Source organism: Bradyrhizobium sp. SEMIA (assembly GCF_014844175.1).
GTDB classification, from domain to species: Bacteria; Pseudomonadota; Alphaproteobacteria; order Rhizobiales; family Xanthobacteraceae; genus Bradyrhizobium; species Bradyrhizobium arachidis.
In genome coordinates this window covers 4,767,488-4,824,097 of record NZ_CP046601.1, presented here as the reverse complement: position 1 = coordinate 4,824,097, position 56,610 = coordinate 4,767,488, and the positions used below count along the sequence as shown (strand labels likewise).

Annotated in this window: 48 protein-coding genes and 5 pseudogenes (2 of these 53 only partly in view); 36 read left to right on the top strand and 17 right to left on the bottom strand. The window is 64.5% G+C overall.

Annotated features, from left to right (window positions below):
• The 4 genes from FOM02_RS23635 to FOM02_RS23620 all read left to right on the top strand — a co-directional run.
• On the top strand, nucleotides 1–529 hold the 3' portion of the coding sequence (locus FOM02_RS23635) for an AraC family transcriptional regulator (RefSeq protein ID WP_027561067.1). 440 nt of this gene lie to the left of the window's left edge; only the last 529 of its 969 coding nucleotides appear in the window; the start codon falls outside the window, past its left edge; the stop codon is at nucleotides 527–529.
• Nucleotides 530–649: 120 nt separating this feature from the next.
• A complete protein-coding gene (locus FOM02_RS23630) occupies nucleotides 650–2,416 on the top strand; it encodes an outer membrane protein (RefSeq protein ID WP_265442162.1) in 1,767 nt (588 codons plus the stop codon).
• A gap of 90 nt (nucleotides 2,417–2,506) precedes the next feature.
• Nucleotides 2,507–3,274, top strand: a complete 768-nt coding sequence (locus FOM02_RS23625; RefSeq protein WP_265442161.1) for a serine O-acetyltransferase — start codon at nucleotides 2,507–2,509, stop codon at nucleotides 3,272–3,274.
• A gap of 24 nt (nucleotides 3,275–3,298) precedes the next feature.
• Nucleotides 3,299–4,009: an SDR family NAD(P)-dependent oxidoreductase gene (locus FOM02_RS23620; protein ID WP_027561065.1), complete on the top strand. Its 711-nt coding sequence runs from the start codon at nucleotides 3,299–3,301 to the stop codon at nucleotides 4,007–4,009.
• Nucleotides 4,010–4,098: 89 nt separating this feature from the next.
• Here the strand turns inward: FOM02_RS23620 and ggt are convergent, their stop codons facing one another.
• On the bottom strand, nucleotides 4,099–5,805 hold the full coding sequence (gene ggt / locus FOM02_RS23615) for a gamma-glutamyltransferase (protein WP_035730333.1): 1,707 nt from the start codon (nucleotides 5,803–5,805) through the stop codon (nucleotides 4,099–4,101).
• A 694-nt stretch (nucleotides 5,806–6,499) separates the two neighbouring features.
• Between ggt and tolQ the strand changes: the two genes are divergently transcribed.
• From tolQ to ftsH, 11 genes are all read left to right on the top strand, one after another.
• Nucleotides 6,500–7,216, top strand: a complete 717-nt coding sequence (gene tolQ, locus FOM02_RS23610; protein WP_027561063.1) for a protein TolQ — start codon at nucleotides 6,500–6,502, stop codon at nucleotides 7,214–7,216.
• 43 nt (nucleotides 7,217–7,259) lie between these two features.
• Entirely contained in the window at nucleotides 7,260–7,712 is a 453-nt protein-coding gene (tolR, locus tag FOM02_RS23605) for a protein TolR (RefSeq protein WP_027561062.1), read from the top strand.
• Nucleotides 7,713–7,716: 4 nt separating this feature from the next.
• Entirely contained in the window at nucleotides 7,717–8,676 is a 960-nt protein-coding gene (locus FOM02_RS23600; RefSeq protein WP_027561061.1) for a hypothetical protein, read from the top strand.
• A 41-nt stretch (nucleotides 8,677–8,717) separates the two neighbouring features.
• On the top strand, nucleotides 8,718–10,064 hold the full coding sequence (tolB, locus tag FOM02_RS23595) for a Tol-Pal system beta propeller repeat protein TolB (RefSeq protein ID WP_035730331.1): 1,347 nt from the start codon (nucleotides 8,718–8,720) through the stop codon (nucleotides 10,062–10,064).
• Nucleotides 10,065–10,319: 255 nt separating this feature from the next.
• Nucleotides 10,320–12,656, top strand: a complete 2,337-nt coding sequence (locus FOM02_RS23590; protein ID WP_265442160.1) for a putative bifunctional diguanylate cyclase/phosphodiesterase — start codon at nucleotides 10,320–10,322, stop codon at nucleotides 12,654–12,656.
• Between the two features lie 177 nt (nucleotides 12,657–12,833).
• On the top strand, nucleotides 12,834–13,565 hold the full coding sequence (locus FOM02_RS23585; protein WP_027561058.1) for an N-acyl amino acid synthase FeeM domain-containing protein: 732 nt from the start codon (nucleotides 12,834–12,836) through the stop codon (nucleotides 13,563–13,565).
• A 300-nt stretch (nucleotides 13,566–13,865) separates the two neighbouring features.
• The gene (gene pal, locus FOM02_RS23580; RefSeq protein WP_027561057.1) at nucleotides 13,866–14,354 is read left to right on the top strand and encodes a peptidoglycan-associated lipoprotein Pal; all 489 of its coding nucleotides are present in this window, start codon (nucleotides 13,866–13,868) and stop codon (nucleotides 14,352–14,354) included.
• 188 nt (nucleotides 14,355–14,542) lie between these two features.
• Nucleotides 14,543–14,851 (top strand): hypothetical protein, encoded by a 309-nt coding sequence (locus FOM02_RS23575; RefSeq protein WP_265442159.1) that lies wholly within the window; start codon nucleotides 14,543–14,545, stop codon nucleotides 14,849–14,851.
• A gap of 112 nt (nucleotides 14,852–14,963) precedes the next feature.
• Nucleotides 14,964–15,368, top strand: coding sequence for a tol-pal system protein YbgF (gene ybgF, locus FOM02_RS23570; RefSeq protein ID WP_265442158.1), 405 nt, complete (start codon nucleotides 14,964–14,966; stop codon nucleotides 15,366–15,368).
• A 65-nt stretch (nucleotides 15,369–15,433) separates the two neighbouring features.
• Nucleotides 15,434–16,048 (top strand): ATP-binding protein, encoded by a 615-nt coding sequence (locus tag FOM02_RS23565; protein ID WP_265442157.1) that lies wholly within the window; start codon nucleotides 15,434–15,436, stop codon nucleotides 16,046–16,048.
• A gap of 294 nt (nucleotides 16,049–16,342) precedes the next feature.
• Nucleotides 16,343–18,286, top strand: coding sequence for an ATP-dependent zinc metalloprotease FtsH (ftsH, locus tag FOM02_RS23560; protein ID WP_265442156.1), 1,944 nt, complete (start codon nucleotides 16,343–16,345; stop codon nucleotides 18,284–18,286).
• A gap of 392 nt (nucleotides 18,287–18,678) precedes the next feature.
• Here ftsH and FOM02_RS23555 read toward each other — a convergent pair whose 3' ends face one another.
• Complete coding sequence (locus FOM02_RS23555) at nucleotides 18,679–19,536, bottom strand: alpha/beta fold hydrolase (protein WP_084334533.1); 858 nt, start codon at nucleotides 19,534–19,536, stop codon at nucleotides 18,679–18,681.
• Nucleotides 19,537–19,788: 252 nt separating this feature from the next.
• Between FOM02_RS23555 and FOM02_RS23550 the strand changes: the two genes are divergently transcribed.
• From FOM02_RS23550 to FOM02_RS23540, 3 genes are all read left to right on the top strand, one after another.
• Nucleotides 19,789–20,994 (top strand): ABC transporter substrate-binding protein, encoded by a 1,206-nt coding sequence (locus tag FOM02_RS23550; protein WP_027561052.1) that lies wholly within the window; start codon nucleotides 19,789–19,791, stop codon nucleotides 20,992–20,994.
• A 185-nt stretch (nucleotides 20,995–21,179) separates the two neighbouring features.
• A complete protein-coding gene (locus FOM02_RS23545; protein WP_027561051.1) occupies nucleotides 21,180–21,497 on the top strand; it encodes a BA14K family protein in 318 nt (105 codons plus the stop codon).
• 303 nt (nucleotides 21,498–21,800) lie between these two features.
• On the top strand, nucleotides 21,801–22,967 hold the full coding sequence (locus FOM02_RS23540; RefSeq protein WP_159073939.1) for an AI-2E family transporter: 1,167 nt from the start codon (nucleotides 21,801–21,803) through the stop codon (nucleotides 22,965–22,967).
• 180 nt (nucleotides 22,968–23,147) lie between these two features.
• Here the strand turns inward: FOM02_RS23540 and FOM02_RS23535 are convergent, their stop codons facing one another.
• The gene (locus tag FOM02_RS23535) at nucleotides 23,148–24,638 is read right to left on the bottom strand and encodes a hypothetical protein (RefSeq protein ID WP_027561049.1); all 1,491 of its coding nucleotides are present in this window, start codon (nucleotides 24,636–24,638) and stop codon (nucleotides 23,148–23,150) included.
• A 292-nt stretch (nucleotides 24,639–24,930) separates the two neighbouring features.
• On the opposite strand from FOM02_RS23535, the gene FOM02_RS23530 reads away from it, so the two are divergent.
• Entirely contained in the window at nucleotides 24,931–25,095 is a 165-nt protein-coding gene (locus tag FOM02_RS23530; protein WP_027561048.1) for a Flp family type IVb pilin, read from the top strand.
• Nucleotides 25,096–25,360: 265 nt separating this feature from the next.
• On the opposite strand, the gene FOM02_RS23525 is transcribed toward FOM02_RS23530, so the two are convergent.
• Nucleotides 25,361–26,845, bottom strand: a complete 1,485-nt coding sequence (locus FOM02_RS23525) for a hypothetical protein (protein ID WP_035730329.1) — start codon at nucleotides 26,843–26,845, stop codon at nucleotides 25,361–25,363.
• Between the two features lie 303 nt (nucleotides 26,846–27,148).
• On the opposite strand from FOM02_RS23525, the gene FOM02_RS23520 reads away from it, so the two are divergent.
• On the top strand, nucleotides 27,149–27,829 hold the full coding sequence (locus FOM02_RS23520) for a TetR/AcrR family transcriptional regulator (RefSeq protein ID WP_027561046.1): 681 nt from the start codon (nucleotides 27,149–27,151) through the stop codon (nucleotides 27,827–27,829).
• A gap of 153 nt (nucleotides 27,830–27,982) precedes the next feature.
• Here the strand turns inward: FOM02_RS23520 and pyk are convergent, their stop codons facing one another.
• Together pyk and FOM02_RS23510 are read right to left on the bottom strand one after the other, a co-directional pair.
• Complete coding sequence (gene pyk, locus FOM02_RS23515) at nucleotides 27,983–29,419, bottom strand: pyruvate kinase (RefSeq protein WP_265442155.1); 1,437 nt, start codon at nucleotides 29,417–29,419, stop codon at nucleotides 27,983–27,985.
• Nucleotides 29,416–30,009, bottom strand: a complete 594-nt coding sequence (locus tag FOM02_RS23510) for a DUF1036 domain-containing protein (protein WP_027561044.1) — start codon at nucleotides 30,007–30,009, stop codon at nucleotides 29,416–29,418. The genes pyk and FOM02_RS23510 overlap by 4 nt, the downstream gene beginning before the upstream one ends.
• A 176-nt stretch (nucleotides 30,010–30,185) precedes the next feature.
• Here FOM02_RS23510 and FOM02_RS23505 point away from each other — a divergent pair, with 176 nt between their 5' ends.
• From FOM02_RS23505 to FOM02_RS23495, 3 genes are all read left to right on the top strand, one after another.
• Nucleotides 30,186–30,491 (top strand): DUF1244 domain-containing protein, encoded by a 306-nt coding sequence (locus tag FOM02_RS23505; protein ID WP_027561043.1) that lies wholly within the window; start codon nucleotides 30,186–30,188, stop codon nucleotides 30,489–30,491.
• Nucleotides 30,492–30,722: 231 nt separating this feature from the next.
• Nucleotides 30,723–30,995: a DUF2312 domain-containing protein gene (locus tag FOM02_RS23500; protein WP_018641571.1), complete on the top strand. Its 273-nt coding sequence runs from the start codon at nucleotides 30,723–30,725 to the stop codon at nucleotides 30,993–30,995.
• Nucleotides 30,996–31,098: 103 nt separating this feature from the next.
• Nucleotides 31,099–31,524, top strand: a complete 426-nt coding sequence (locus FOM02_RS23495; RefSeq protein WP_265442154.1) for a DUF1801 domain-containing protein — start codon at nucleotides 31,099–31,101, stop codon at nucleotides 31,522–31,524.
• Nucleotides 31,525–31,574: 50 nt separating this feature from the next.
• On the opposite strand, the pseudogene FOM02_RS23490 reads toward FOM02_RS23495, so the two are convergent.
• From FOM02_RS23490 to FOM02_RS23480, 3 genes and pseudogenes are all read right to left on the bottom strand, one after another.
• A pseudogene (locus FOM02_RS23490) lies at nucleotides 31,575–32,883 on the bottom strand (DUF882 domain-containing protein).
• A 273-nt stretch (nucleotides 32,884–33,156) separates the two neighbouring features.
• Nucleotides 33,157–35,385, bottom strand: coding sequence for a L,D-transpeptidase family protein (locus FOM02_RS23485; protein WP_027561040.1), 2,229 nt, complete (start codon nucleotides 35,383–35,385; stop codon nucleotides 33,157–33,159).
• 346 nt (nucleotides 35,386–35,731) lie between these two features.
• Nucleotides 35,732–37,228 carry a sigma-54-dependent transcriptional regulator gene (locus tag FOM02_RS23480; protein ID WP_027561039.1) on the bottom strand — a complete coding sequence of 499 codons (1,497 nt, stop codon included), beginning with the start codon at nucleotides 37,226–37,228 and terminating at the stop codon, nucleotides 35,732–35,734.
• Nucleotides 37,229–37,355: 127 nt separating this feature from the next.
• Between FOM02_RS23480 and FOM02_RS23475 the strand changes: the two genes are divergently transcribed.
• The 10 genes and pseudogenes from FOM02_RS23475 (at nucleotide 37,356) to FOM02_RS23430 (ending at nucleotide 49,320) form a co-directional block, all read left to right on the top strand.
• Nucleotides 37,356–39,305, top strand: coding sequence for a M3 family oligoendopeptidase (locus FOM02_RS23475; protein WP_027561038.1), 1,950 nt, complete (start codon nucleotides 37,356–37,358; stop codon nucleotides 39,303–39,305).
• Nucleotides 39,306–39,485: 180 nt separating this feature from the next.
• Nucleotides 39,486–42,452, top strand: coding sequence for a cell division protein (locus tag FOM02_RS23470; RefSeq protein ID WP_265442153.1), 2,967 nt, complete (start codon nucleotides 39,486–39,488; stop codon nucleotides 42,450–42,452).
• 161 nt (nucleotides 42,453–42,613) lie between these two features.
• The gene (locus tag FOM02_RS23465; protein WP_008136857.1) at nucleotides 42,614–42,766 is read left to right on the top strand and encodes an aa3-type cytochrome c oxidase subunit IV; all 153 of its coding nucleotides are present in this window, start codon (nucleotides 42,614–42,616) and stop codon (nucleotides 42,764–42,766) included.
• A gap of 145 nt (nucleotides 42,767–42,911) precedes the next feature.
• Nucleotides 42,912–44,038: pseudogene (locus FOM02_RS23460) on the top strand (Re/Si-specific NAD(P)(+) transhydrogenase subunit alpha).
• A gap of 12 nt (nucleotides 44,039–44,050) precedes the next feature.
• A complete protein-coding gene (locus FOM02_RS23455; RefSeq protein ID WP_014492434.1) occupies nucleotides 44,051–44,368 on the top strand; it encodes a proton-translocating transhydrogenase family protein in 318 nt (105 codons plus the stop codon).
• 39 nt (nucleotides 44,369–44,407) lie between these two features.
• Nucleotides 44,408–45,805 carry an NAD(P)(+) transhydrogenase (Re/Si-specific) subunit beta gene (locus tag FOM02_RS23450; RefSeq protein ID WP_027561035.1) on the top strand — a complete coding sequence of 466 codons (1,398 nt, stop codon included), beginning with the start codon at nucleotides 44,408–44,410 and terminating at the stop codon, nucleotides 45,803–45,805.
• Nucleotides 45,806–46,028: 223 nt separating this feature from the next.
• Nucleotides 46,029–46,835: an alpha/beta hydrolase gene (locus FOM02_RS23445; protein ID WP_027561034.1), complete on the top strand. Its 807-nt coding sequence runs from the start codon at nucleotides 46,029–46,031 to the stop codon at nucleotides 46,833–46,835.
• Nucleotides 46,836–46,892: 57 nt separating this feature from the next.
• Entirely contained in the window at nucleotides 46,893–47,990 is a 1,098-nt protein-coding gene (locus tag FOM02_RS23440; protein ID WP_027561033.1) for a calcium:proton antiporter, read from the top strand.
• 28 nt (nucleotides 47,991–48,018) lie between these two features.
• Nucleotides 48,019–48,303, top strand: coding sequence for a cupin domain-containing protein (locus FOM02_RS23435; protein WP_027561032.1), 285 nt, complete (start codon nucleotides 48,019–48,021; stop codon nucleotides 48,301–48,303).
• Between the two features lie 94 nt (nucleotides 48,304–48,397).
• Nucleotides 48,398–49,320 (top strand): annotated as a pseudogene (locus FOM02_RS23430) (hypothetical protein).
• Between the two features lie 29 nt (nucleotides 49,321–49,349).
• Here the strand turns inward: FOM02_RS23430 and FOM02_RS23425 are convergent.
• Nucleotides 49,350–50,000: a tetratricopeptide repeat protein gene (locus FOM02_RS23425; RefSeq protein WP_027561030.1), complete on the bottom strand. Its 651-nt coding sequence runs from the start codon at nucleotides 49,998–50,000 to the stop codon at nucleotides 49,350–49,352.
• Between the two features lie 223 nt (nucleotides 50,001–50,223).
• A pseudogene (gene rpsU / locus FOM02_RS23420) lies at nucleotides 50,224–50,519 on the bottom strand (30S ribosomal protein S21).
• Nucleotides 50,520–50,780: 261 nt separating this feature from the next.
• On the opposite strand from rpsU, the gene aqpZ reads away from it, so the two are divergent.
• Nucleotides 50,781–51,503, top strand: coding sequence for an aquaporin Z (aqpZ, locus tag FOM02_RS23415; protein ID WP_027561029.1), 723 nt, complete (start codon nucleotides 50,781–50,783; stop codon nucleotides 51,501–51,503).
• Nucleotides 51,504–51,552: 49 nt separating this feature from the next.
• Here the strand turns inward: aqpZ and FOM02_RS23410 are convergent, their stop codons facing one another.
• The gene (locus FOM02_RS23410) at nucleotides 51,553–52,659 is read right to left on the bottom strand and encodes a 5-(carboxyamino)imidazole ribonucleotide synthase (protein ID WP_027561028.1); all 1,107 of its coding nucleotides are present in this window, start codon (nucleotides 52,657–52,659) and stop codon (nucleotides 51,553–51,555) included.
• Complete coding sequence (gene purE / locus FOM02_RS23405) at nucleotides 52,656–53,144, bottom strand: 5-(carboxyamino)imidazole ribonucleotide mutase (protein ID WP_027561027.1); 489 nt, start codon at nucleotides 53,142–53,144, stop codon at nucleotides 52,656–52,658. Before purE ends, FOM02_RS23410 begins: the two co-directional genes overlap by 4 nt.
• Before the next feature lie 141 nt (nucleotides 53,145–53,285).
• Between purE and FOM02_RS23400 the strand changes: the two genes are divergently transcribed.
• Nucleotides 53,286–54,017 (top strand): GGDEF domain-containing protein, encoded by a 732-nt coding sequence (locus FOM02_RS23400; protein ID WP_027561026.1) that lies wholly within the window; start codon nucleotides 53,286–53,288, stop codon nucleotides 54,015–54,017.
• A 60-nt stretch (nucleotides 54,018–54,077) separates the two neighbouring features.
• Here the strand turns inward: FOM02_RS23400 and FOM02_RS23395 are convergent, their stop codons facing one another.
• The 3 genes from FOM02_RS23395 to FOM02_RS23385 all read right to left on the bottom strand — a co-directional run bounded on the left by FOM02_RS23395 (nucleotide 54,078) and on the right by FOM02_RS23385 (nucleotide 54,914).
• Entirely contained in the window at nucleotides 54,078–54,329 is a 252-nt protein-coding gene (locus FOM02_RS23395; RefSeq protein WP_027561025.1) for a hypothetical protein, read from the bottom strand.
• Nucleotides 54,330–54,350: 21 nt separating this feature from the next.
• Nucleotides 54,351–54,566: a hypothetical protein gene (locus FOM02_RS23390; protein WP_027561024.1), complete on the bottom strand. Its 216-nt coding sequence runs from the start codon at nucleotides 54,564–54,566 to the stop codon at nucleotides 54,351–54,353.
• A 141-nt stretch (nucleotides 54,567–54,707) separates the two neighbouring features.
• Nucleotides 54,708–54,914 (bottom strand): YdcH family protein, encoded by a 207-nt coding sequence (locus tag FOM02_RS23385; RefSeq protein ID WP_008546179.1) that lies wholly within the window; start codon nucleotides 54,912–54,914, stop codon nucleotides 54,708–54,710.
• A gap of 328 nt (nucleotides 54,915–55,242) precedes the next feature.
• Between FOM02_RS23385 and FOM02_RS23380 the strand changes: the two genes are divergently transcribed.
• Nucleotides 55,243–55,422: a YdcH family protein gene (locus FOM02_RS23380; RefSeq protein WP_025034152.1), complete on the top strand. Its 180-nt coding sequence runs from the start codon at nucleotides 55,243–55,245 to the stop codon at nucleotides 55,420–55,422.
• 115 nt (nucleotides 55,423–55,537) lie between these two features.
• On the opposite strand, the pseudogene FOM02_RS23375 reads toward FOM02_RS23380, so the two are convergent.
• Nucleotides 55,538–56,610: pseudogene (locus tag FOM02_RS23375) on the bottom strand (NAD(P)/FAD-dependent oxidoreductase); it runs 32 nt beyond the window's last position.

Below are 56,610 nucleotides of genomic sequence, written 5' to 3'. Positions count from 1 at the left end.
CCTGCTGCGGCCGATCGATCCGGGCGCGCCGGCGCTGAAGCTGCTGCGCGGCTACGTCCTCGGCGCCATGGCCATGGGTGAAGCGGCCGGAGCGGAGATGCAGCGTCTGGCCGCGCAGCATCTGCGCGATCTCATCGCCTTGATCTGCGGTGTGCCGGAGGACGAGGTCGCCGCCCAGGGCAACGGCCCGCGCGCGGCGCGTCTGAACCTTGCCAAGCTCGCGATCAGATCGCGGCTCGGCCACGGCGATCTGTCGGCGGAAAGCATCGGAGCATTGCAGCGGGTCTCGGCCGACTACATCAGGAAGCTTTTCCGCGACGAGGGCACCTCCTTCCACGACTTCGTGCTGGAGGAGCGGCTGGCGCAAGTGCATGCCAGTCTCGCCGATCCGCTCAGGGCTCATGAGAGCATCGCCCGTCTCGCGCTCGCCGCGGGTTTCGGCGACATCTCCTATTTCAATCGCTGCTTCCGCCGTCGCTTCGGCCTGTCTCCGTCCGAGCATCGCAAGGCCCATCCATCGGCCGAATAGAAGCGGTCCCTTGTGGCAAGCGCGCAACAGAGCGCCAAATAGCGCGCCCAGTCGCGCCCAGTCCCAGCCGCAAGTCGTGTCCTCTCCAAGTCGCGCTGGCCTCGCCCCTGTACAGCTCCAATGCGGGTCCTGCGGCCCGGATTGGAATGGGAATGCAATGACACGACTTCTGCGCCTGACCTTGACTGCTCTTGCTGGTTTGCTGGCCGTTTCCGCGGCCAACGCGGCCAACGCGGCCGATCTGCCGATCAAGGCGCCGATCTTCAAGCGCCCGCGGCGATCGAAGCCTGGGGTGGTTTCTACGTCGGCGCCGGCCTCGGATTCCGCGCAAGCGAATCCAGCGTCAACGTCAATTCGGCAACCGACACGACCGCGCCTCTTGTGCTGCAGAACATGTTCGTTGCCGGCGACTGTTTCGCCGGCCTGCCGTGCGTGACGGGACGGTCCTTCAACGGCACTGCATTCCGCATCAGCCCTTACCTTGGCTATAACTGGCAGATCGGACGCACGGTTCTCGGCCTGGAAGGCGATGTGGCCTATGCCGACCAGACCACGCGGATCTTTGGCGCAGCCTATCCGGCAACGCCATTCGACGGCGGCGCGTCGACGTCCAACTCGTTTGCGCTCAAGACGACTTGGGATGCGAGCATCCGCGGCCGTGCCGGCTATCTGGTCGATCCCGCCGTGCTGCTGTACGGAACGGCCGGTCCCTCCTGGATCCATGTCGAGACCACATCGAATTGCAGCACGCTCCTGAGCGCCGACGGCGCCTGCGTGCCCGGCCTTGGACTGGCGCCGGCAACCATCACCAACAGCCGGACCCAGCTCGGCTACACGGTTGGCGCCGGCATCGAGGCGATGCTGTGGCCGAACTGGATCGCCCGTGCCGAGTATCGCTTTGCCGACTACGGACATTTCTCCAACACCGATATCCGGACCGCCGCAGCGGGCGTGCAGACGGTCAGCTACGACACGTCGCTGAAGACCCACACCGCAACGTTCGGCCTGGCCTACAAGTTCGGTAATGCGCCGGGCGTGACGGCTCTGGCAGCTTACGCGGCGGCGCCGTCGGCTGCGTCCTGGAGCGGCGCCTATCTCGGCGTCGGCGCCGGCATCCGCGCGAACCAGGTCAGCTCCAGCAACGATGCGGCCACCTTTACCTCGACGGGCTTCCCGCCGTTCAACTTGCTGGGCGGGTGCGGCGACTGCTTCCTGACCGATCATTTCGATACGAGCAGCGCGCGGCTCAGCCCCTATGTCGGCTACAACTGGCAGTTCGATCCGAAATGGCTGCTCGGCGTCGAAGGCGATTTTGGCTGGGCCGATCGCCAGAGCTCGGTGTCTGGCAGGTATCTGCCCGGCGGCATCGTCGGCGGCAGCGGCGGGCTGAACGACAGCTTCAGTATCCGCACCAAATGGGACGCGAGCATCCGCGCGCGGGTCGGCTACTTCGTCAATCCGGCCTTCCTCGCCTATCTCACCGGCGGCGCGGCCTGGATGAGCCTGGAGCAGACCTCGAACTGCGATACGGCCCTGAAGCCTCTGTTCACGGCGCCGGGCTTCGTCGCCTCTGAGGTCGGCGCCTGCACCGCCGGCCTGCTCTCGCCGGCGATCATCAAGCAGTCCACGATCCGCACCGGCTTCACGGTCGGCGGTGGCGGCGAGATGAAGCTCACCGAAAACTGGATCCTGCGCGGCGAGTATCGCTATGCCGATTTCGGCACCGCCCGCTTCTCGCAGACCCGCGATTGCAACGGCAGCGCCACCATCAATGACCCCGTATTCGGTATTCAGACCGTCAACTGCTTCGGGACCCAGAACACAACGAATTCCGTGCGATCGCAGAGCCACATGGCGACGTTCGGCATCGCCTACCGGTTCAACTGAGGACCGGACAGGCTATGTCTTGGTGACTGGCGCTCGTCGAGGGACCGCCTATATCTGCCGGTGCGAACGCAGGCGGGACCGGAGGCGGCGATGGCGGAAGCTGCGACCAAGGCGAGCGACGATCTCTGGCAGAAGGTCCGCAGCGAGGCGCAGCGCGCGGCCGCCGCCGATCCCGTGTTCGGCCAGGCGCTTGCGGGCAGCATCCTCGCCCATGACGATTTCGCTGCCGCCCTGGCCGATCTGATCGGGCAGCGGCTTGGCGGCAGCGCCACCGAGTGCGCGCGTTTCACGTCCTTTTCGCGCGACGCCTTTCACGGCGAGCCTAGTGTGATCGAAGCCGCCGCCCGTGATCTCAGGGCCATCGCGCTCCGCGATCCCGCCATCGCCGATTTGCTGCCGCCACTGCTGCACTACAAGGGTTATGTCGCGCTGCAGGCCTGGCGCGTCTCGAACTGGCTGTGGCGTCATGACCATCGCGACGCGGCGCTGCTGTTTCAGAACGAGGCGTCGAACGTCTTGCAAATCAGCATTCATCCGGCCGCCAGCATCGGATCGTCGGTCTATCTCGACCACGCCACCGGCATCGTGATCGGTGCCAATGTCGTGATCGCCGACGAGGTCACCATCCTCCAGAACGTCAGCATTGGCCGCCATAGTGAACTGCCGGCGCGCTCGCCGCGCATCGGCCGCGGCGTCTATATCGGCGGCGGCGCGACCATTCTCGGCGACATCAGCATCGGCGACTTTGCCAGGATCGGTGCCGATGCGGTCGTGACGTCAGACATTCCCGCCGGCTGCACCGCGGTCGGCAATCCCGCGCGGCTGACGAACTTCCCCGAGCCCGCCTCGGCGGCGTGATCCCATCAAGCTTTGGAGAGTCCCATGAAGACGGCAATCGTGATCGGCGTCGGCCCGGACCGCGGGCTCGGAGCCCGGCTCTGCAAGCGCTTTGCGGCTGACGGCCTCAAGGTGATCGTCGCGGGCCGGACGCTGTCCGCGCTGCAGGCGGTTGCGGACGATATCACCAGCGCGGGCGGCGCGGCCGTGCCTGTCGTCGCGGACGCGACCAGCGAGCACGACATCGTCGCTCTGTTCGATGCCGCCGGCGACGACCTCGACCTCGCCATCTACAACGCCGGCAACAACACGCCCGGCAAGATCATCGAGATGGACGCCGACTATTTCGAAAACGCCTGGCGCGTCGTGTGCTTTGGCGGCTTCCTGTTCGGCCGCGAGGCGGTCCGCCGCATGGTGCCGAAGAAATCAGGCACGCTGCTCTTCACCGGCGCCAGCGCCTCGCTGCGCGGGCGCTCCGGCTACGGTGCCTTCAACTCGTCCAAGGCGGCCTTACGCACGCTGGCGCAGGCGATGGCCAAGGAATACGCGGCCGACGGCATCCATGTCGGCCACGTCGTGGTCGATGGCGCCATCGCCGGCGACAAGATCTTTTCGCGCTTTCCGGACGCGGCCGGCCGCGAGGACAGCCTGATCGACATCGAAGGCATCGTCGATGCCTTCACTTTCCTCTACCGCCAGCCCGAACGCGCCTGGTCGTTCGAGCTCGACGTGCGGACCTCGAAGGAGAAGTGGTGAAGCGAGCGAATGGCGAATTGGGAGTGGCGAATGGAGGCCGCCTCTTTGTTAATCACCACTCGCTATTCGCCACTCGCCATTTCACCCTTTCAATACCCCGCCGCCAGTCCCGAGTTGCGGCGCGGGTCGTTCGCACCGTAATAGCGATTGTTGCCGACCCGCTCGCCGCTCAGTGACGGCGCGCCGACGACGATCACCGCGAGATGGTTCGCCGGCTGCGGCGGGCCGAACTTGTGGCCCATCCCTTCCAGGATCTTCTGCGTGTCCGGTGACAGCGCATAGGTCTCGACATTGGTCAGATCAGGCAGCCATTGCTGGTGGATGCGCGGCATGTCGACGGATTCCTGCGCGTTCATGCCGTAGTCGATCGCGTTGATCATGGTCTGCAACACGGCCGTGATGATGCGGCTGCCGCCGGGCGTGCCCACCACCATGACGGTCTTGCCGTCCTTGGTGACGATGGTCGGGCTCATCGAGGACAGCGGCCGCTTGCCGGGAGCAATGGCATTCGCCTCGCCCTGGACCAGGCCATAAAGGTTCGGTACGCCGACCTTGGCCGTGAAGTCGTCCATTTCATCGTTCAGCAGCACGCCGGTCTTGGCCGCCGTGACCTTGGCGCCGAACCAGTCGTTCAGCGTGTATGTCACCGAGACCGCGTTGCCGTCCTTGTCCGCGATCGAATAGTGCGTCGTGTTGCTGCCCTCGTGCGGCGCGACGCCCGGCTTGATGTCCTTGGATACGCCAGCCTTGTTCGGATCGATCACGGCGCGGACCTTGGCCGCATAATTCTTGTCGAGCAGACGGTCGAGCGGATTCTTCACGAAGTCCGGATCGCCGAGATAGCTGTTGCGGTCGACGTAAGCGTGCCGCATGGCCTCGATCTGCACGTGCACGGCCGCTGCAGAGTGGTAGCCCAGCTCCTTCAGCGGATAGCCTTCCAGGATGTTCAGGATCTCGCAGATGATGACGCCGCCCGAGCTCGGTGGCGGCGCGGAAATCACGTGATAGCCGCGATAGTCGCACTCGACAGGCGCGAGCTCGCGCGTCTTGTAGGTGTCGAGGTCGTCCTGCGTGATTAGACCTTTGCCGGCCTGGCTCGAGGCCACGATGGCGCCGCCGACCCAGCCTTTATAGAAGCCGTCGGTGCCCTTGCTGCTGATCTCGCGCAAGGTCTTGGCGAGCTCCGATTGCACCAGCTTTTCGCCCACCTGGAACGGCTGACCGTTGTTGAGGAAGATCGCGGCCGACGCGGGATCGTCGCGAAAATCCGCGGTGGCGGTGCGCAACAAATCGATGTCGCCCTGGTCCAGTGCAAAGCCCTGCTCGGCGAGCTGGATTGCGGGGGCGAGCAGGTCGGCGCGCTTCATGGTGCCGTATTTTTCGCGCGCATATTCCATCCCGGAGACGGATCCCGGCACGCCCACGGCCAGATGCCCCTTGGTCGAGATGCCCTTGATGACGTTGCCGTCCTTGTCGAGATACATGTTGGCGGTCGCGCCCCTGGGCGCGGTCTCGCGGAAATCGAGGAAGGTCTTGCGGCCGTCGGCGAGATTGATCGTCATGAAGCCGCCGCCGCCGAGATTGCCGGCCGCCGGATAGACGACGGCCAGGGCATAGCCGACGGCCACGGCGGCATCGACGGCATTGCCGCCGCGCTTCAGCACATCGACACCCACCTGGGTCGCCAGATGCTGCGCGGATACCACCATGCCGTTTTCGGCGGCGACCGGCGCGACCGACGCGGCGCGCGCCGGGCTGAACGTGACGAGGCTGACCGATACGATCGCGGCAGTCATCCACCGCAGGCTTGTTCCCGGATTTTGCACGGCGTGCTCCCCTGGCGAGGCCGGCTGTCCCGGCCCTTGTTGGTTGATGCGGGCGCAGCCTATCAGGCGGAACTTGTCGGGCAAATCGACCGCGGACGGCAGCCTGATCGAATGAACGATTGCCTGCCGAGGCGCATCCCGCGCTCCCTCCCCCCTTGCGGGGGAGGGCGGGGGAGAGGGGTGGCCCAGGAAAAGGTGTGTCCGTAGTGCGCATCCGATTTCTCGGTCACGGAGAGAATCCCGGTGTGGCACCCCTCTCCCTAACCCTCCCCCCGCAGGGGGGGGAGGGAACTGACCTCCCACGTAGCTGGCAGCCTTGGACCCCACGCTGGCCAAATACTGCCGCCCGCCGCGCCGAGACGGCCATCCCCCTGCGCTGCCTACCATTCCCGCAGCCAAATTCGCGCCTGGTAACCCGGCATTAACCATCGGCGGGGTCTGGTATTCATGGACAATCGCGCCCAAAGCCCGACGTCGAGGCCCATAGTTTTGACATCTTGGCAGGGAATGCAGGCGGCCGGCTTTGGACCAGCCCCTGCACCCCAGACAGACAAGGCTTTGAGCGGGCTTGCCGCCGCGCCGGTGCTAGCGCGGCAATTGGGGAACCGGCAGCCATTTGCTGTCACGGACATCAGGTAACGATCGCCTTGAGAGGATACTGCTTATGAATCCGGCCGACGTGGCTCAGTCAGCCCTTCCGGTTGCCGCTTCCGCGGACGTGTCGCTGATCGCGCTGTTCTGGCAGGCTCACTGGATCGTGAAGGGGGTCATGCTGGGGCTTCTGTCCTGCTCGGTCTGGGTCTGGGCGATCGCCATCGACAAGATCTTCCTGTTTTCCCGCACCCGCCGCTCGATGGACCGCTTCGAGCAGGCGTTCTGGTCCGGCGAGTCGATCGAGGAGCTCTACCGCACCCTCTCGGCCAAGCCGACGCATTCCATGGCCGCCTGCTTCGTCGCGGCGATGCGCGAGTGGAAGCGCTCGTTCGAGAGCCACGCCCGCTCGGTCGCCGGCCTTCAGATGCGCATCGACAAGGTCATGAACGTCTCGATCGCGCGCGAGGTCGAGCGGCTGGAACGCCGGCTCTTGGTGCTCGCCACCGTCGGCTCCGCCGGGCCCTTCGTCGGCCTGTTCGGCACGGTCTGGGGCATCATGTCGAGCTTCCAGTCGATCGCGGCCTCGAAAAATACCTCTCTGGCGGTGGTGGCCCCGGGCATCGCGGAGGCGCTGTTTGCGACCGCGGTCGGCCTTATCGCCGCCATTCCTGCCACTATTTTCTACAATAAGTTCACTTCCGAGGTGAACCGGCAGGCGCAGCGGCTCGAGGGTTTCGCCGATGAATTTTCAGCCATCCTGTCGCGTCAGATCGACGAGCGGGGCTGACGGACGGCATGTATAGTGTGAAGGGCAATTTGGGCACCAGACCATGGGCATGAACGTCGCGAGTTCGTCCGGCAGCGGTGGGCGCCGCAGCCGGCGCAAGCCGGTCATGGCCGAGATCAACGTCACCCCGATGGTCGACGTGATGCTGGTGCTGCTCATCATCTTCATGGTGTCGGCGCCACTGCTCACCGTCGGTGTGCCGCTCGATCTGCCGCAGACCCAGGCCAAGAGCCTCGAGCAGAACGACCAGAAGCCGATCCAGATGTCGGTCGACATCAAGGGCAAGGTGTTCATCAACGACCAGGAGATCGCGCTCAACGAGCTGGTGCCGAAGCTGAAGGCGATCACGGATGCGCGCGGCGGGCTCGAGGAGCGCATCTATCTGCGCGCCGACAAGAAGGCGGATTACGGCACGGTGGCCAAGGTGATGGGGCTGCTGTCGGGAGCCGGATTCAAGAAGCTGGCGCTCGTCACGGAAGCGGATCAGGGGTCCTAGGCCGGTGAAGGTGAAGGTCGACAAGACACTCGTTGCGTCGATTGCCCTCCATGTCCTCGTGCTGGGATGGGGCCTCGTCACCTTTAGCAGCAAGGCCTACATCGCGCCGGAAGAGTCGCTTCCGATCGATATCATCTCCACCGATCAGCTTGCCAAGATGATGGCGGGACAGAAGACCGGCAAGAAGGAAGAGCTGAAGCCCAAGGTCGAGAAGATCGCGGAAGCCAAGCCGGAAGAGGACGCCGTCGGCAAGGTCACCGAGAAGAAAGAGCTGATCAAGACCAACTCGACCCCCGATACGCCTCCGAAGCCTGTCGAGAAGCCGGTCGAGAAGAAACCCGATCCGCCCAAGCCCGTCGCCGAGACGAAGCCGAAGGAAGAGCCGAAGCCGCAGGAGAAGAAGCCTGATCCGGCCAAGGAAGATCCGATCGCCGAGCTCCAGAAGAAGCTGGAGACGAAGAAGCCGCCGCCGAAGCCCGTGGAGCAGAAGGTCGCGGCGGTGCAGCCGCAGCAGCAGCCGAAGCCCAAGGAGCGCACCTTCGATCCTGCGCAGATCCAGCGCGATCTCGACAAGCGCTCCGCGACCCGGCATGAGCTCGCCGGCTCCACGCTGAATGCATCGGCGTCGCTGGGAGCGGCAACCGGGACCGCCGCCAACAACGTCGCGACCTGGCGCGGTGCGTTCCAGGGTGCGGTCAAGCGCTGCTTTACACCCACCTATAACGGGCAGGATGCGGATCAGTACGAAGCCGACATCGACATTCCCATGAAGATCGACGGGTCGCTCGCGTCCGAGCCGATCGTCGTGGCGGTGAGGGGACCGTCGCGCTCGATCGCGCAGGCGGTGGCGGAGAGCGCCAAGCGCGCCATCGTGCAGTGCCAGGTCTATTCGTTCATGCCGAAGCAGCAATACGACAGCTGGAAGCTCATTCCGATGACTTTCGGCCTGAAAGACATGTTGTGACATCCGAACAAAAGAATTTTGCAATGAATGACGCTCGATCGATGAACCGCCGCCGCTTCATGACCCTGACCGGGTCGACGCTCGCGATGCTCGGGGGCGGATACGCCTTCGCGCAGAGCCAGCCGCGGCTGCGCATCGATCCCACCGAATTCCAGCCGATTCCGATCGCGATCTCCAATTTCGTGCCGGGCTCGCCGTCCGACGGCGACGTCGGCAACGGCGTGACGCAGGTCATCACCAACAACCTGAAGCGCTCGGGCCTGTTCGCGCCGATCGACCAGGCCGCTTTCATCGAGCGCATCAGCAACATCGACGTGGCGCCGCAATTCCAGAACTGGAAGACCATCAACGCGCAGGCCCTCGTCACCGGCCGCATGACGCGGCAGCCGGACGGCCGTCTCAAGGCCGAGTTCCGCCTCTGGGACGTCGTTTCCGGCCAGCAACTCACGGGGCAGCAATATTTCACCTCGCCGGAATATTGGCGCCGCATCGCCCACATCATCTCCGACCAGATCTACGAACGGATGACCGGCGAGAAGGGCTATTTCGACAGCCGCGTCGTGTTCGTCGACGAGACCGGCCCAAAGGAGCGCCGCGTCAAGCGGCTCGCCATGATGGACCAGGACGGCGCCAATGTGCGGTACCTCACCCGCGGCTCTGATCTCGTGCTGACGCCGCGTTTCTCGCCGAACTCGCAAGAGATCACCTACATGGAGTTCGGCCAGGGCGATCCGAAGGTCTATCTCTTCAACATCGAGACCGGCCAGCGTGAGATCGTCGGCAACTTCCCCGGCATGACGTTTGCGCCGCGCTTCTCCCCGGACGGCCAGCGCGTCATCATGAGCCTGCAGCAGGGCGGCAATTCCAACCTGTTCGTGATGGATCTGCGCTCGCGTTCGACCACGCGCCTCACCGACACGCCGGCGATCGACACGTCTCCGTCCTACTCGCCGGATGGCACCCGCATCTGCTTCGAATCCGATCGTGGCGGCAGGTCGCAGATCTATGTGATGGGTGCGGGCGGGGGACCGGCGCAGCGCATCTCCTTCTCCAAGGACGACACCAACGCCAGCTATTCGACGCCGGTGTGGTCGCCGAAGGGCGATTACATCGCCTTCACCCGGCAGGGCGGCGGACAGTTCTCGATCGGCGTCATGAAGCCGGATGGCAGCGGCGAACGGCTGCTCACCTCCGGCTTCCACAATGAGGGTCCGACCTTCTCGCCGAACGGCCGCGTCTTGATGTTCTTCCGCGATCCCGGCGGCAATGCCGGACCGTCGCTGTACTCCGTCGACATTTCCGGCCGCAACGAGCTGAAGGTGCCGACGCCGGGCTTCGCCTCCGATCCGGCGTGGTCGCCGCTGCTGTCCTCGACCGCCGGCCAATGAGGATACGCGGCTAAGACATCGCGCGTTCAGACGCGCGATGTTTTCGAAAAAAAGCGCCGATTTTTTCGCGTCGCCCGCGCAAGGCAAGTGTTCCTTTACCTTGTGCTCGGCAACGCTTGCCTAGCTGCTTGATATATAAGCGGAAATAGATTCGTTATTGCCGAAAAACAACTCGACTTTAACGATGTTCCCTCAGAAAGACTTCATCTGGTCTGAGTAAAAGTACGCGTCAAACAGGACGCGCGTACAAACCAGATGCAGTTCGCAAGCCAGACCGGAGAACCCGATCGGGGACAGGCCGCGCCGAAGGCGTCGACCGCGCAGATCGATTCTCTCTTCGAGGCCCCCGGTCCGCTGCTTGCCGGAATCATCTTCGTGGCGATCGGAGCGGCCATCACCGCGCTGAGAACCGGGCAGCTCCTGACCTGGGCAACCCTGGGCCTGATCATACTGGCCGGAGCGATCCGCCTGTTCGATCTGTGGCGATTTTTGCCTCGCAAATCGAGCCTGACCCCCGAAGAAGCTGCGCTCTGGCAGAAGCGCTATCTGGTCGGCGCGGTGATCCAGGCTGCTGCGATTGGAACGTGGTGCGCCCTCGCTCTGGTGAGCACCGACGACGCCGTCGTCCACATGATCGCGCTGTCCATCACCACAGGGATTGTCGGCGGGGGTGCGGGGAGGACTTACGGCCGTCCGTCGATCTACCATCTGCAGGCTGCGCTCATGTTCGCGCCGGCGGTCGTGGCGCTGGCATGGCACGCCACGCCCTATTACGTGGCGATGTCGATCGTGAGCGCCGCGTTCCTGCTGGCGATCATGCAGCTCTCCGCCAACCTGCACAAAATCTTCATGCGGGCGGTCGTGGCGCGCGAACGCGAGGCGGCACTCGCCGGCCAGTTCGACACCGCGCTGAACAACATGCCGCACGGCCTGTGCATGTTCGGCGTCGACAGGCAGCTCGCGGTGATGAATCACCGGTTCGGCGAAATGCTGGACCTGCCCGACACGCTCGTTCGCAGCGGCGTCAGCGCGCGCGACATCGTGGCGGCGTGCGTCTCCTCCGGCTCCATATCGGCTGCGAGCGGCGAGACGATCGTCGCCGAAATCGAGAGTTCGCGGGCGAAGGAGATCGTGACCGTCGATCCCGACGCGCAGAGAAACCGGTCGTTGTCCTGGACCGTCCAGCCGATGGCCGATGGAGGCGCGGTGGTGCTGCTCGAGGACGTCACCGAGCGGCGCAACGCCGAGGCCAAGATCACCCATCTCGCCCGCTACGACGAGCTGACAGCGCTTCCCAACCGCGTCCACTTCCGCAACGAGATCGAATGCCTGCTGGCGGCCTCGCATTCGGCCGAGCGTCTGTCGGCGCTGCTGTTCATCGATCTCGACCAGTTCAAGCAGGTCAACGACACGCTCGGCCATCCCTGCGGCGACCAGCTGCTCTGCGCCGTTGCCAATCGCCTGCGCGAGATGCTGCGGCCGGAGGATTTCGTCGCGCGCTTCGGCGGCGACGAGTTCGTCGTGTTCCAGCAGAACCTCACTGCGCCGGAGGATGCCGCTGCCCTCGCGCGCCGCATCGTCGAACGCCTGAGCGAGCGCTACCGCATCGACAATCATCTGGTCGAGATCGGCGCGAGCGTCGGCATCGCGTTGACCTCGCCGGAAGGTGCGAGTGCCGATACGCTCTTGAAGAACGCCGACATGGCGCTCTACCGAGCCAAGGCCGACGGCCGCGGCACTTTCTGCTTCTTCCGCGACGAGATGGCGGCCACCGTCGAGGCGCGCCGCATCCTCGAGCTCGACCTGCGCAAGGCGCTCGCCAACGAGGAGTTCGAGCTGTTCTACCAGCCGCTGGTCAACCTCAAGTCCGGCAAGATCACCACCTGCGAGGCGCTGCTGCGCTGGAATCATCCGGTGCGCGGCACGGTCTCGCCGGTCGACATCATCCCGGTCGCCGAGGACATGGGGCTGATCGTCGATCTCGGCCGCTGGATCCTGCGCCGCGCCTGCATGGAATGCATGAAGTGGCCGGACGGCGTCAGCGTCGCCGTCAACTTCTCGCCGCAGCAATTCCACCAGCGCGACGTGCTGAGCGAGATCCGCTATGCGCTGGAGGTCTCAGGCCTGCCGGCGCATCGTCTCGAGATCGAGATCACCGAATCGTCACTGCTGCGCAACACCCAGCTCACCCACGACATCCTGTCGCAATTGCATGCGCTCGGCGTGCGCATCTCGCTCGATGATTTCGGCACCGGCTATTCCAGCCTCAGCTACCTGCACAATTTCCCGATGCAGAAGGTCAAGATCGACCGCTCCTTCCTGGAAGGGATCGACACCGATCGTCCGCTGACGCTGCTGCGCGGCGTGGCGCGGCTGTCCGCCGATCTCGGCATGTCGGTCGTGGTCGAGGGCATCGAGACCAACGAGCAGCTCGAGCTGATCAGCGCCGACGGCACCGTCTCCGAAGGGCAGGGCTACCTGTTCAGCCGGCCCGTGCCGGCGATCCGGATCCGTCAGCTGCTCGACGCCTCGCATGGCCGCCGCATCGCGGACGCGCAGATCGTTTCGATCTCCTCGCGCTCCTTCGCCTAGCGGCGCGCGCAGCCCTCCTGTTTTCTCCTGTGTTTCCAGTATGTTTCTGGCACTCCCCCGGAGTCTTGCGGGGCCTGGAAGTTAACCGTAAAGGCCCGAATCCTTTGCAATTCTATTAAGGACTCATTAATCTTCCCCTGCACTCGCGGAAGTTGCTTGCAGTGTCGGGAGTACCAGATGAAGTCAGGAGCCGAACCGCGAGCACCGCAGGACATGCGGGGGGCAGGGCTGTTCGACCGGGTCGACTACCGCCTCATCGAGACTCCCGAGGAACGAGAGGCCCTCTACGAGATGCGCTACCGGGCCTATCTGCACGGCGGATTGATCTCGCCGTCGGCCTCGCAGCGGATCGTCGACGTCTACGATGAATCGCCCAATGCCTGGATTTTCGGCATCTATCTCGACGGCGAACTCTGTAGCTCTCTTCGCCTTCACGTCCTGACGTCTGAGCAGCGGATGTCCTACACATCCGAATTGTTCGGCGACGTTCTTCACCCTCGGCTCGATCGCGGCGAGGTTTTCGTCGATCCGGCGCGGTTTGCCGCGGACCCCGAAAAGAGCCAGCGCTTTCACGAACTGCCCTACCTGACGTTGCGGCTGGCTTATCTGGCCTGCGATCATTTCAAGGCCGATCTTGGCCTGGCGATGGTGCGGACGGACCACCAGGCGTTCTATCGCCGCGTCTTCCTGCACGAGACCCTCACGGAGCCGCGGCCGTTTCCGGGCTGGCATTCGCGCCAGGTGGTCCTGATGGCCTCGGATTTCGCGACGCTCCGCGAGCGGGTCCTGACCCGCTTTCCGATCATGCGCTCGAGCGCTTTCGAGCGCCGGATGCTGTTCGACCGTGTCAGCCAGCGCCAGGCTGTGTCCCGGCCGATGCTGGTTTCAGCGCCGCTCAGTCCGGCTTGAGCCGTGTCCCCGGGCTGACCCGGGGGTCTTCACGGCATCCGGGGGTCTTCACGGAATTAAGTGGCCGCGTGGCCTCTGTTGTCCAAAATTCCAGCAAAACCCGGCATTTTGCTTGCCGGCGCGGCTTGCCTTCACCCTCGCGCCACATTTACAAACCATTAACCATGATGGGTGCTTTTCGCTGGTTGGGGGCATTTGACCGTGTGAAGCAAGGTTCCGTCAAGGTTGACGGAACGTTCGCTTAACCAACCCCCTGTAGACCGGACAGCAGTGGACGAACGTGAGCGTGGAGGCTCCGGAATGAACTATCCTATGCGTATCCTCCAGGGATTGAAGCTGGCCGCAGTGGTGGCAATCGCGCTGTCGATGGGCGCCTGCGCCAACAAGAACGCGGCTATGGACGCCAATGGAAGCGCGGCGACGCCGGGCAGCCAGCAGGACTTCGTCGTCAATGTCGGCGACCGCGTGTTCTTCGAGAGCGACCAGACCGATCTGACCCCGCAGGCGATCGTGACCCTGGAGAAGCAGGCGCAGTGGCTGCAGACCTATCCGCGCTACTCCTTCACCATCGAGGGCCATGCCGACGAGCGCGGCACCCGCGAATACAACATCGCGCTCGGCGCCCGGCGCGCCCAGTCGGTGCGCTCGTTCCTCGCCTCGCGCGGCATCGATCCGAACCGCATGCGCACGATCTCCTACGGCAAGGAGCGGCCCGTCGCCGTCTGTAACGACATCTCCTGCTGGTCGCAGAACCGGCGCGCCGTCACCGTGCTGAACGCGAGCTCGTAACGCGTCCAGTCAGCTGCCGTTCAGCTTCAGAATTGGATGATCCGGCGCCCTCGCGGGCGCCGGTTTCGTTTCAGCGATCTGTGACAGAAACCCCTTTGTGGCAGTCACATTTTTGGCGTACTCCACTTCAATGTGTGGCGCGTCGAAGGTTCCGTCGCAGGCCATTTCGCTTTCGTCGTCAGGGCAAGATGTCATCCAGATTTAAGGTTCTTACCGGCACTGCGGCGATCGCCGCGCTGCTCTCCTTGTGCTCGCCCGTGGTCTTGAGCTCGCCTGTCCTGGCGCAGTCGATCATGGCGCAGTCGGATGACGATCCCGAGATGCGGATCGAGCGGCTGGAGAACCAGCTGCGCCAGCTCACCGGCCAGAACGAAGAGCTGCAATATCGCAACCGCCAGCTCGAAGAGCGCCTGCGTGCGCTCGAAGGCGGCGCGCAAGCCGCCCCCGGACAGGCGCCGGTATCGAGATGGGATAATCGGCGGCCATGGATCGATTGACGAGCCTCGAAGTGTTCACCAGCCCGCGCTACCAGCAGGTGTGCGCCGGCCGCACAGCCCGGCTATCCCCCCGGCGCAACAGGGCTATCCCGCGCCATCAGGCGGCGCAGGCTTGACGACGCTGCCGCCCTCGGCAACGCCGCGCGACGAGTTCGACCTCGGCATCGGCTACATGCAGCGCAAGGACTACGCGCTCGCCGAGCAGACCATGAAGAATTTTGCGCAGAAATATCCGAGCGACCCGCTGCTCGGCGATGCGCAATACTGGCTCGGCGAGAGCTATTACCAGCGCCAGCAATATCGGGACTCCGCGGAGGCCTTCCTCGCCGTCACCACCAAATACGACAAGTCGGCCAAGGCGCCCGATGCACTGCTGCGGCTCGGCCAGTCGCTCGCGGCGCTGAAGGAGAAGGAAGCCGCCTGCGCCGCCTTCGGCGAGGTCGGCCGCAAATATCCGCGCGCCTCGGCCGGCGTCAAAGCCGCGGTCGACCGCGAGCAGAAGCGGGTGAAGTGCTGATCCGCTGACAAAGCGGATGGCATTGCGCTAAACAGTCGATCCATCCGCGGACGATTCGCAGCGTCATGTCAGACGACGACAATTCACCGATCTCGGCGCGCGAGGCGAAGCAGCTCTTCGCCGGGCTGAAGAGCGCACCCGCGCTGGTGCTCGCGGTTTCCGGCGGCCCTGACTCGGTTGCGCTGATGTGGCTCGCGGCGCGCTGGCGGCGCAGCTTTTCGCGCGCTCCTCGTCTCCTTGTCGTCACCGTCGATCACGGCCTGCGTCCGGAAGCCGCGCGCGGCTGCGAGCGGCTCGCCCGCGCCAATGCGGCGGTCGAGGTGCTGGCCGACGGCGCCGAGCGCTTCCTTCGCCTGCGGGATCGCGGCGATGCGTCGCAGGCAGCTGGCCGAAGCTTCGAGGCTTCGGCCTTTGCCCTGCTTCCGGAGGAAGTCCGGCTGCGGCTCCTGCTGCGGGCCATCGACGCGCTCGGTCATGAAGGGCCGGCGGAACTCGGCAAGGTCGAAACCCTCCTGGCCGCGCTCGATCGGGCCATCGCCGCTGATCGGCCGGCAAGCCGCCGTGCACCCGCAAATGGCCGTGCGATCCTGAAGCAGACCCTTGCGGGAGCCTTGATCAGCCTTGCCGGGGGGCGTATCCACATCGCGCCGGCGCCGGCCCGGCGGTCCAAAGGCCGGTGAGAGCGGATCATGACACCGGCCGTTTCCCGCCGTACCGCGTCAGGACACCTTAACCAGGCAGGAAAAACCCCGGCCAGCTCGCCATTATTTCAGCGGGAATCGCTCTAAGATGGGATAAATAGTCCCATCTCGTTCCCTTGGCAGCGACGGGGGCGGCACCTAGATTGTATACGTCTAACGATGGGGATTCCTTGGGGATTTCCTCGCATTGCCCACGGTAACTGGGCCAGATAAATGGGCAAATAGCTCCCGAAGGATCAGGGCCGCGATCCGCGCGACCACGAAGGAAGATCGATGAACGCCAATCTGCGCAATTTCGCCCTCTGGGTCATCATTGTCTTGCTGCTATTGGCGTTGTTCACGCTCTTCCAGAATCCGGGTCAGCGCGCCTCCTCGCAGGATATCGCCTTCTCCCAGCTCTTGAGCGAAGTTGACCGCGGCAATGTGCGCGACGTCGTGATCCAGGGGCCGGAGATTCACGGCACCTTCACCAATGGCTCAAGCTTCCAGACCTATGCGCCGAGCGACCCGACGCTGGTGAAGCGCCTCTATGACAGCAAGGTCCAGATCACCGCGAAGCCGCCCGGCGACAACGTGCCGTGGTTCGTCTCGCTGCTGGTCTCCTGGCTGCCCTTCATCGCTCTGATCGGTGTCTGGATATTCCTGTCGCGGCAGATGCAGGGCGGCGCCGGCAAGGCGATGGGCTTCGGCAAGTCGCGCGCCAAGATGCTGACCGAAGCGCATGGCCGCGTCACCTTCGAGGACGTCGCCGGCGTCGACGAGGCCAAGCAGGACCTCCAGGAGATCGTCGAATTCCTGCGCGACCCCGGCAAATTCCAGCGCCTCGGCGGCCGCATTCCGCGCGGCGTGCTGCTGGTCGGCCCTCCCGGCACCGGTAAGACCCTGATCGCGCGCGCGGTCGCGGGCGAAGCCAACGTGCCGTTCTTCACCATTTCGGGTTCGGACTTCGTCGAGATGTTCGTCGGCGTCGGCGCCAGCCGCGTCCGCGACATGTTCGAGCAGGCCAAGAAGAACGCGCCCTGCATCATCTTCATCGACGAAATCGACGCGGTCGGTCGTCACCGTGGCGCCGGTCTCGGCGGCGGCAATGACGAGCGCGAGCAGACGCTGAACCAGCTGCTGGTCGAGATGGACGGCTTCGAGGCGAACGAGGGCGTGATCCTGATCGCCGCGACCAACCGCCCCGACGTGCTCGATCCCGCGCTGCTGCGTCCGGGCCGCTTCGACCGTCAGGTCGTGGTGCCCAATCCCGACGTCGTCGGCCGCGAGCAGATCCTCAAGGTTCACGTCCGCAAGGTGCCGCTGGCCCCGGATATCAACCTCAAGACCATCGCGCGCGGCACCCCGGGCTTCTCCGGCGCCGACCTGATGAACCTCGTGAACGAGGCCGCCTTGACCGCCGCCCGCCGCAACAAGCGGATGGTGACGCAGGCCGAGTTCGAAGAGGCCAAGGACAAGGTGATGATGGGCGCCGAGCGCAAGTCGCTCGTCATGACCGAGGAAGAGAAGCTGCTGACGGCCTATCACGAGGGCGGCCACGCCATCGTCGGCCTCAACGTGCCGGCGACCGATCCGATCCACAAGGCGACCATCATCCCGCGCGGCCGTGCGCTCGGCATGGTCATGCAGCTGCCGGAGCGCGACAAGCTGTCGATGTCGCTGGAGCAGATGACCTCGCGCCTCGCCATCATGATGGGCGGCCGCGTCGCCGAAGAGCTGATCTTCGGCCGCGAGAAGGTCACCTCCGGTGCCGCCTCCGACATCGAGCAGGCCACGCGCCTTGCCCGCATGATGGTGACGCGCTGGGGCCTGTCCGAAGAGCTCGGCACCGTCTCCTATGGCGAGAACCAGGACGAGGTCTTCCTGGGCATGTCGGTGTCGCGGACGCAGAACGCTTCTGAAGCCACGGTCCAGAAGATCGACTCCGAGATCAAGCGCCTGGTCGAGGAAGGCTACAAGGAAGCGACCCGCATCCTCACCGAGAAGCACGCCGACCTCGAAGCTCTGGCCAAGGGCCTGCTCGAGTTCGAGACGCTGACCGGCGACGAGATCGTCGACCTGCTCAAGGGCAAGAAGCCGAACCGCGAGTCCGTGCTCGAACCGACCACGCCGCGCGCCTCCGCCGTGCCCCCCGGCCGGCAAGTCGCGCCCGCGCCCCGATCCGGACCCCGGCCCCCCGATCCGGACCCCGGCCTGGAGCCGCAGCCGCAGGCCTGATAGCGGAGCGGTCAATCGAATTGAAAAACGCGGCGGAAACGCCGCGTTTTTTTGTTGCCGAGATTGATGCAGTTGCGCCCGAGACTCAGGTCTCGTGCCCCGGACGCGGTGCGGCGCGAAGTGCCGCTCCGCAGAGCCGGGGCCCATGTCTCTGCATCCTGCCGTGTCGCTTTCTGGGTTCCGGCTCTGCGCAGCATTGTTGCACGCTGCAGCGCGTCCGGGACACTGGAGTGTCGCGCGCCGTCACCACGAACTCCGTCATTGATGCAGTTGTGCTCGCAACAACAACAGCCTTGTAGGGTGGGCAAAGGCGCGCAGCGCCGTGCCCACGATCTCTCGCAGTCACAACGGAAGTGGTGGGCACGCTTGCGCTTTGCCCACCCTACGATATCTCACTTCGGCGCCGCATCTCGGCGCCCGAGAAACCGCAACACATCATCACTGAACTGCTCGGGATCCTGCAGGAACGAGAAGTGGCTGACCTCCGGCTGGATCAAGAGGCCGGCTCCCGGAATGTTCGCCGCCATGAACTCGGTGTTCTCGCGCTTGATCGCCTCGTCGTGGTCGCCGTCGACGATCCAGGTCGGGACCTTGATCGCCGCGAGGTCCAAGGCCGTCCATTTCGGCTGGCTCTCCCACATTTTCGTAATCTCGGCGACGAAGCTCTTGTAGTCCGTCGGCGTCGGCGAGAGGCGCTTGTACTCTTCGCCGGCCCGCGCGATGTAGGCGTTGAAGACGTCGCTCGAGGCGATGTCCGCAACGCCCGACGGATCGGAGTTCGCGGCGAAGGCGAACAGCCTGCTCACCCGCTCCGGGTGCTTCATCGCGATGTCGAGGCCGATGATGGCGCCGTCGCTCCAGCCGACGATCGCGGCCTTCTTGATCTTCAAGTGGTCGAGCAGGGCGACCACGTCCGAGGCCATCAGATCGTAGCCGTAGGGCTCCTGGTTGCGGCTGCTGCGCCCATGCCCGCGGCTGTCCATGACGATGACCTGATAGCGGCCTTGCAGCGCGCGGACCTGGTGGCCCCAGTAACTCGCGTTGGCGAGGCCACCATGCAGCAGCACGACGGGCTCGCCGCGGCCAAACATGGCGTACCAGATCTTCACCCCGTTGACGGGCGCGAGGCCGCTCTGCGCCGCCTTCGGCAAGGTCGGCGTCGGCGGCAGATTCAGCCATCGCGGCGCCGCATGCGCCGCGCCGAGCGAGATCGTGACGAGAAGCGCGGCGAAGAGATTGCGAAGCAGCATGATGTGTATTCCTGTTGGCGATCGGTCGTAGGGTAGGCAAAGGCGCACGCGCCGTGCCCACCACTCCTACGCCGTGCGCGCGATGGTCGGCACGCTTCCGCCTTCGCTCTTCGAGCTACGGCGAGACAAGTCGCTTTGCCCACCCTACGATAGCCGTCACTGATAATGATTGGAGTTCGCCGCAATGTCATGGCATGCTCCCTTCAAATAAAGGTGCGGCGTAATCGCACCAACAAAGGGGAGGGGAAGCCGATGCGCTTTGCGAGGGCATTGGGCGTGCTTGGCGCCGTTTCAATTGTAACATTGCCTGCCGCTTCCATCGCTGCCGAGATGCGCGGCGTCACGCCAACCGAAATCAGGATCGGCCAGACCATGCCCTATAGCGGGCCGGTGTCGGCCTTCGGCGCGCTCGGCAAGGGCGAGGTCGGCTATTTCAAGATGCTGAACGAGAAGGGCGGCATCAACGGCCGCAAGGTCAACCTGATCTCGCTCGACGACAGCTATGCGCCGCCGAAATCGGTCGAGCAGACCCGCAGGCTGGTCGAGAGCGACGAGGTCGCGCTGATCTTCTCCTCGATCGGCACCGCCCACAACACGGCGATCGCAAAGTATCTGCAGAGCAAAAACGTACCGCAGCTGTTCATCGGCTCCGGCGCCTCGAAATTCGCCGACATCGCACAATATCCGCAGGCGACGATGGGCGTGCAGGCGCCGTTCCGCTACGAGGCACGGCTCTATGCCCGCTATGCGCTGGCGAAGAATCCCAACGCGAAATTCGCCGTGATCTCGCAGAACGACGATTACGGCCGCGATTATCTCGCCGGCCTCAAGGACGTGCTCGGCGAGAAATACGATTCCGTCGTCACCAATGCCACCTACGAGATCCAGGATCCGACCATCGACTCGCAGATCGTCAAGCTGAAGGCCTCAGGCGCCGACGTGTTCGTGATCGCGGCGACGCCGAAATTCGCCGCGCAAGCCATCAGAAAATCCTTCGAGATCGGCTGGCGTCCGATGACGTTCCTCTCCAACGTCGCGGTGTGGGTCTCGACGGTGATGGAGCCCGCAGGGCTGGAGGCCGGCACCGGCATTCTCTCCACCGCCTACGTCAAGGACCCCGACGATCCCGCCTGGAAGGATGATCCCGGCGTCAAGGGCTGGCGCGAGTTCATGACGAAGTATGTGCCCGAGGCCGATCAGCACGACACCAACTACGTCAATTCCTACAACAGCGCGATGGCGCTGGAGGCGGTGCTGAAGGCCTGCGGCGACGACCTCTCGACCGAGAACATCCTGAAGCAGGCCTATGCGATTCGTGATCTCGAACTGCCGATGTTGCTGCCCGGCATCAAGGTCAACACCAGCCCGATCGATCACGTCCCGGTCGACCAGATGCAGTTCATGCGCTTCAACGGCAAGAGCTGGGAGCGTTTTGGCGAACTGCAGACGGGGAATTGATTCCGCGTTGGCGCGCAACGCGGAGCTTGCCGCGTTGCATAAGCAAACGACTCTTTCTGTGTTTGAACGGTCAGATCACGCCCGGTGGCGAATCTGGAGCCCGGCGAGCTTGTCCTACACATCATCTCGATCCACTTCCCATCGCGCCGGCCGCACGCTGCACCGGTCAATGATGGAGATCGACGATGACTGGACTGAAAATCCTCGCTGCCGTGGCTGTGCTGTCGGCCCTGACTGCAACCACCGCCTATGCGCAATCCGGTTTTGCGAGCAGTCATCCGGATACGTACGAAGCGGAGAACCCCAATCGCAACCTGAACGGCACGCTGACGCCGGCGGGCCGGCGCGGCCTCGAATTGCCGGACGGCGCGGCAGGCGTGGGCAACGTCCTGGCGCGCGCTGACGGCGCTATGTCGCGTTCGTGCGCCGCGCGCTTCCGCTCGTTCGATCCGGCGACGGGCACCTATCTCGGTTTCGACGGCAACCGCCATCCCTGCAGGTAACAGGACGCGCGGCGAAGGTGCTTTTCCTCCCCCTTGCGGGGAGGGCTACCGCATATGGCCCAACAGCTTGGGGCACTGAAGCTTCCACAGCGTCATGGCCGGGCTTGTCCCGGCCACGGCGATGTGCCGGGAGTAGCCGCAGCTCCGGTTTTGGTAGGGGCATCAAAGTCTATTCTTGGTCGCTTGATCTAGATCAATGGAGAAGCGGAATCGCGAGACTTTCTGCTTGGTACCCGCTGCTGGATGGGTCGTGCGGCAATCACCGACGACACACCGCGATGCGCCAGAATCCGGGGAGAGAGCATGAGCATGCAGCCCGGTAGAACTGTCGAAACCGCACGCCACCTGCACTACGTTCTTCGCGTGGGAGGCCCGGAGCCACGGACGCCGATGCTCGATTCGGTGGAGAGCTGGAACTGGGCGGTACGGATTTCGGTCGTCGGGCTGTTCGTCCTCGCTCTGGCCGGCATCGCCTACAGCATGGCGAGCGTAGTTGTGCCGGTGCTGTTGGCGTGGGTGATTGCCATGGTGCTGCTGCCTGTGGTCGACGGCCTCGAGCGACGAGGTTTGTCGCGTCCGCTCACATCGACTGTCCTGGTCTTCCTCCTGATCGCGAGCATGGTGGTGATAGTCGGGGTCCTGACCGTTCCGCTGACCTACTGGGTCGGGCGGACGAGTGAACTTGGTGTGCTCCTCAAGGAACGCCTGCAGACCTTGGGAAATCCGCTCGCGTTCTTCGAGGAGATCGGCAACGCGCTCTCGCAAGTGACCGGCGAGGACCAGAGCGCGAGCGCCGTCAACCTGTCCTCTCCCAATATTGTAACTGCCATCCTCTCCGTCCTGACGCCTCTGGTCAGTCAAGCCCTGATCTTTGTCGTCGCGCTGGTCTTCCACCTGATTTACCAGCGCGATATTCAGAGTGGGATGCTACTGCTGTTCCAGAATCACAGTGCGCGCCAAACAGCAACGGACATTCTCAAGGATATTCAGGTCAACACGTCGATCTATTTCGGCACGTTGACCGTCGTGAACATCTGTCTCGGGATTGCCGCCACGGTGCTGACCTGGCTTGTGGGGCTGCCACATCCGTTCCTGTGGGGCATGCTTGCGGCGGTACTGAACTTCATACCCTATCTGGGTCCCGCGACCATCATCGCGACGCTGTTCGTTGTCGGTCTCATTGCGTTTTCCGCGCTCAGTCATGCAGTCATCGCGCCGATCGCCTATCTCGGCATCACAGTACTGGAGGGGCAAGTCATCACGCCGACCCTCATCGGTCATCGGCTCACGATCAATCCATTCCTCGTTTTCCTCTCCATCGCTTGCTGGACCTGGATGTGGGGACCGGTTGGCGCGTTCCTGGGCGTGCCCATTCTCTTGTGCGCGATGGTGGCGTTGCGTCGGCTGTCATCGACAGGCAGCGAGAACTCCGCCCTACTCACGGCTGCTGCGGATGGCCAAGCGATCTGATGCTTCGCGCAGTTGCTGCTCCGTATCAAATCTTGCTAGCGATCTGACGCATTTCCTGCGCCGAAGGGGCCAATGTCGGGTTGGGGTCAAACGGAGACGGCCGGCTTGCCAGCGCGAGCCTGCACCTCACCCGGAAGCTGACATCACGCTTTTGCGCGTCCGCGTCCTAAAGCCCCGTCTTCATTTCGGCAGCTCCGCCGCAGCCCCGTCTGCCTTCTCCCGCACATGGACCACAGCGATGTCGTCGTGATAGACCCGCTTCCAGCCCTTGAGCTGGTCGAGGATCTCCGGGCCCGGCGCATCGGCGACCAGGATCGTCGCGTCGATCTTGGCCTCGTCGAGCAGGCGCGGCAGCAGCGCGGGCTTCTTGCCTTCGGTTGCCTTGAAGAAGTCCATGACGAATTTCTCGCCATAGAGCTCGGCGCGCCCGTCGACATAGACGGGGATGTCGCGCGAGATCAGGTAGCCGCCGAACTGATAGGCGTTGAAGACGCGCTTGGCCCCAAGCTTCTCGAGCAGGTCGGCCGCCGCGACCGGCGTCTGCGTCATCGTGAAGGTGAAGCGGTGGTGGCTCATGTAGAGCGCGGTCGTGGTCCAGCTCGCGGCCACGATCATCAGCGCGCCTGCTGCGGTGACATAACGGGCTGGCCCGCGGTCGGCGCCGGCGGCATCGGCGGGCGGGCGCGAGAACATCTCGCCGAGCGGCTTTGCCAGCACCAGCGGCACCAGGAAGGCGAATGCCTCGATGCTCCTGACATGGGTCAGCGCGCTCCAGGTCAGGAACAGGATCAGGAAGATCCGGGGCGCCGAGAGCACGATGCCGCGGTAATAGCCGAGCGCGATCAGGCCGAGCAGGGCGCCCTCGAACGCGGTGAAAGTAGCAAAGTTCGCCGGCATCCATTCGAAGATCAGCGTGAGCAGCTCGCCGAGGCTGAGGATGTTGGTCGCGCCCATCAGCGTGCGCCAGCCATAGGGCGTGCAGCAGCTCGCGATCAGCGCGGCGATGCCGAACAGCACCCAGCGCACGAACAGCGAAAGCCGCTGTCCTTTCTCGGCATGCTCGACCGCTTCGAGCGAGATCGGGCCGATCAGCGCGAGGCCCAGCACGAAGCCGCCATGCAGATTGGCCCACAGCGCCATCAGCGGCAGCCAGGTCCAGGATGGTGCGCTCCTGCGGTCGGCCGCCGACATCAACAGGCCGACCCAGGCCACCATGACCGGCAGCGCCAGGATATGCGGCCGCGCCAGCACGTGATGGATCGACAGCATCAGCGCCAGCATCGCGAACAGCACCGCGCGCGGCGCCTCGATCTGCGCATCGAGCAGGTAGACGAACACGGCGACCGTGAGCGCCATCCCGATCGCGGTCAGCATCACCGGTCCGGCCCAGTTCCATTGCGCATAGGAGAAGGCGAACAGGACCTGCGACAGCCACGACGTCGAGATCCACGGCGCACCGGTCCGCGTGAAGGAATAGAGATCGGTGTACGGCACCGCGCCGTGATCGAGGATCCATTGCCCGATCTTGATCTGCCAGAACGAGTCGGAGTCCTGAAGCAGCGTGTCGCCAACATAGAGGAAGAACAGATAGGCGCCGGCACCGGCGCACAGCGGCACCAGGGCGCGCGCGCGGCTCTGCACCGCGATGCTGTTGGCGAAGGAAAGGGACATGCCGCCTCGTCGTCCTGCTTGTTCTTGTTGGAGCGGGCGGCATTGGACCATGGCCGGTCATAACTTGGGGTAAATCCGTGAGGCGGCCTTCGCCGCAAATGCCGGCAATTTAACCGATTGTTTTCAATTCCCCTTTACCATCGGCCAATACGCGCAAACCGCTCCGTGTTTACGCAGCCAAGTTAACTGCGACGCAAGTCTTTGCCTCTACGTTTGGTTCCATGGTCGGGCGGCGCTGGGAAGCCGGGAAGACCAGATCAGTTGTAGCCTCGTGTACTCTTTGGAGCAGTCTATGAAGAACCTCGTTTCGCGTTTCGTGAAGGACGAATCCGGCGCCACCGCGATTGAATACGGCCTGATCGCCGCTGGCATCGCGCTGGCGATCATCACCGTCATCAACAATCTCGGCAGCACGCTGAACACCAAGTTCGGCTCGATCTCGTCCAGCCTGAAGTAAGTTTGGTCGATTTGAGAATTTGAGAGCCCCGTCGCCGACGGGGCTCTTTCCTTTTGTGCGGCAGAGTCAGCCGAGGCAGTCGGCCTGCATGGTTCGCCCGGCGATGCCCGCCTTCGCGGGTTGCTCACGAGGCCCTGATATCTTTGCACAACGTGACCTCATCCTGGGGGCTCGCCGCAGGCGGCGTCTCGAAGGATGGCGGCAGGCAAGCTTTCCTTGGTAGGCATGTCCAAGGGGACGCGAGAGCTCGCGGCGATGTCTCGATTCACCGCGCCCCGGAAGGAAGCTGCGCCGCTACATCGTCGCGGACGTGAACCACGGCGACATCATCTGTATAGATCCGCTTCCAGCCCGACAAATGGTCCATGATTTGCGCGGCGGGAGTGGTGGTGTTCAGCAGCGTCGCGTCAATCCGGTAGGTCTCGAGCAGACGCACCAGGGTCTCGACGTTCTTGCCTTCGATGGCATCGTAGTAATCGAGCACAAACTGCTCTCCATACAGCTCGGCGCGGCCATCAATGAAGGTCTTGATGTTGCGGGTGATCAGATAGCCGCCGATCGGAGCGGTGCTGAAGATCCGTCGCGCGTGCCGCTGTTCAAGCAGGTCGACTGCAGCCGCCGGAGTCAGATTGCGGAGAAAGGCATACCGGTCGGGTGTGGCGTAGGAGCGTGTGATGCTCCAGCCGGCGGCGACGATCGCGAGCGCCGCCATTGCCGTCATTGCGAGGGAGTACCGCGCTTCTTGCGCGGCAGCTCTCGTCAATCCCAATTGTTCGGCGATCGGCTTCGCAACCACGAGCGGAGTCAACAGCGCAAAGACCTCGATGTTTCTGACGTGGGAGAGTGCGGCCCAGGTCAGGCCGAGCAGCAGGAGAATACGGGTCCACGGCAGCACCAATCCGCTGCAATAGCCGAGGGCGATCAAACCGAGCAGGGCGGCTCCAAACAGATTGAACGAGCTGAAGTCGGCCGGCATCCACTCCGGGATCACCGTGAGCAGCTTGCCAAGGCTGAGGATCTTCGTGGCTCCGAGCAGCGTCTCCCAGCCATACGGTGTGCAGCAACTCGCGGCAAGCGCGGCCAGTCCGAACAAGGCCCAGCGCGCTGCCAGTGCAAATCGGTCCTTGCGATCGGCGGCTGCGATCGCATCGAGGCCAATGGGGCCGATCAGCACCAGTCCCATGACGAAGCCGCCGTGAAGATTGGCCCACAATGCCATCAAAGGCAGCAACAGCCAGGCGGGTGCGGCACGCCGATCGGCGGCTGCCAGCAGCCCGCCGACAAAGGCCAGCATGACAGGCAAGGCCAGCATGTGTGGCCGCGCAAGAAAGTGGCCTAGTGCCATCGCGAGGAGCGGGATGAGGAGCAGAAAGGCGCGCGCGGGTGCCAGATTGGGCTCGAGCAGGTAGACGAAAATCGCCGCAGTCGCACCGATCGCAAGCGAGGTCAGGATAACTGCGCCCGACCAGTTCGAGGGCTCGTAAGCAAGCGCGAACAGGATTTGCGACAGCCAGGAACTCGAGATCCAGGCTTCGCCGGCCCGGGTGAACGAATAAATGTCATTGTAGGGCAGCGCGCGGTGTTCGAGGATCCACTGCCCGACCGCGATCTGCCACGGCGTATCGGGGTCGCGCAGCATGATGTCGCCCATGCCCAGAAAGAACACGTAGACAATGGTGCCGATGCAGAGCGGCATGAGCCATCGCGCAACGCCGCGGGCGGGAACGCTGCTTGTCATCGAAATCGACATTTGACTCTCGGGCTGAACGGCCACTCACGGACGCGTCGGCATTTCAGCACGGTCGCTTTTAAGTTGCGGTAAACTGGATTGGTTAGCCGCGTCGGCGCGATGCAAGGATGCGTTTACGACTTGCTGGTGTGCAGTGCGGAGCTGCATGGCGCCTCCGTCCGTCCCGCGTGACGCTCCACGCATTTGCATCTTGTCATCCACTCTGAATAGTTGTTCAGTCCTTGCGGGGCGATTTGCATCTTTGCAGTGACGAAGCGTTCGGTCGCAGGGCGTGCGGCCGGCGTGTGGGACAGGAAGCGCGCCATGGTTTATCGGCGGACGCATCAAGTGGTTAAGCGCCTGGCGGCCCGGCGCAGTGCGATACTGGCCGCGGCGCGCGAGGCGGCGGCGGAAGGCGGCATGGCGGCGGTGCAGATCGCGCCGGTCGCGGTCCGGGCCAATGTCGCGGCCGGGACGGTCTACCGCTACTTCCCCTCCAAGGCCGAGCTGATCTCCGAACTGATCGGCGAGGTATCGCGGGACGAGCTCGCGGCGATTCGCCGGGCCGCCGACGCGGCGCCAGGTCCGTCCTCGGCGCTCGCTGCCGCCGTCACCACCGTGGCGGTCCACACCCTGTCGCAGCGCCGCCTGGCCTGGGGCATCCTGGCCGAGCCGGTCGATGTCGATGTCAGCGCCTCACGTCTGGCCAGCCGGCGCGAGATCGCGGGCGAGATTGCCGCCAGGATCGATGCCGCAGTGCGCGCAGGCCATCTGCCGGCGCAGGATACCGCGCTCGCCGCAACCGCCCTGCTCGGCGCGCTGCATGAGGCCCTGGTGGGGCCGCTCGCGCCCGACAATCTCGAAGATCCCGCGAAGATGCGCGATGCGGTGCAGACCGTGACGCTATTGGCGCTGCGCGCGGTCGGCGTCATGGACGCCCGCGCCCGGGGTCTGGTGGTGCAGCAGACGCTGCTGCCGACGACCAAGGCGCTGGTCGGGGCCTAAATACCCTCATGCGATCGGGGCTCGGACCTGATCGTGCTCAGGTTATTGCCTGCGTGCGGCTTTTCGCAAAACCGCAGCAAAATAGCCGACCAAAGCCGGCTACTGTGCATGGGGTTGTTTTCGACGTTTTTTGTTTTGGTCGCCTTTGCGGAGCTAGATATTCGCGTCGCCCTCGGGGCCGACAGAGGCGATGCGCACCATGTTGGTGGTGCCGGGGGTGCCGAGCGGCACGCCGGCAACGATGATGACGCGCTGGCCGGCGCGGACGAAGCCGTCGCGGAATGCGATCTGGCCGGCACGGCTGACCATGTCGTCCTGGTCGCGCGCGTCCTCCGCCACCACGCAATGCACGCCCCAGACCACGGCGAGCCGACGGCCGGCGGTGATGTTGGGCGTGATCGCCACGATCGGCGGCTTCGGCCGCTCGCGCGCCACGCGCACCGCGGTCGACCCTGAGCTGGTCCAGCAGATCAGGGCGGGCAGGTCGAGCGTCTCGGCGATCTGCCGCGCGGCATCGGCAATGGCATCGCCGGCGGTGGATTCGGGGGAGGGGCGCTGGGCGGCGACCACGGAGCGATAGGTCGGGTCGCGCTCGACCTCCTCGCCGATGCGGTTCATGGTCGAGACCGCCTCGACCGGGAATTTGCCGGCGGCCGATTCCGCCGACAGCATGATGGCGTCGGCGCCTTCATAGACCGCGGTGGCGACGTCGGAGACTTCGGCACGGGTCGGCACCGGCGACTGGATCATCGATTCCAGCATCTGGGTCGCGATCACCACCGGCTTGCCGGCGCGGCGCGCCATCCGTGTCATCTGCTTCTGCAGGCTCGGCACGCGCTCCAGCGGCAATTCGACGCCGAGGTCACCGCGCGCCACCATCAGAGCGTCGGAGGCCTCGATGATGTCGGCGAGGCGGTCGATCGCCTGCGGCTTCTCGATCTTGGCCATGACCGCGGCACGGCCGCGGATCATCTTCTTGGCCTCGATCACGTCGTCGGCGCGCTGCACGAAGGACAGCGCGATCCAGTCGACGCCGGTGACCAAAGCGGCTTCGAGGTCGGCCTTGTCCTTCGACGTCATCGCCGAGACCGGCAGGTCGGTGTCGGGTAGGCTGACGCCCTTGCGGTCGGACATCTTGCCGCCGACCACGACGCGCGTCACCGCGTGCTCCTTCGAGGTCTCCTCCGCGATCAGCCGCACCTTGCCGTCGTCGAGCAGCAGCGCATGGCCGGGCCGCAGTGCCGCCAGGATCTCGGGGTGGGGGAGGTTGACGCGCGTTGCGTCGCCCGGCGTCTTGTCGGAATCGAGCGTGAAGGTCTGGCCGTTCTGGAGCTGCACCGCGCCTTCGGCGAACGCGCCGAGCCGGAGCTTGGGGCCCTGAAGGTCGACCAGGATGCCGATCGGCCGGCCGTAGCTGCTCTCGACGTTGCGGATCGTCGCCACCAGCTCGCGCATCTTGTCATGCGGGGTGTGGCTCATGTTGATGCGGAAGATGTCGGCGCCGGCCTCGAACAGGCGGCGGATCATCGCGAGGTCCGACGAGGCAGGTCCGAGGGTCGCGAGAATCTTGATACGGCGAAGACGCCTCATGGCTTATTTCCAGATGGGGGCGAGGGAGCTGGCGGGAGGCCAGGCGCGGCGGGGGGCGTACCACCGGGCGGACTATTGGGCAAACCCGGCACCCCGCCCGGGCCGACCGGGCCCGGCAGGCCGGGCACGCGCTGCTGTGACGGCTGCTCGTTGGCGTCGGTGAGCTGCACGGTCCAGGCCCGCTGCTCGCCGGTATCGACCTCGAAATAGCCGGTCCGGTCATAGCCGCGCGCGAGGCAATCCTCGGTGCCGCGGATGGTGAATTCCTTGTCCCGCGAGCACATGAAGGCCTGGCCCGACCATTCGCCGCCGCGGTCATAGTCGATGGCGTAGATGTAATAGTAGCGGGCGACCAGCGTGCCCCGCAGCAGGGTCTCGCAGGAGCGGGAGGAGATGTTCCACCAGCCCTCGGTGGTCCAGCCCTCGGCGTCCTTGTAGCCGAGCGCAATGCCGACCCGGCTCGAGGTGTTGTTGCAGAGGCGGAAATCGGCGGCGGCCGGGCTCGCCGAAAGACACAGCAGCGCAACCGCCAGCACCGGGACCAACCGGGCGAGCAGGCGAAGGGGGGAGCGGGAAGATTCGGCGATCATTGTCGCGGAACGTATACCAGATGATTGACGATTTGGCGTAGGGCCGGGGGAGGGGGAACCGCCCGTCAGGCCGCGGGGCTCGTGTGAGCCGCGATATGGCAAAATCTGTGACAGGACCCAACTGATCCCGTAAGGGTGACCCGATCAGGGGTCAGAGCCAATTCAGGGATCCAGCCATGGCAATCGACGACAAAACCAGAACGGAGCTCGAGGCGGCCGCTTTCCGCCGCTTGGTCGATCATCTGCGTGAGCGGACCGACGTCCAGAACATCGACCTGATGAATTTGGCCGGCTTCTGCCGCAACTGCCTGTCCAACTGGCTCAAGGACGCCGCCGACGCCCAAGGCGTGAGCTTAAGCAAGGACGAGAGCCGAGAGGCCGTCTACGGCATGCCCTACGAGACCTGGAAGTCGAAGTACCAGGGCACGGCCACGCCCGAGCAGATCGAGGCGATGAAGAAGGTCCATCCGCACGGGCACTGAGTAATTTCGTTCCGTCATTCCGGGGCGATGCAAAGCATCGAACCCGGAATCTCGAGATTCCGGGTTCGCCCTTCGGGTGCCTCGGAATGACGACGTCATCTCCTGTGGGCGCGCTGTGGACGAGCGCGATGCTTGCTTGAACGCAGGGGGTACGAACCCTAAGGGTTTTGCCAGCACGCGCGGTGGATGCCGGCGTCACCTCGTTTTGCCAGTTCCATTGGGAGTACCAAGATGGCCACCTCCGCCGCCGTTCGCGACGACGAGCCCGCGACGAAATTTGCCAAGGACCAGCTCAAATCCATCATCGAGCGCATCGAGCGGCTGGAGGAAGAGAAGAAGGCGATCTCCGACGACATCCGCGACGTCTATGCCGAGAGCAAGGGCAACGGCTACGACGTCAAGGCGCTGCGCACCATCGTGCGCCTGCGCAAGCAGGACCCGAACGAGCGCGCTGAGGCCGAGACGATTCTCGAGACCTACATGCAGGCGCTGGGCATGCTCTGAGGCGTTAGCGCCTCGAGCACCCTGCCGGGAGCCGGGATTGCGATCGGCTCCCTCCGGGCTACAAATTGCGCGTGTTGCACTTCGTCTGTGAACGGAGACCGCCGTGCCTGCGCCGCCGCTGCCGCGCGAGGTGAACCGTGCCCTCGGCGCCCTTCCGGCGCCGATCGGCAAGCGGCTGCTGCAAGTGCGCGAACTGATCTTCGCGACGGCCGCAGCGCATGACGACGTCGGCCGCCTCACCGAAACGCTGAAGTGGGGCGAGCCCGCTTACCTGACCGATGAGAGCGGCAGCGGCTCGACGATCCGGCTCGGCCGCCTCAAGGATTCCGAGCACGCGGCCGTCCTGTTCAACTGCAAGACGACGCTGGTCGACACGTTCCGCGAGCGCTTTCCGGATCAGTTCGAATATCGGCAGAGCCGGGCGCTGCTGTTGCCGGTCGCGGGCAAACTGCCGAAGCGGGAGCTATCGGTCTGCCTGTCGCTGGCGCTGACCTATCATCTGGATCGGCGGCGGAAGAAGGCGCGATAGAAGTCGCTCCATCCGGGCTACGAAACAGAGCTCTTGGAAATAGTCGCGCCTCAGCGCAGCGCAGCCGTGCGCACGACGAACGACGTCGTCTCGAGCTTCGCCGTGGCGCTGCCCGTAAAGCTGTCGCAGGACAGGCCCTGCATCGGATCGTCGACAAAGCCCATCGCGATCACGGTCTGCGGCTTGACGAAATAGCTGCGCATCGCGGCCATATCGAGCTCGCCCATCAGCGTCACCGACATCGCGCGGCTGGCGCTCGGCGACAGCATCACGATCTTGAGCCAGATGCTCTCGCCCTTGGCCGCGGAGAGCCGGGTCGCGGTGGCGACCAGGCCATCGATGCTCTTGCCGACCACGCTGTTGATCTCGGTGGCGGGCGCGGCGTTGCGCGAGACGGGACGGGTGGAGCGCGGGACCGGCGCCGAGGCGGCAACGACGTTGGAGCGGTCGACCGGGCGGATCGGCGGGCTTTGCGTCAGAAGGCTTGGCTGCGGCGGCGACCACGGTCGGCCCCACGGGCTTGGCGGCCGGGGCGGGTGCACCCTCGTCGTCCTCGTCGCTGCTCGTGGCGGCAGGCGCCGATTTGCTCTTGAACAGGGCGGCAAAGAAGTTCGGCTTGCCGCCGGAATCATCGCCGCTGCCGCGGCGCTCGATCTCGGCCTTGGCGAACTCATAGCCCTTCAGCGGCACGCCGTCGGTCGGCAGATGCACCGTCTTTCCGTCGGGGAAGACGCGGGCGAGCTGGTCATGCGTCATGCGCGGCCAGTGCCGGATGCTGCCGGTGTCCAGATGCACGAAAGGCGAGCCGGAGGTCGGATAGAAGCCGACGCCGCCGCGCTGCAGCCGCAGGCCGGCGAAGCGGATCTGCTCCAGCGGCACGCCGGGGATGTAGAAGTCCATCGCATGCCCCAGCATGTGCTGGCTGAAGCGCGCCACGCCGGAGGAGCGGCGGCGGAGCATGGCGTTGGTGGCGGGGGAGCGGTAGGAGGAAATGATCTGGATCGGCTGCTTGCCGTCGACGTCGCGATAGACTTCCCAGAGGATGTCGAAGAGGTGACGGTCCATGACCGTCTCGTCCTGGGTGCGCCAGTCGCGCAGGAAATGGTTGAGCGTCTTCAGCGCCGCTTCGTCATAGCGGCCGTCGCGCTTGAAGGTGACGGTGAGGTCTTCGCCGGAATGGGTGTGGTGGAACGAGAGCGTCTTGGTCTCGTTCAGCGCGGTGGCGTTATGGACCGAGCCTGCGGCGGCAAGCAGCAGCACGGCAGCGAGGCCGATCCGTGATCCGGCCTTCACTCCCGCATGGGATAACGACAGCACAACGAATTGGCGTGCGAGACCAGTCAGCACGTATGAGCCCACCCAGTCGACGAGCGTTCAAAATGGACTCTCCCGCCAACCCCGTTAGCGCGCGAAAGAGGATGAACGCTTTCTTAAAGCGAGAAGGTTAATTCGACGTTGACCTTCCCGCCCCCAAACCAAGTCAGAATACAAACCTAAACGGTTGACTGTGGCAAAAAAACGCCCGGTGCCCGAGGGCAGGTCGCAGAATGGTTAACGTTAAACGACCCCGTCTTTGGGACGGGGGCGCTGATTTCATTGCAGAATTTCAGGAAATGAGGCGCCTTGCGGGCCTCAGCGGGTAAACACCCGCTGCGGCCGGCGGCCGACCGGAGCCGGCGGCGGGGTCGGCGCTCCGAACAGGCGCTCGAAGAAGTTCGGACCCGACGAGCCGAAGCCGCCGCCATTGTTGGCGATCGCCACGCCCGAGGGCAGCGTCGTTGCCGGGCGCGAATAGCTCGGCTGGGAATGGGCGACGACGTTCTCGAGGTCCTTGCCGCGGCCGTTCCTCAGGATGTTGAGCATGGTCGCGTCGCGGCCATAGACGTCCTTGCGGATTTGCAGCTTGCCGGCCTCGTCCACGAACGCGGTCTGATAGGTGATGTTGACCGGGATCGGGGTGGGGAATTTCAGGTCGATCTCGCTCTTGCCGTACATGCTGCGGATGCGCTCGGGCGTGTACTTCTCGTTCGGCATGGCGATGTTGAGCAGCACCGAGGCGTACTGATCCGGATATTGCACGCGCATGCAGCCATGGCTGAAGGCGCGGTCTTCCTTGGCGAACAGGTTCTTGTCCGGCGTGTCGTGCTGATAGACCAGGAACTTGTTCGGGAAGTTGAAGCGGATGCGACCGAGCGCATTGGCCTCACCGGGCGGCTGCGAGATATGCACCGAGCCGTCGCGATTCTGCTCGAGCTTGAGGCCCATGCGCTGGAGCACGGTCGGGTCCTGCTGCAGCGCCGGCAGATATTCGTTGTAGACGATCGACGGCGGCACGTTCCAGGTCGGGTTGACCGTGATGTACTTCATCGTTTCGGTCAGCAGCGGGGTCGCGTGCTGGCCCGGCTTGCCGGTGACGACGCGGGTGGTCCAGACCTGCTGGCCGTGCTGCATCACCTTCAGCGTGTAGTCGGGGATGTTGAGGATGACATAGGCATCGCCCAGCGCGGGCACGCCGAGGTCGCGCGGCAGCCAGCGCCAGCGCTCCATGTTCACCAGCACCACGTCGATCTGCTTGTCGCGCTTCGGCGTGTTGAGCGCCTTGACCGTCTTGTCGTCGAGGATGCCGGTCGGCTTCATCTCGGCGCCGTTCTGGAATTTGCGCACGGCTTCGGCGACGGTGGCGTCATAGCGGGTGTCGCTGGCGTTCTCGGCGATGCCGAGCTTGGCGCGCAGCTGCGGCACGCGCGGATCATCCACGACGGTCTCGGCCTGCTTCTTGCCGGCCGGGGTGTATTTCAGCGCGGGACCGTCGGCGATCTCGATCACCGGGCCGTTGCCCTGACCGCGTAGCTCCGCGAGCTTGGCCTTCAGCTCCTTGTAGAGCTTCTGCGGCGGGTTGTAGCTGTCGAGCGCCGCGGACGCATCCGTCGCGGTCGTGACCTTCGTCAGCACCTCGCTCGGGTCGACCGGGTGCTCGGGATAGAGGATGTCGGCGCTGACCTGCGACCAGTGCATGCGGCCGCTCTGCGCTTGGCGCGCATAGTCGAACATGCTGGCGGTGAGCCTGAGCTCGGCGTCGGCGAGCGCATCGGGCGTCGTCGCGGCAGCGAAATCCGGCACCGGATAGTCGGCCGGATTGAGGCCGTCGGACGCCGCGTCCTTCAGCCGCGCGATCACGCCCTTGGCCGCAGCGGTCAGGCTGCCGGCTTGGGTCCAGACCGGCGCGAAGTCGCGCGCGCCGTAGAACTTCTCGATCGCCGCGCGCTCGTTCTTGCGGTCGAAATGCCGCGAGGCCTTGGCACCGATGAGGTCCTTGAGCTTGTCGGCGACCGGCTGGTCGGCGGCGGGCACGTTGCTGGCCGTCTTCACTGGCTCGGGGGCCGCAGCCGCTGCGGCAGCCGGCGCCGCAGGAGCGGCTGGCGTTGCCGTTGCGGTATCGGCCTTTGCGGGCTCAGTCTTGGCGGCTTCGCTCTTCGCAGGCTCGCTCTGCGCAGGTTCTGTTTTTGCCGTCTCGCTCTTCGGCGCCTCGGGGGCAGGCGTGGTGGCGACGTCTGCGGGCTTGGTCTCGACCTTCTCCGCGGCCGGCGCGGGAGCGGCTTCAGCCTTCACCGGCTCCTTGGCTGGCTCCTTGGCGTTGTCCTGAACGGTGGCCGTGGTGTCGAGCTTGATATCGGCTGCGGTCGGGGGCGGGACGTTTGCAGGCTCGGGACGCGGGATCGCGGCTTCGATCGCGAGCTCGGCAGCGCTGCTGCGCGCCTGATCCTGCGCCAGCGCCGAGCTGGCCGACACCGTGAGGAAGGTCGCCGCGACCGTCATCAAGACACGGTCAAAGCCTGCACGGTGGTTCAAACAGTCACGCATTGTGTCGCACCCCTCGGGTGAACCGTTCCTCGTGGAACAGATTCGTTATCGTCCAAATGAGCTTCGGCTAAACCGCGCCGGCCTCGCGAAAGTTGCACGCCTGCACGCAACGACTCCCACAGAGACGATACACAGGCCCCGGTTTTGCAGCCAGCGCTCCCCAGGGCAACTCACCACAAACTGACTTCAGGGAGGTCTGTTTGCAACGGATTGTGCGTCCCCGCGACGCGCTTTTCCCTGTGTCTGTCACTTCCAAGTCACGGTTCGAATGGCCGCCGAATTTTGCCGTAATTCAACGGCTTGCGGCGGCCTCGTCAGGTCAGGCGAACCTCCGTTCGCATCAGGCTCAATGCGTCTCCTCACCGCTTTTGCCGCCATGACCGGGAACCCCGGCCTCGTCGAGTTTGCGGTAGAGGGTGGAGCGGCCGATTTTGAGGCGGCGGGCCACCTCGGACATCTGTCCGCGGTAATGCGAGATCGCAAAGCGGATGATCTCGTTCTCCATGTCCTCCAGCGCGCGGACGTCGCCGGTCGGGGTCAACATGGAGAGCGATCCAGCCAAGGGCAGCGGCGCGATCGGTATTTCGCTACCCGACACCACCGAGGGCGCAGCCATCGGCTCCAGCATCAGCGGGGCGGTCGGGATCTCGGTCGCGGGATGCGGCTGCGCGGTGAGCAGCGGGAAGTCGGCAAGGCCGAGCTGGTCACCGTCGCTCATCACCACGGCGCGGTAGACCGCGTTTTCGAGCTGGCGGATGTTGCCGGGCCAGTCGAGCTGGGCGAGGTGCGCCACGGCCTCGCCGCTGATGCCGGCGATGGGGCGGTTCTCCTCGGCGGCGAAGCGCGCCAGGAAATGCCGCAGCAGATGCGGAATGTCCTCGCGGCGGGCGCGGAGCGAAGGGATCGTCAGCGGCAGCACATGCAGGCGGTAGAACAGATCCTCGCGGAAGTGGCCCTGCTTCACCCGTTCCAGCAGCTTGCGGTTGGTCGCCGAGATGATGCGGACGTCGACCTTCAACGGCTTGCGGCCGCCGACGGCCTCGACCGCGCCTTCCTGGAGCGCGCGCAGCAGCTTGACCTGTGCGGTCAGCGGCAGCTCGCTGACCTCGTCGAGGAACAGCGTGCCGCCATGGGCCTCGACGAACTTGCCGGTGTGCCGTTCGGTCGCGCCGGTGAAGGCGCCCTTCTCGTGGCCGAACAGGATGGACTCGACGAGATTGTCGGGGATGGCGCCGCAATTGACAGCGACGAAAGGCTTTGCCTTGCGCTCGCCGCTGCCATGGATGGCGCGCGCGAACATCTCCTTGCCGACGCCGGACTCGCCCTCGATCAGCACGGGGATCGAGGAGCCCGCCGCCTTCTGGGCGGCGCGCATGACCGGTGCCATTGCTTCGGCGCGCGTGATGATGTCGGAGAAGGTCAGCCGGCCCTCGCGGCTGTGACGGATGCGCTGCAATTCACCCTTGAGCGCGCTGGTATTGAGCGCGTTGCGAAGCGAGACCTGGAGCCGCTCCACGCCGACCGGTTTGACGACGAAATCGGCGGCGCCGGCGCGCATCGCCGAGATGACATTGTCGATGCCGCCATGGGCGGTCTGCACGATGACGGGGACGCTGAGGCCGGCGTCGCGAATTTTCGCCAGCACGCCCATGCCGTCGAGGCCGGGCATCACGAGATCGAGGATGACGGCGTCGATGGCCGGCGCGTCGGGGGCGGTGAGGGTGGCGATCGCGGCGTCGCCGGAGTCTACGACGACCGTCTCATAGCCGCATTTCTGCACCATGTTCTCGACCAGACGGCGGGCTACAGCGTCGTCGTCGGCGATCAAAATACAGGCAGCCATGGTGTTCCCCGCACGCTACTACTATCTGTCTCGAATCGGGTCACTCTGGCCGAAGCCGATTAACGCACTCTTAAACCTTGATGCCCCCGCCCGCCGTCGCGATTGTTGAACACAGGTTTCCCACACAATGAATTCGCGCTCCAAGTCTGCCTCGAACAAGTCTGCCCTGAACAAGTCTGCCCTGAACAAGTCTGCCTCGCACAAGTCTGCTCTCAAGAAGCCCGCCGCCAAGCCCGCTCTCCGCAAGCCAAGCACCAAGAAATCTGCCGCCAAGGCAAAACCCTCCAAAGCTGCGAGCAAGACCGGCAAGCTTCCGGAGTGGAACCTCGCCGACCTCTATTCCGGGATCGATGCGCCGGAAGTGGCGCGCGACCTCGAAAAGATGGATGCCGATTGCGTCGCGTTCGAGACCGACTACAAGGGCAAGCTCGCGACAGGGACAGCAAACGAAGATGGCGGAAAATGGCTCGCCGAGGCCGTCCGACGCTATGAGGCGATCGACGATCTCGCCGGCCGTCTCGGCTCCTATGCCGGCCTCGTGCATGCCGGCGACAGCGTTGATCCCAAGATTTCAAAGTTTTACGGCGACGTTTCGGAGCGGCTGACGGCGGCGTCCACGCATTTGCTGTTCTTCGCGCTCGAGCTCAACCGTGTCGATGACGATATTTTGAACCGCGCGATGCAAGCGGCGGAGCTCGCGCATTACCGTCCGTGGATCGAGGACCTGCGCAAGGAGAAGCCGTACCAGCTCGACGACAAGCTCGAGCAGCTGTTCCTGGAGAAGTCGCAGACCGGCTATTCCGCCTTCAATCGGCTGTTCGACCAGACCATCTCGGGCTTGCGCTTCAAGGTCGGCGCCAAAGAGCTCGCGATCGAGCCGACGCTCAACCTGTTGCAGGACCGCGACGGCGCCAAGCGCAAGGCCGCGGCCGAAGCGCTGGCGAAAACCTTCAAGGCCAATGAGCGCACTTTTGCGCTGATCACCAACACCCTCGCCAAGGACAAGGACATCTCCGACCGCTGGCGCGGCTTTCAGGACGTCGCGGATTCCCGCCACCTGAACAACCGCGTCGAGCGCGAGGTCGTGGATGCGCTGGTTGCCTCGGTGCGCGCGGCCTATCCCAAACTGTCGCATCGCTATTATGCGCTGAAGGCGAAGTGGTTCGGCAAGAAGCGCCTGGCCTATTGGGATCGCAACGCACCATTGCCGTTTGCTGCGACCGACGTGATCGGCTGGCCCGATGCGCGCAACATGGTGCTGACCGCCTATCGCGGCTTCTCGCCGAAAATGGCCGACATTGCCGAGCGCTTCTTCACCGACCGCTGGATCGATGCGCCGGTGCGCCCGGGCAAGGTGCCGGGCGCGTTCTCGCATCCGACCACGCCGTCGGCGCATCCTTACGTGCTGATGAATTACCAGGGCAAGCCGCGCGACGTGATGACGCTCGCCCATGAGCTCGGCCATGGCGTGCACCAGGTGCTGGCGGCCAAGAACGGTGCGCTGATGGCGCCGACGCCGCTGACGCTGGCCGAGACCGCCAGCGTGTTCGGCGAGATGCTGACCTTCCGGCGGCTGCTCGCGCAGACCAAGAGCGCAAAGCAGCGCCAGGCGCTGCTCGCCGGCAAGGTCGAGGACATGATCAACACCGTGGTGCGGCAGATCGCGTTCTATTCCTTCGAGCGTGCGGTCCACACCGAGCGCAAGAACGGCGAGCTCACCGCGACGCGTCTCGGCGAGCTCTGGCTGTCGGTGCAGGGCGAGAGCTTAGGGCCGGCGATCGAGATCAAGGCGGGCTACGAGAACTACTGGATGTACATCCCGCACTTCATCCATTCGCCGTTCTACGTCTATGCCTACGCCTTCGGCGACTGCCTCGTGAACTCACTCTATGCCGTCTACGAGCACGCGGCCGAAGGTTTTGCCGAGCGCTATCTCGACATGCTCGCCGCCGGCGGCACCAAGCATTATTCCGAGCTGCTGCGGCCGTTCGGTCTCGATGCCAAGGACCCCAAGTTCTGGGACGGCGGCCTCTCGGTCATCGCCGGGATGATCGACGAGCTCGAGGCGATGGGCTGAGGCGGAGGGGCCGCGGGTGCCAGCCGCATACGCCGAGACCAAGTCTCGCGACAGAACCCAACATTTTGCTACGTGGGATTGAACGTTCGCGTAAACCAGGCGACTAACTCGAGAGGTATTGCAGAAGTAATTTTCAACTATTGATTGCAGATTGATCGATTTCTGCCTGGGGAGGCGCCCATGCTCGATCAAGGACCTGCCGCGCCGGTTCCGGAGTCGAAAAACGCTGCCGCGGTCGATCAGGAAATTCCCTGGTGCGAGAAGCACCATCAGATCGTCCGCGATGAAATTGCGGCGATCAACACGCGGCGTGAACCGGATCGGCGCATCGATACCGATCGCCTTGAAAGCTGCCAGTTGCTCGACGTCACCGGGCTCGCATTGTCCGGTGGCGGCATCCGCTCGTCGGCACTCTGCCTTGGCGTGCTTCAGGCGTTGAACCACCACAATCTGATCGGGCGGATTGATTATCTGTCCACGGTGTCGGGCGGTGGCTATATCGGCACCTCCCTCAGCGCTACCATGACGGCGGCGCGGCGATTTGTATTCGGCGAAACACCGGTCGGCGGAACCGTCACGGCCGCCGAGATCAGCGACACGCCTTCGGTCGGACATCTCCGCAACTATTCAAACTATCTGATTCCAGCCGGGGCCCGCGACGTTCTGACTGGAATTGCCATCGTCATGCGGGGACTGATCGCCAACGTCGGCTTGACGTTACCCATTGTGCTGTTGCTGGCCGCCGTCACCGTGTGGTCTACGCCGCTGCGGAGCTGCCTGACGGATGCGAACGTCTTTGGTGTCAGCCTCAGCGACAGAAAGCTGTGCGAGCTACACAATTTCGTCAGCGTTGATCGCTGGGGTTTCAGCACGTTCGGCGCCGCGATTGCCTTGGTCATGTTCCTTTGCAGCGGGCTGACTTATTTTGCTTCGCGCTCCGTCCGCGGCAGCGGACCCAGTGTCGTGCTCGCATACATAGGCGGGATCGCGTTGTTGTTCGGTGTTGCCTGCGATTTCGCGCGCTTTCTCAAGGTCCAACATTTCGCGCTGACGCTCGCGATCGCCATCATCGGCGCCGTGCTGTTTTTCGGATGGGCTCTCAAGCAGTCGCTCGCAAGTCCGGGGAAGCGCCAGGAATTCCGTTCGCACTGGCCGAGCGTAGGCGCCACCTTCCTGGTGCTGCTGGCGGTGATCGCCTTCTTCGAATTTCAACCTTTCATGCTGGAGCAGATGTTCGACGTCGCCGAGAGCAGCGCAATTGGCGGACCGGCTGCTGGCGTTGCGATTGTCTGGATCAAGTCGCTGGCCGCCGCGGCTGCGCCAATCGGCGTTTTCGTCACCGCATTCAGGCAGCAATTCGCGGAACTGTTGAAAGGAAACAACGCATCCTCGCAGCGCGGCTCGCTGGTCCTCCGGATCGTCGCCAAGGCCGCGCTCTGGATTGCCGGTCTTGCACTTCCGCTCGTCATCTGGGTGGCGTACCTCTATCTCTCGTATTGGGGCATCTCCAACGACTTGTTCGAGAGGTGTTCGGCGGCTCTGGGGACCGTCTCTCAACGAGAATGCCTGGCGAATGCCAAGTCGAACACTCCCTCCGGCAACCTCGCCGGCAGGATCCAGTTCGATGCCGGTAAGGGCACCTTGTCGGCTGAGATCACGCCGAAACCGGCGCAGCCGGTCGCCGCCGACACCGACCAGCTGACGCCGACCTGGCATACGCCCGCCTGGCTTGAATTCCTGGCCGAGAAAGCCGGACAAGTGGTTCAGGTTCACCTTCCCAGCCTGTTCCAGGGCGAGGCTTCGGAATTAGCCTATTCGTACAGTCTGCCGAAGGTGATCCTCTACACGTTCGCCGGCGTCCTGCTGTTCGTCGTCTCGTTCTGCCTGACGCCGAACGCGAATTCGTTGCATCGGCTCTACCGCGATCGTCTGAGCAAGGCGTTTCTGTTCGATCCGACGCGTTCTGCTGACGGAAGCGTTGCGCGCGCCGAAGCCAGTCTCGATCAGGGGCGCGATTTCCGGGCACTCGACCGCATGAAGCTGACGGATCTCTATGCGATTCCGGCGGAGGCGGCCCGGATTCCGGGGTTGCCGGCCACGCCGAAGCTGCACGCGCCCTATCAGCTCATCAATACGGCATTGAATATACAAGGCTCGGACTTTGCCAATCGGCGCGGCCGCAACGCGGACTTCTTCCTGTTCTCCGCGCTGAACGTCGGCAGCGAGGCGACGGGCTATGCGCCCACGGGTCTCCTCCAGGACGACGAGCAGAGTCTCGACCTCGCGACGGCAATGGCGATTTCCGGAGCCGCGGCTTCCTCGAACATGGGCTCGAACTCGATCAAGGCGCTGACGCCGACGCTTGCGCTCCTCAACGTACGGCTTGGCTATTGGCTGAAGAACCCGCGCTACGTCGACGAGCGTGTGCGGCCGCAGCGCCGCTCCACCCCGCTTTATTTCTGGTCCGAAATCTCCGGGCGCCTGTACGAGAACAGCGACAGCGTCTATCTCACTGACGGCGGCCACATCGAAAATCTCGGCGTCTACGAACTGCTGCGCCGCCGCTGCAAGGTGATCATCGCGGTCGATGCCGAGGCCGATGCGCCGATGAATTTCGGCTCCTTGATGACGTTGCAGCGCTATGCCCGCATCGATCTCGGGGTCCGGATCGACCTGCCATGGACGCCCATTCGCGAGCGCACGCGTGTGCTCATGGCCCGCAATGCCGATAAGGCAGGCGATCCCGCGGCAGCCGACGAGCATGACGAGATGGCGCAAGACCACGTTCACGTCGCCATCGGCACCATCGACTATGGAGGAGATGAAAAAGGATATCTCGTCTACATCAAGTCTCGCTCAATGGCGACGAGAACGATTATATTCGGGATTACGCGCGCCGAAGCGACCGCTTCCCGCACGAGACCACGGGTGACCAGTTCTTCTCCGAAGAGCAATTTGAGGTCTACCGCGCGCTGGGTTTTCACATGGCCCACGGCTTCCTGTCCGGGGACAATCCGGTTGCGATCGGCAGCGGCGTCAATCCGCGGATGGCCCGCTTCACCGAGGCGGGCGACCCTTCCATCGACGCGGTGCGCGAGGCGCTTGGTCTCGCCGTTCCCCAGCGACCGGCCGCGAGCGTCACCGTGACGATGATCGATCAGGGCTGAGCGGCGCGAGAACCTGAATTCCCACCAATTGGAATTCCAAATGACCTGATTTGCGGCAAAACCGCGCCCGGCTGCCGTTGCCCTGCCGGAAGGTTTGCGGTATCCCAGCCCAATAATTCGGCTTTCGACTGGGGACAATCCATGGCTGACCATAGCGAAGTGGCGTACACCACCGCCGACGGCAACGACTACGTTGCGCACGAGCAGACCTATGAGGGCTTCATCAAGCTCGTGAAATACGGCACAGCGTCGGTCGCGCTCATCGTGATCCTGATGGCGATCTTCCTGACCTGATCTGATCGATCTGGCGGCTGCCTACGTCTGCGGCGGCAGCTGCCCACAATATTTGCATCCAAGCCGGTTCTAAAACCGGTAACGAACGTTGCGGGAGTAACGCTGTTTTTTTGTGCGTGCGCTGTCCCGCGCCGCCGGAGGGCCTATGAAGATCGCCGTTGCCAAGGAAATCGATCCGTCGGAGCCGCGCGTCGCCGCTTCGCCTGATACGGTGAAGAAATTCAAGGCGCTGGGCGCCGAGGTCGCGGTCGAGCCGGGCGCCGGCCTCAAATCGGGCCTGCCGGATTCCGAATTCACCGCCGTGGGGGCCACCGTCAGCGCCGATGCGCTGAAGGATGCCGACATCATCATCAAGGTGAAGCGTCCCGAAGCCTCCGAGCTTGCGCAGTACAAGCGCGGTGCGCTCGTCATCGCCATCATGGATCCCTATGGCAACGAGGCGGCGCTGAAGACGATCGCCGATGCCGGCGTCGCCGCCTTCGCGATGGAACTGATGCCGCGTATCACCCGCGCGCAGGTGATGGACGTGCTGTCCTCGCAGGCGAACCTTGCCGGCTACCGCGCCGTGATCGAGGGCGCCGAGGCCTTCGGCCGCGCTTTCCCGATGATGATGACTGCCGCAGGTACCGTGCCCGCCGCAAAGGTGTTCGTGATGGGCGTCGGCGTCGCCGGTCTCCAGGCGATCGCAACCGCGCGCCGTCTCGGCGCCGTCGTCACCGCGACCGACGTGCGCCCGGCCACGAAGGAACAGGTGGAGTCGCTCGGCGCAAAGTTCCTCGCCGTCGAGGACGAGGAGTTCAAGAACGCGCAGACCGCCGGCGGTTACGCGAAGGAAATGTCCAAGGAGTACCAGGCCAAGCAGGCCGCGCTCACCGCCGAGCACATCAAGAAGCAGGACATCGTCATCACCACCGCGCTGATTCCGGGCCGCCCGCGCCGAAGCTCGTCTCGGGCGAGATGGTCAAGTCGATGAAGCCGGGCTCGGTGCTGGTCGATCTCGCCGTCGAGCGCGGCGGCAATGTCGAGGGCGCCAAGGCCGGTGAGGTCGTCGATCTCGATGGCATCAAGATCGTCGGCTACACCAACGTCGCCGGCCGCGTCGCGGCCTCGGCCTCCAGCCTCTACGCCCGCAATCTGTTCTCCTTCATCGAGACCATGGTCGACAAGAAGGAGAAGAAGCTCGCCGTGAACTGGGACGACGAGCTCGTCAAGGCTACCGCGCTGACCAAGGACGGCGCGGTGATCCACCCGAACTTCCAGCCGAAGGCGTAAGGAGAGATCGCCATGGAGCATGCTGCACAGGTCGTCGACCCTTTCATCTTCCGGCTGTCGATCTTCGTCCTCGCCGTTTTCGTCGGTTATTTCGTGGTGTGGTCGGTGACGCCGGCACTGCACACGCCGCTGATGAGCGTCACCAACGCGATCTCCTCGGTGATCGTGGTCGGTGCGCTGCTCGCCGGCGGCGTCGCCAATGTTTCAAGCGGTTCGGGCTGGGCGCGCGCCTTCGGCTTCGTGGCGCTGATCTTTGCCTGCATCAACATCTTCGGCGGCTTCCTTGTCACCCAGCGCATGCTGGCGATGTACAAGAAGAAGTCGAAGTAAGCGGCCACCTCGGGCTGATGGGATCAATGGGGACCTGAGATGAGCGCCAACCTCTCTGCATTTCTGTATCTCGTGGCGGGAGTGCTGTTCATCCTGTCGCTGCGCGGGCTGTCGAGCCCAGCTTCGTCGCGCCAGGGCAATCTGTTCGGCATGATCGGCATGGCGATCGCGGTCGCCACCACGCTTGCCAATCATCCGCCGGCAGACGGCCTTGCCTGGGTGCTGGTGATTGTCGGCATCGCGATCGGCGCTGCGATCGGCGCGGTGATCGCCCGTCGCGTGCCGATGACCTCGATGCCGGAACTGGTCGCAGCCTTCCACTCGCTGGTCGGCATGGCCGCGGTGCTGGTTGCCGCCGGCGCGTTCTATGCGCCCGAGGCTTTCGACATCGGTACGCCCGGCAATATCCATCCGCAGAGCCTGGTCGAGATGTCGCTCGGCGTCGCCATCGGCGCGCTGACCTTTACCGGCTCGGTGATCGCGTTCCTGAAGCTGTCCGCGCGGATGAGCGGCGCACCGATCATCCTGCCGTTCCGACACATCATCAACATCGCGCTCGCGATCGCGCTCGTCGTGTTCATCGTCGGGCTGGTGCTGTCGGGCAGCGCGTTCGACTTCTGGATGATCGTCATCCTGGCGCTGGCGCTCGGCGTGCTCATGATCATCCCGATCGGCGGCGCCGACATGCCGGTCGTGATCTCGATGCTGAACTCCTACTCCGGCTGGGCCGCGGCCGGCATCGGCTTCACGCTGGGCAATTCCGCGCTGATCATCACCGGCGCGCTGGTCGGCTCCTCGGGCGCGATCCTGTCCTACATCATGTGCCACGCGATGAACCGGTCCTTCATCTCGGTCATCCTCGGCGGCTTCGGCGGCGAGACCGCCGCGGCCGGCGGCGGCACGGGCGAGCAGAAGCCCGCCAAGCTCGGCTCGGCGGATGATGCGGCCTTCATCATGAAGAACGCCTCCAAGGTCATCATCGTGCCCGGCTACGGCATGGCGGTGGCGCAGGCCCAGCACGCGCTGCGCGAGATGGCCGACATCCTGAAGAAGGAAGGCGTCGAGGTGAAATACGCCATTCACCCGGTCGCGGGCCGCATGCCCGGCCACATGAACGTGCTGCTGGCCGAAGCCAACGTGCCCTATGACGAGGTGTTCGAGCTCGAGGACATCAACTCCGAGTTCGCGCAGGCCGACATCGCCTTCGTGATCGGCGCCAACGACGTCACCAACCCGGCGGCCGAGGAGGACAAGACCTCGCCGATCTACGGCATGCCCGTGCTCCAGGTCTGGAAGGCCGGCACCGTGATGTTCATCAAGCGCTCGCTGGCGTCGGGCTATGCCGGCATCGACAATCCGCTGTTCTATCGCGACAACACCATGATGCTGCTCGGCGACGCCAAGAAGGTCACCGAGAACATCGTCAAGGCGATGTAAGGCAAGAGGATGTGAGGCTACGGCGATGGCCTTGAACCGGGAGTGGCATCGCCTTCATCGCATGCCGCCCCAAGCCACGCGCGAGCAACGGATCCGGTGGCACGTCGCGCACGCACAAGCCTGTGCGTGCCGCGCCATTCCCGCCAGCATCAAGTCCGAGGTCGAGAAGCTGCTCAAGCCTCGGCGCGCCAAATAGCAGGGCAGATCTGGATTGCGCATCGCGATGACAATCCTGAAATGGATCCTGATCGTCAGCGCCGCTTTCTATCTGATCGGGCTGGCCGTGCTGTTCTTCAAGCAGCGCGATATGCTGTTTCCGATCCCGCCGGTCGGCCGTACCGCGCCTGCCGCCGCTGGCCTTCCCGAGGCCGAGGAGCATGTGCTGACGACCGCCGATGGCGAGAAGGTCATCGTCTGGCACGTGCCGGCCAAGCCCGGGCGTCCCGTGGTGCTGTTCTTCCACGGCAATGGCGATTTCCTCGCCGGCCGCGTCGCCCGCTTCAAGGCGATCACCGCTGACGGTACCGGCCTCGTGGCACTTTCGTTTCGCGGTTACGCCGGCTCGACGGGATCTCCGAGCGAGCAGGGCCTGCTGCAGGACGCCGCAGCCGCTTACGCGTTCACCGCGCAGCGTTACAGCGCCGATCGTATCATCGCCTGGGGCTTTTCGCTCGGCACCGGCGTGGCGGTGGCCATTGCGGCCGAACATCCCGTCAGCAAGCTGATCCTGGAAGCACCCTATAGCTCGACCGTGGATGTCGCCGGCTCGATGTTCCGCTTCGTGCCAGTCAGCCTGCTCATGCGGGATCAGTTCCGGTCCGACCAGCGCATCGCGCATGTCACGGCGCCGCTCCTGATCATGCATGGCACCAACGATCCCGCGATCCCGATCGCCTTCGGCGAGCGCCTGTTCGCGCTGGCGCATGAGCCGAAAAAATTCGTCCGCTTTCCGGGCGGCGGCCACGAGAACCTGGACGATTTCGGCGCGATGCAGACGGCGCGCCAATTCATCAACGCTCCCGGAGGCTGACGGCGGCGATTGCATGTCGCATAATCCCGTCGATTGACATTGGGGGGGCACGACGACATGAGCGCACACGGACCGATGCCGCGGTCGGCCTGGCTGTTTCCTGCACTGGCGGTGCTGCTGTTCCTGATCGTCACGGCGACGGGCTACGGCTTCACCGTTTCGGTCGGCGGATTCGTGTTTGCGGTCGTCCTGCTGGTGATCCTGTTCGGGACCGTGTTCGCAGCCGTGCATCACTCCGAAGTGATCGCGGAGCGGATCGGCGAGCCTTACGGGACGCTGCTCCTGACGCTCGCGGTGACCATCATCGAGGTCGCGCTGATCACCACGATCATGCTGGGCGACAAGCCGGCGCCGGAGCTCGCGCGCGACACCGTGTTCGCGGTGGTGATGATCGTCTGCAACGGGCTGGTCGGCCTTTGCGTCCTGATTGGCGGGCTGCGCTACCGCGAGCAGGGGTTTCAGGTCTCGGGCGCCAACGTCTATCTCAGCGTCCTGTTCGTGCTGGCGACCATGACCCTGATCATGCCGAACTACACGCTGACGACGCCGGGACCGGTCTTTTCGGCGCTCCAGCTCGGCTTCGTCGACCTCGTGACGATCGTGCTCTACGGCGTGTTCCTCTACACCCAGATGGTGCTGCACCGGGACTATTTCGTGCACGAATCCGAGGGCGGCGAGGGTGGCGCTGGCCATCTCTCGGCAAACATGCTGGTGCTCAGCATCGTGCTGCTGCTGATTTCACTCGGCGCCGTGGTGTTGCTCGCCAAGAAGTTCTCGGTGGTGGTCGATGCCGTCGCCGTCATGATCGGCGCGCCGCCGGCCTTTGCCGGCCTCGTGGTCGCGCTCCTGATCCTGATGCCGGAGGGCGTCTCGGCGATCGCGGCGGCGCGCAAGAACGACCTCCAGAAGAGCATCAACCTGGCGCTCGGTTCCTCGCTTGCAACCATCGGCCTGACCATCCCGGCGGTCGGGATCGCGACCTATGCGCTCGACCAGCCGCTCGTGCTGGGCCTCAACCCCCAGAACACGGCGCTGCTGTTCCTGACATTCTTGCTGAGCATGCTGACTTTCGGCACCGGCAGGACCAACGTGCTGTTCGGGCTGGTCCATATGGTGGTATTTGCCGTCTACGTGTTCATGGTGTTCGTGCCCTGAAGCGCCACACCCCCAAGCAGAGGTTCCAATGCTAGCCGCCGGCTCCGAGGTTCAGATCGACAATGAAGAGGTCCGGGTGACCGAGTGGCGGCTCGCGCCTGGTAGCGCCACCGGGCATCACACCCACGGCATGGACTACGTCATTGTGCCCGTGGTGGCCGGGGAGATGACCATCGTGGCGCCCAATGGCGAGCGCTCCAAGGCGCAGCTTGCGGCCGGGAAATCCTACTTCCGCAAGGCGGGCGTCCAACATGACGTACTTAACGAAACCTCAACCGAGATCGTGTTCCTTGAGATCGAGCTGAAGCCGTAAGGATGGCATAACCATTTGCCATCGATCCGTCGCAGTTGATCCCTTACAATGCCCCAAAGTTCCCGCATCAGATCGCGCGGGGAGTGGCCGAGAAATGCTGAAATACCTCGCTAAAATCTCGATGGATATTTTCCCCTCGGTGCTCGCGACGATCATCGGGGCCTACATCGTTAACCACTACATCAACGCCAAGCCCGCCGACGCCCCTGCGGCCGTGGTCGCCCCCACTGATGCCGGCAAGAGCGGCAGCAAGCCTGCCGACGTCGCCAACCTCCCGGCGCCCGGCGTCAAGGCCAAGGGTGTCTCCGAGAAGAGCGTGACCGAAAAGGCGTCGGTCGAGAAGCCCGCCGACAAGCCCGATACCAAGGCTGCGGACACCAAGGCTGCGGACGTTGCCCCCGCCGAGACCGCTTCGCACGGTCGCACTCCCGCCCGTGAGAAAGCCGCCGCCAAGTCGACCCCGGCAGCTCCCGCGCCCGCCGCACCGGTGGCGGAGGCCAATTCGGCACCGGCTGCCGCATCCCCGGCCGCGTCGCCCGACGCCAACGATCTGGCGCGCGCCGCCATGAGCGCCTGCGCAAGTCGCCTGAGGGCAGGGCCGCCGAGGCCAAAGCTGCCGAGACCAAGTCTGCCGAGACCAAGCCAGTCGAGAGAGCCCCGGAGTCTGCGGTACGAGAAGCCGCCCGTACCCCGGAGGCTCCCCGTGTCGTGACGGCGGAGCCGTCTGCGGTCCGTCCGCTGCCGCCGCCGATCACGGTGTCCACGCCGTCGCCCGAGGCGTACGGCAATGGCACCTCCTCGCCGCCCTACACGGCTTCGGTCGGCAATGACGACCCGAATCGAATCACGCCGCCGGCCGACATTCCCGTCCCGATGATCGCGCCGCCGCTCGACCTGCGAGCCGATGCCGGCGCGTCCATGCCGTCGCAGAAGAAGACCAATGTCGCCGACGAGATGCTGTCGGGCATGAAGTCGATGTTCCACGCCGTTCTGCCGAAGAGCGGGACCCCCGACTAAGAGACGGCGCCTGCGCGGCGCCGAAACCGTCAGCCGCCGACGCGGGCGAGACCGCTGCGGGCGGTATCGTCGCGTGGACGAAGAGCGACCGCCTTGTTGTAGGATGCCGCCGCCTTGGCCTTGTCGCCGAGCCGTTCATAGGCCTGACCGCGGGCGGTCCAGATCTGGGCATTGTGCGGATCGGCCTCTGAGGCCTCGTCCAGGTCGTCCGCGGCCTCCTTGAATTTGCCGAGCGCGAGATAGCTGTTGGCGCGGCCGAGCAGCGGCTCGACCTTCTGCGGGTTGAGCCCGCTCGCGGCGCTGAAATCGGCGATGGCGAAGTCGTGCTGGTTATTGCCCTGGTAGATCAGGGCGCGGCCATAGAGCGCCTGCGCATTGTAGGGATCGAGCCCGACCGCGCGATTGAACTCGTCGAGCGCCGCCGCGGTCTCGCCCGCCTTGGCGAGGGACTGGGCCTTTGCAGTATGGGCCTGGGCCTCAGTGACGTTGCCGGCGCTGACCGCGCTCTCGGCGGCGGCGGCCGCCTTGGGCGCCTCCTGCGGCTTGTCCTTCTCCGGCATCAGCGATCCCAGGTCGAAGGAGCAGCCGCACAGCGCAACTCCCATCAAAGCCAGCGCGAGCGGTTGCTGCCAGATCTGGCGGAGCCGCGCCAAGCCGCGCTCGGGGAAAAGGGAGGCCATCTACCGTTCGCTCGCGCTAGAGCATGATCCGGAAACGTGCACAGCGCTCTTCCGCAAAGATCATGCTCGAACAACAACCTGAAGCGCGATGACGATTCGTCCCAATCTCATCGCGCTCCAATCCGCATCGGTAGTGCCCGTTCCCAGAAAGGCACCCCTCACAAACAATAACGCGGGCCAGGGGCCCGCGTCATCGAAAACTGAAGTCTTATGAGTTTGGCAATCAGCGCGGTCCGCGCGGACCAGCACCCGGGCCGCCGCGGCCGCCACGATCACCGCCGGGACCGCGCCGAACACCGGCTTCGGCTTCATCGGCAGCAGGCCTTCGCGCTGCAGCTTCTTGCGGGCCAGCTTGCGCGCACGGCGCACGGCTTCGGCCTTTTCGCGGGCCTTCTTCTCGGACGGCTTCTCGTAATGACCGCGGAGCTTCATCTCGCGGAAAATCCCCTCGCGCTGCATCTTCTTCTTCAGCGCCTTGAGGGCTTGATCGACATTGTTATCGCGAACGAGAACCTGCACGCGGCATCCTCTTCAGTGGATCGGATTTGAATTCTGGTAAGTCAAAGGGGATGGCGAAACGCGCAAGCCCTTAACCTGAGGGCGCGGATGTATCAGACAAAACCCCTGATGTCCACCGGCCAAGCGGGTTTTCGGGCCAAGTTCAGCCATTAAATACGGCGAAAATGCCCTATGCGGTCCTATTTTGGGGTGATTTGGCGCCCAGGGCGGGCCGTTTTCCGGAAGTTGATCCGGAGATCTTGCAATCAGGGGAGACGCCACATGGATATGAAGAAATACGCCGCCGAGGCCATCGGCACATTCTGGCTCACATTCGCGGGCTGCGGCAGCGCGGTGATCGCGGCCGGCTTCCCCCAGGTCGGCATCGGTCTGGTCGGTGTCTCCCTGGCGTTCGGCTTGAGCGTCGTCACCATGGCCTATGCGATCGGCCACATCTCGGGTTGCCACCTCAATCCGGCCGTCACCGTCGGGCTTGCCGCCGGCGGGCGCTTTCCGGCCGGCCAGATCCTGCCTTACGTGATCGCGCAGGTCTGCGGTGCGATCATCGCCGCAGAGCTGCTCTATGTGATCGCGAGCGGCGCCCCCGGATTCGACGTCACCAAGGGCTTTGCTTCCAACGGCTATGACGCGCATTCGCCCGGCCAGTACAGCATGGTCGTGTGCTTCATCACCGAGGTGGTGATGACCATGATGTTCCTGTTTGTCATCATGGGCTCAACGCACGGCCGCGCGCCCGCGGGCTTTGCGCCGCTCGCGATCGGGCTTGCGCTGGTGATGATCCATCTCGTCAGCATCCCCGTCACCAACACTTCGGTGAATCCGGCACGTAGCACCGGCCCGGCGCTGTTCGTCGGCGGCTGGGCGCTGGCGCAACTCTGGCTGTTCTGGGTCGCACCGCTGATCGGCGGCGCGCTGGGCGGGGTGATCTATCGCTGGCTCAGCGAGGAGCCCGCCGGCGTCGTCGCGGGCGTGAAGACGGCCTAGCCGAGAGGCGGGATCGCAGCTTCAAACAATAGTCGCAGCTGCGGTCCCGCTACTTGAATTTCGGCGGCCTGACTTCAGTGACATGGCCCATCTTGCGGCCGGGGCGCGGCGCGCCCTTGCCGTAGACGTGCACGGTCGCACCCGGCACGCTCAGCCACTTCTCGTAATCGTGGATCTCGTCGCCGATCAGATTGGTCATGGTGACGACCTCGCCGTGACGCACGGGCTTGCCGAGCGGCCAGCCGGCGATGGCGCGGATGTGCTGCTCGAATTGCGAGACCGACGCGCCATCGAGCGTCCAGTGCCCGGAATTGTGCACGCGCGGGGCGATCTCGTTGACCAGCACCTTCGGCCCGGTGCCGTTGGCGAGCACGAACATCTCGACCGCCAGCACGCCGACATAGTCGAGCGCGGTTGCGATCTTGCCGGCGATGCTGCGCGCTTCCTCGGCGAGCGCATCCGGAATCGGCGCAGGCGCGCGCGAAATCTTCAGGATGTGGTCGCGGTGCTCGTTCTCGGTGACGTCGAAGCACTCGACCTCGCCCGTGGCCGAGCGCGCGGCGATCACGGAGATCTCGCGCTCGTACGGGATGAAGGCTTCCAGGATCGCCGATTTGGTGGCGAGGCTGGTCCATACCTTGGCGATGTCGTCGCCTTCGCGGATGATGGCCTGGCCCTTGCCGTCATAGCCGAAGCGGCGGGTCTTCAGCACCGCCGGCAGGCCGATCCTCAGGATCGCCTCGCGCAGCGAGGAGACCGAGGTGACGTCGGCATAGGCCGCCGTGCCGATGCCGAGCTTGGTCACGAAATCCTTCTCGGCGAGGCGGTCCTGGGTGGTCTCGAGAATTTTGCGGTTGGGCAGCACCGGGCGGCGCGCGTCCAGCACCATTGCAGCTGCGGACGGGACGTTCTCGAATTCATAGGTGATGACGTCGACGTCGCCCGCGAACAGCTCCAGCGCCTCGACGTCAGCATATTCGGCGCAGGTCGCGTTCAGCACCACGTCGAAGGCCGGCGAATCCGGATCGGGCGAGAATATCTGGCAGCGCAGGCCGAGCCGCGCGGCGGCCATGGCCAGCATTCGCCCCAATTGTCCGCCGCCGAGGATTCCGATGGTGTCGCCGGGCTTCAGCTTCACCTGCTTTGCGTCAGTCACGCCTTGTCCTCCGGGCGCTCGGCAACCGCCTCGGTCTGCGCCTTGCGCCAGGCGGCGAGGCGATCCGACAGGGCCGGGTCGGACAATGCCAGCACAGAAGCGGCAAGCAGCGCCGCGTTGATCGCGCCGGCCTTGCCGATGGCGAGGGTGCCGACCGGGATGCCCGCGGGCATCTGCACGATCGAATAGAGCGAATCGATGCCCTTGAGCGTCCGGGACTCGACGGGAACGCCGAACACCGGCAGTTCTGTCAGCGCCGCGGCCATGCCGGGCAGATGAGCCGCGCCGCCGGCGCCGGCGATGATGACCTTATGGCCGGCCGCCTTGGCGCCCTTGGCGAAGGCAAACAGCCGGTCGGGGGTGCGGTGAGCCGAGACGATGCGGGTGTCGGCGGCAATGCCGAGCGCTGCGAGCGTGTCGGCGGCGTGCCGCATCGTCTCCCAGTCCGACTGGCTTCCCATGATGATGGCGATCGGCGCGGTCATGACTTCAATTGTGCTCGGAAAATAGAAAGATAGGCCAGATTAACGGTTCCGGCCGGCGGCTCGCAAGGCGGTGGCAAGGAGAAGGGAATGCACTATCCTGTCTTGGTGAATCCCCGCAAGCCTTCATTGAGCAGGATGCCCATGAAGAAACCAAAAAGGGCAAGTGCTGCGAAGGCCAAAAGGGGCCGGAAGACCAGCGCCAGCCGATCCAAAGCCGCTCCCAAGCGCGCCGCCAGGCATTCTGTCAGGCATTCTGCCAAGCCGGCGCGGCGCGGGGCGTCCGACGGCGGCGCCAAGGAGAGCGCAAAAACGATCCGCGACCTGCGGAGCAAGCTGAAGGCGGCCTTGCTGCGGGTTGCGGAACTCGAAGACGCTGCCGATACCGATTTCCTGCTCGAGATTCCGAACCGGCGCGGTTTCGAGCGCGAGCTCGTGCGCGCCATCGCCTACATGAAGCGCTATCGCGCCAGCGGCGCGCTGATCGTGCTCGACGTCGACCGCCTCAAACCGATCAATGATTCCTACGGCCATGCGGCCGGAGACGAGGTGCTCAAGGCGATCGCGGCCACGCTGACGCGGCAGGTCCGCGCTTCTGACGTAGTCGGCCGGCTCGGCGGCGACGAGTTCGCGCTGCTGCTCTGGAATCTCAGCGAGACCGATGCCAAGGCCAAAGCCGCGGCTCTCGAGCAGGCGATCGACGAATTGTCCTTCAGCTTTCGCGGCCAGGGCGTGACCGCGGGCGCATCCGCCGGCGTTGCACTGCTCGGAGCGCAGTCCGATGCAGGCCGCGCCCTTGAGGAAGCAGATGCCGCCATGTATGTGCGCAAGGCGCGCCGGCGGCACGAGCCGCGGATCAGGCTCGTAAGTAGCTGAGCATGATCCGGAAGCGTGTGCAGCGGTTTTCCGGAAAGATCATGCTCAAACAATAATCCTCTAAAGCGTCGCGAGATCTTCCGGCACGTTGCCGAATTTGCGCAGCAGCGTGGCGTCGCCGAATTCGCCGGTCATGGGATCGCCGCTGCGGCTGAACGCGACCGCACCGATATGGCCTGCAACGTGGGCCATGATCTCGGCGCGCCGCAACGCGGCCGTCGAGCTCTGGCATTCCTCCGCGGTGCCTGCGACCGGCGATCCGTCGGCATCGATCAGGAAGGGCATTGCAACGTAGTAGGTCACGTCCGACATGGCGTTGCTCCGGGAATAAAATCAGGCGGCGCTACTGCTCCGCATCTTGCTGCGTGAGGTCTCTGGAATGCAGCCGGCCGCAATCGCCGCCTGCAACTCCTCGAGCTCGGCTTCGAGATATTCGTTGGCCATGATCAGCGCCTTGATGGTGCTGCGCAGATTGCCGTCGCACATCGCGATTGCCTGATCGCAGGCCTGTTCGTAATGGCTGTTGTCGAGAAGGGCGGTTGCCGACATCTGCGTTGTCCTTGTGTGGACTCCTTGCGGAGCCCTTGGGCGTTTCCTGGGGGCGTAGGGTGCTTGAATGTTCCTATTTTGTTCTTTTGGAGTCAAGCGGATTCAGAGGCGCGCAAGGCCGCCGCGAAACGCCAGCGCGGATCAGGCGATGATGTCGGGCGTGATCTGGTCTTCGATGAACGCGATGCGGTCGCGCAGTAACAGCTTGCGCTTCTTCAACCGCTGCAAGCGCAACAGGTCGGGGGCGGGCGATTGATGCAATGCATCGATCGCCGCATCGAGATCTCGGTGTTCCTGCTGCAACCGGGTGAGCTCGGCTTCGAGCTCACGCTCGTCTTCATTGGTCATGTCTGCGGTGGCCGAAAACCGATGGGCTTGAGATTAAGGCTGTGGATGCCCTGTGGAAATTATCGTCCTTGCGCGGCGTGATCGCAAGCGATCTCGGGCCGTTGCTCACCGATCTCCCGCGGGATATTTCAGCGATTCGCGGCAGCGCTGCGCAAGCGCATTGATATCATGGATTTTTCCAGCGCGGTTCCTTACTCACCGTTCGTTACATATGAATTTTCAAAAATGAAGCTGAGACGACGGATAGATATCGACAGAACGAATCGGTGATGTAGAGTTGCGCGTCCGGATCGAATCCTGAGGTTCACCCCTACCGAGGAGGTTTCGAATGACAATTCAGGCACATCTGGTTGAATTGGAGCGGAAGCACAAACTTCTCGAAAACGAATTGCACGAAGCTCTCGTGCACCTTTCAACAGACGACCTGCAAATTGTTGAGTTGAAGCGCCGGAAGTTGATGGTCAAGGACCAGATCGAGCGTCTGAAGCAAGGCGATACGCTCCACTAGTAACCCCCGTAACAGCATTGAGTTGACCGCACCCTTTCACGCAGGGATGGACGCTGTTGCGCTCGTCCCTGCCGGAAGGTGCGACACCGCGCAAGCAAGGATGTTTGCGCGGCGCTTAGAGTCCTGCAAGCTCGGCGACGTGATCGGCGATCGCGAGCGACGACGTCAGTCCCGGCGATTCGATGCCGAACAGATTGACCAGACCTTCGACGCCGTGATCGAGCGGGCCTTGCATCAGAAAATCCTGCGTGGCGACCGCGGGCGGCACGATCTTCGGGCGAATGCCCGAATAGCTCGGCATCAGCGCGCCGTCAGGCAGCGTCGGCCAATATTTGCGGATCGCCGGATAGAAGCGCTCGGCGCGTGACGGGTCGACCTCGTAATTGATCGTCTCGATCCATTCGACGTCGGGGCCGAAACGCGCCTGCCCTGCCATGTCCAGCGTCAGATGCACGCCAAGCCCGCCAGGCTCCGGCACCGGATAGATCAGGCGCGAGAACGGCGCCTTCGCGTTGCAGCTGAAATAGTTTCCCTTGGCGAGATAGGCCGGCGGAATCCGGTCGATCGGCATGCCGTCGATGAGACGCGCCACCGTGGTTGCCGAAAGCCCCGCGGCATTGACGAGCAGGCTGCACTGCAAGGTCATCGGCGCTTACGCCGCCGGCGTCGATCTCGATCACGCCGCCGGCCGCCTTGGCGCGGATCAGCGGCGTGTGAAACGCGAAAGCCGCGCCGGATTCCTCGGCCTCGCCGCGCAGCGACAGCATGTAGGCGTGGCTGTCGATGATGCCGGTCGAGGGCGAGAGCAGCGCGGCGTCGCAGGCCAGCGCCGGCTCCAGCTCGCGTGCGGCCTCGCCTGATAGCAGCTGCATGTCGAGCACCCCATTGGCCTCGGCATGCGCCTTGATCGATTGCAGCTTCTCGGTCTCTTTCGGACTGGTCGCGACGATCAGCTTGCCGCAATTCTTGTGCGGGATGCCGCGCTCGGTGCAGTAGCGGTAGAGCGCGTGCTTGCCGCTGACGCACATGCGCGCCATCCAGCTGCCGGCGCGGTAGTAGATGCCGGCATGGATCACCTCGCTGTTGCGCGAGGAGGTGACGGTGCCGATCGCCTCGGCCGCCTCCAGCACGATGACCTCGCGCCCGGCCTGGGCGAGCTTTCGCGCCACCGCGAGCCCGACCACGCCG

Coding starts and splice junctions, on each gene's coding strand:
- FOM02_RS23385 (WP_008546179.1), bottom strand. CDS start 54,914: ATGACCAATGAAGACGAGCGTGAGCTCGAAGCCGAGCTCACCCGGTTG.
- FOM02_RS23450 (WP_027561035.1), top strand. CDS start 44,408: ATGAGCGCCAACCTCTCTGCATTTCTGTATCTCGTGGCGGGAGTGCTG.
- FOM02_RS23390 (WP_027561024.1), bottom strand. CDS start 54,566: ATGTCGGCAACCGCCCTTCTCGACAACAGCCATTACGAACAGGCCTGC.
- FOM02_RS23395 (WP_027561025.1), bottom strand. CDS start 54,329: ATGTCGGACGTGACCTACTACGTTGCAATGCCCTTCCTGATCGATGCC.
- FOM02_RS23625 (WP_265442161.1), top strand. CDS start 2,507: ATGGCGGAAGCTGCGACCAAGGCGAGCGACGATCTCTGGCAGAAGGTC.
- tolB (WP_035730331.1), top strand. CDS start 8,718: ATGAACCGCCGCCGCTTCATGACCCTGACCGGGTCGACGCTCGCGATG.
- ggt (WP_035730333.1), bottom strand. CDS start 5,805: ATGACTGCCGCGATCGTATCGGTCAGCCTCGTCACGTTCAGCCCGGCG.
- FOM02_RS23510 (WP_027561044.1), bottom strand. CDS start 30,009: ATGATCGCCGAATCTTCCCGCTCCCCCCTTCGCCTGCTCGCCCGGTTG.
- FOM02_RS23540 (WP_159073939.1), top strand. CDS start 21,801: ATGAGCATGCAGCCCGGTAGAACTGTCGAAACCGCACGCCACCTGCAC.
- FOM02_RS23455 (WP_014492434.1), top strand. CDS start 44,051: ATGGAGCATGCTGCACAGGTCGTCGACCCTTTCATCTTCCGGCTGTCG.
- FOM02_RS23400 (WP_027561026.1), top strand. CDS start 53,286: ATGAAGAAACCAAAAAGGGCAAGTGCTGCGAAGGCCAAAAGGGGCCGG.
- FOM02_RS23520 (WP_027561046.1), top strand. CDS start 27,149: ATGGTTTATCGGCGGACGCATCAAGTGGTTAAGCGCCTGGCGGCCCGG.
- FOM02_RS23475 (WP_027561038.1), top strand. CDS start 37,356: ATGAATTCGCGCTCCAAGTCTGCCTCGAACAAGTCTGCCCTGAACAAG.
- FOM02_RS23530 (WP_027561048.1), top strand. CDS start 24,931: ATGAAGAACCTCGTTTCGCGTTTCGTGAAGGACGAATCCGGCGCCACC.
- pyk (WP_265442155.1), bottom strand. CDS start 29,419: ATGAGGCGTCTTCGCCGTATCAAGATTCTCGCGACCCTCGGACCTGCC.
- FOM02_RS23550 (WP_027561052.1), top strand. CDS start 19,789: ATGCGCTTTGCGAGGGCATTGGGCGTGCTTGGCGCCGTTTCAATTGTA.
- FOM02_RS23575 (WP_265442159.1), top strand. CDS start 14,543: ATGTCATCCAGATTTAAGGTTCTTACCGGCACTGCGGCGATCGCCGCG.
- ftsH (WP_265442156.1), top strand. CDS start 16,343: ATGAACGCCAATCTGCGCAATTTCGCCCTCTGGGTCATCATTGTCTTG.
- FOM02_RS23465 (WP_008136857.1), top strand. CDS start 42,614: ATGGCTGACCATAGCGAAGTGGCGTACACCACCGCCGACGGCAACGAC.
- FOM02_RS23555 (WP_084334533.1), bottom strand. CDS start 19,536: ATGCTGCTTCGCAATCTCTTCGCCGCGCTTCTCGTCACGATCTCGCTC.
- FOM02_RS23525 (WP_035730329.1), bottom strand. CDS start 26,845: ATGTCGATTTCGATGACAAGCAGCGTTCCCGCCCGCGGCGTTGCGCGA.
- FOM02_RS23630 (WP_265442162.1), top strand. CDS start 650: ATGCGGGTCCTGCGGCCCGGATTGGAATGGGAATGCAATGACACGACT.
- FOM02_RS23590 (WP_265442160.1), top strand. CDS start 10,320: ATGCAGTTCGCAAGCCAGACCGGAGAACCCGATCGGGGACAGGCCGCG.
- FOM02_RS23485 (WP_027561040.1), bottom strand. CDS start 35,385: ATGCGTGACTGTTTGAACCACCGTGCAGGCTTTGACCGTGTCTTGATG.
- FOM02_RS23435 (WP_027561032.1), top strand. CDS start 48,019: ATGCTAGCCGCCGGCTCCGAGGTTCAGATCGACAATGAAGAGGTCCGG.
- FOM02_RS23380 (WP_025034152.1), top strand. CDS start 55,243: ATGACAATTCAGGCACATCTGGTTGAATTGGAGCGGAAGCACAAACTT.
- FOM02_RS23440 (WP_027561033.1), top strand. CDS start 46,893: ATGAGCGCACACGGACCGATGCCGCGGTCGGCCTGGCTGTTTCCTGCA.
- FOM02_RS23620 (WP_027561065.1), top strand. CDS start 3,299: ATGAAGACGGCAATCGTGATCGGCGTCGGCCCGGACCGCGGGCTCGGA.
- FOM02_RS23565 (WP_265442157.1), top strand. CDS start 15,434: ATGTCAGACGACGACAATTCACCGATCTCGGCGCGCGAGGCGAAGCAG.
- purE (WP_027561027.1), bottom strand. CDS start 53,144: ATGACCGCGCCGATCGCCATCATCATGGGAAGCCAGTCGGACTGGGAG.
- tolQ (WP_027561063.1), top strand. CDS start 6,500: ATGAATCCGGCCGACGTGGCTCAGTCAGCCCTTCCGGTTGCCGCTTCC.
- FOM02_RS23500 (WP_018641571.1), top strand. CDS start 30,723: ATGGCCACCTCCGCCGCCGTTCGCGACGACGAGCCCGCGACGAAATTT.
- FOM02_RS23470 (WP_265442153.1), top strand. CDS start 39,486: ATGCTCGATCAAGGACCTGCCGCGCCGGTTCCGGAGTCGAAAAACGCT.
- pal (WP_027561057.1), top strand. CDS start 13,866: ATGAACTATCCTATGCGTATCCTCCAGGGATTGAAGCTGGCCGCAGTG.
- tolR (WP_027561062.1), top strand. CDS start 7,260: ATGGGCATGAACGTCGCGAGTTCGTCCGGCAGCGGTGGGCGCCGCAGC.
- FOM02_RS23545 (WP_027561051.1), top strand. CDS start 21,180: ATGACTGGACTGAAAATCCTCGCTGCCGTGGCTGTGCTGTCGGCCCTG.
- FOM02_RS23445 (WP_027561034.1), top strand. CDS start 46,029: ATGACAATCCTGAAATGGATCCTGATCGTCAGCGCCGCTTTCTATCTG.
- FOM02_RS23480 (WP_027561039.1), bottom strand. CDS start 37,228: ATGGCTGCCTGTATTTTGATCGCCGACGACGACGCTGTAGCCCGCCGT.
- FOM02_RS23535 (WP_027561049.1), bottom strand. CDS start 24,638: ATGTCCCTTTCCTTCGCCAACAGCATCGCGGTGCAGAGCCGCGCGCGC.
- FOM02_RS23505 (WP_027561043.1), top strand. CDS start 30,186: ATGGCAATCGACGACAAAACCAGAACGGAGCTCGAGGCGGCCGCTTTC.
- aqpZ (WP_027561029.1), top strand. CDS start 50,781: ATGGATATGAAGAAATACGCCGCCGAGGCCATCGGCACATTCTGGCTC.
- FOM02_RS23425 (WP_027561030.1), bottom strand. CDS start 50,000: ATGGCCTCCCTTTTCCCCGAGCGCGGCTTGGCGCGGCTCCGCCAGATC.
- FOM02_RS23585 (WP_027561058.1), top strand. CDS start 12,834: ATGAAGTCAGGAGCCGAACCGCGAGCACCGCAGGACATGCGGGGGGCA.